The 57671-nt window shown below is 69.4% G+C and carries 52 protein-coding genes and 2 tRNA genes (1 of these 54 running past the window's edge); 11 read left to right on the top strand and 43 right to left on the bottom strand.

What is annotated here, in order from left to right; translation table 11 throughout:
* Positions 1-130: the 3' portion of a hypothetical protein gene (locus tag FM105_RS14275; RefSeq protein ID WP_087009394.1), read on the top strand. Its footprint begins 290 nt before the window's first position; only the last 130 of its 420 coding nucleotides appear in the window; its start codon lies off the left edge, out of view; the stop codon is at positions 128-130.
* Positions 131-173: 43 nt separating this feature from the next.
* Here FM105_RS14275 and hrpA read toward each other — a convergent pair whose 3' ends face one another.
* A complete protein-coding gene (gene hrpA, locus FM105_RS14270) occupies positions 174-4616 on the bottom strand; it encodes an ATP-dependent RNA helicase HrpA (protein WP_087009392.1) in 4443 nt (1480 codons plus the stop codon).
* 62 nt (positions 4617-4678) lie between these two features.
* On the opposite strand from hrpA, the gene FM105_RS14265 reads away from it, so the two are divergent.
* A complete protein-coding gene (locus tag FM105_RS14265; RefSeq protein WP_087009390.1) occupies positions 4679-5602 on the top strand; it encodes an AEC family transporter in 924 nt (307 codons plus the stop codon).
* A gap of 42 nt (positions 5603-5644) precedes the next feature.
* On the opposite strand, the gene FM105_RS14260 is transcribed toward FM105_RS14265, so the two are convergent.
* The gene (locus FM105_RS14260; RefSeq protein ID WP_087009389.1) at positions 5645-5956 is read right to left on the bottom strand and encodes a hypothetical protein; all 312 of its coding nucleotides are present in this window, start codon (positions 5954-5956) and stop codon (positions 5645-5647) included.
* A 248-nt stretch (positions 5957-6204) separates the two neighbouring features.
* Between FM105_RS14260 and FM105_RS14255 the strand changes: the two genes are divergently transcribed.
* A complete protein-coding gene (locus FM105_RS14255; protein WP_087009387.1) occupies positions 6205-7503 on the top strand; it encodes a TIGR01906 family membrane protein in 1299 nt (432 codons plus the stop codon).
* A 181-nt stretch (positions 7504-7684) separates the two neighbouring features.
* On the opposite strand, the gene FM105_RS14250 is transcribed toward FM105_RS14255, so the two are convergent.
* The 6 genes from FM105_RS14250 to FM105_RS14225 all read right to left on the bottom strand — a co-directional run bounded on the left by FM105_RS14250 (position 7685) and on the right by FM105_RS14225 (position 13908).
* A complete protein-coding gene (locus FM105_RS14250; RefSeq protein WP_087009385.1) occupies positions 7685-8443 on the bottom strand; it encodes an SDR family NAD(P)-dependent oxidoreductase in 759 nt (252 codons plus the stop codon).
* A complete protein-coding gene (locus FM105_RS14245; protein WP_087009383.1) occupies positions 8440-9498 on the bottom strand; it encodes a phosphotransferase family protein in 1059 nt (352 codons plus the stop codon). The genes FM105_RS14250 and FM105_RS14245 overlap by 4 nt, the downstream gene beginning before the upstream one ends.
* A 138-nt stretch (positions 9499-9636) precedes the next feature.
* Positions 9637-10539, bottom strand: a complete 903-nt coding sequence (ppk2, locus tag FM105_RS14240) for a polyphosphate kinase 2 (protein ID WP_087009381.1) — start codon at positions 10537-10539, stop codon at positions 9637-9639.
* 127 nt (positions 10540-10666) lie between these two features.
* Positions 10667-11977 carry an MFS transporter gene (locus FM105_RS14235; protein WP_087009379.1) on the bottom strand — a complete coding sequence of 437 codons (1311 nt, stop codon included), beginning with the start codon at positions 11975-11977 and terminating at the stop codon, positions 10667-10669.
* 72 nt (positions 11978-12049) lie between these two features.
* Entirely contained in the window at positions 12050-13255 is a 1206-nt protein-coding gene (locus FM105_RS14230) for an FAD-dependent oxidoreductase (protein WP_087009377.1), read from the bottom strand.
* Between the two features lie 80 nt (positions 13256-13335).
* Positions 13336-13908 (bottom strand): dihydrofolate reductase family protein, encoded by a 573-nt coding sequence (locus FM105_RS14225; RefSeq protein ID WP_087009375.1) that lies wholly within the window; start codon positions 13906-13908, stop codon positions 13336-13338.
* 167 nt (positions 13909-14075) lie between these two features.
* Between FM105_RS14225 and FM105_RS14220 the strand changes: the two genes are divergently transcribed.
* On the top strand, positions 14076-14306 hold the full coding sequence (locus tag FM105_RS14220; protein ID WP_087009373.1) for an NINE protein: 231 nt from the start codon (positions 14076-14078) through the stop codon (positions 14304-14306).
* 53 nt (positions 14307-14359) lie between these two features.
* Here FM105_RS14220 and FM105_RS14215 read toward each other — a convergent pair.
* The 12 genes from FM105_RS14215 to mfd form a co-directional block, all read right to left on the bottom strand.
* Positions 14360-14433, bottom strand: a tRNA-Leu gene (locus tag FM105_RS14215).
* Between the two features lie 6 nt (positions 14434-14439).
* On the bottom strand, positions 14440-14955 hold the full coding sequence (locus FM105_RS14210; RefSeq protein ID WP_087009371.1) for a DedA family protein: 516 nt from the start codon (positions 14953-14955) through the stop codon (positions 14440-14442).
* Positions 14956-15169: 214 nt separating this feature from the next.
* Complete coding sequence (locus tag FM105_RS14205) at positions 15170-16543, bottom strand: NAD(P)/FAD-dependent oxidoreductase (protein ID WP_087009369.1); 1374 nt, start codon at positions 16541-16543, stop codon at positions 15170-15172.
* A gap of 32 nt (positions 16544-16575) precedes the next feature.
* A complete protein-coding gene (locus tag FM105_RS14200; RefSeq protein WP_179207208.1) occupies positions 16576-18057 on the bottom strand; it encodes a S8 family serine peptidase in 1482 nt (493 codons plus the stop codon).
* A gap of 3 nt (positions 18058-18060) precedes the next feature.
* Entirely contained in the window at positions 18061-19005 is a 945-nt protein-coding gene (locus tag FM105_RS14195) for a Ppx/GppA phosphatase family protein (RefSeq protein ID WP_087009368.1), read from the bottom strand.
* A complete protein-coding gene (locus FM105_RS14190; protein WP_087009367.1) occupies positions 19002-19511 on the bottom strand; it encodes a DUF501 domain-containing protein in 510 nt (169 codons plus the stop codon). The genes FM105_RS14195 and FM105_RS14190 overlap by 4 nt, the downstream gene beginning before the upstream one ends.
* Positions 19508-20044, bottom strand: a complete 537-nt coding sequence (locus FM105_RS14185; protein WP_143275901.1) for an FtsB family cell division protein — start codon at positions 20042-20044, stop codon at positions 19508-19510. The genes FM105_RS14190 and FM105_RS14185 overlap by 4 nt, the downstream gene beginning before the upstream one ends.
* Before the next feature lie 101 nt (positions 20045-20145).
* Positions 20146-21426, bottom strand: a complete 1281-nt coding sequence (gene eno / locus FM105_RS14180; protein ID WP_087009363.1) for a phosphopyruvate hydratase — start codon at positions 21424-21426, stop codon at positions 20146-20148.
* A gap of 81 nt (positions 21427-21507) precedes the next feature.
* Positions 21508-21777, bottom strand: a complete 270-nt coding sequence (locus tag FM105_RS14175) for a hypothetical protein (RefSeq protein WP_087009361.1) — start codon at positions 21775-21777, stop codon at positions 21508-21510.
* Positions 21778-22109: 332 nt separating this feature from the next.
* Complete coding sequence (locus FM105_RS14170) at positions 22110-22889, bottom strand: tyrosine-protein phosphatase (RefSeq protein WP_087009359.1); 780 nt, start codon at positions 22887-22889, stop codon at positions 22110-22112.
* Between the two features lie 88 nt (positions 22890-22977).
* Positions 22978-23571, bottom strand: coding sequence for a MazG nucleotide pyrophosphohydrolase domain-containing protein (locus tag FM105_RS14165; protein ID WP_179207207.1), 594 nt, complete (start codon positions 23569-23571; stop codon positions 22978-22980).
* A gap of 5 nt (positions 23572-23576) precedes the next feature.
* A complete protein-coding gene (gene mfd, locus FM105_RS14160) occupies positions 23577-27170 on the bottom strand; it encodes a transcription-repair coupling factor (RefSeq protein WP_256970431.1) in 3594 nt (1197 codons plus the stop codon).
* A 118-nt stretch (positions 27171-27288) separates the two neighbouring features.
* Between mfd and FM105_RS14155 the strand changes: the two genes are divergently transcribed.
* Positions 27289-27891 carry a rhomboid family intramembrane serine protease gene (locus tag FM105_RS14155; protein ID WP_087009355.1) on the top strand — a complete coding sequence of 201 codons (603 nt, stop codon included), beginning with the start codon at positions 27289-27291 and terminating at the stop codon, positions 27889-27891.
* Between the two features lie 57 nt (positions 27892-27948).
* Here the strand turns inward: FM105_RS14155 and pth are convergent, their stop codons facing one another.
* The 5 genes from pth to FM105_RS14130 all read right to left on the bottom strand — a co-directional run bounded on the left by pth (position 27949) and on the right by FM105_RS14130 (position 32337).
* Positions 27949-28545 (bottom strand): aminoacyl-tRNA hydrolase, encoded by a 597-nt coding sequence (gene pth / locus FM105_RS14150; RefSeq protein WP_087009353.1) that lies wholly within the window; start codon positions 28543-28545, stop codon positions 27949-27951.
* 187 nt (positions 28546-28732) lie between these two features.
* Positions 28733-29392 carry a 50S ribosomal protein L25/general stress protein Ctc gene (locus FM105_RS14145; protein ID WP_087009351.1) on the bottom strand — a complete coding sequence of 220 codons (660 nt, stop codon included), beginning with the start codon at positions 29390-29392 and terminating at the stop codon, positions 28733-28735.
* A 327-nt stretch (positions 29393-29719) separates the two neighbouring features.
* On the bottom strand, positions 29720-30700 hold the full coding sequence (locus tag FM105_RS14140) for a ribose-phosphate diphosphokinase (RefSeq protein WP_087009349.1): 981 nt from the start codon (positions 30698-30700) through the stop codon (positions 29720-29722).
* Positions 30701-30702: 2 nt separating this feature from the next.
* Positions 30703-32226, bottom strand: coding sequence for a bifunctional UDP-N-acetylglucosamine diphosphorylase/glucosamine-1-phosphate N-acetyltransferase GlmU (glmU, locus tag FM105_RS14135; protein WP_087009346.1), 1524 nt, complete (start codon positions 32224-32226; stop codon positions 30703-30705).
* 39 nt (positions 32227-32265) lie between these two features.
* Positions 32266-32337, bottom strand: a tRNA-Gln gene (locus tag FM105_RS14130).
* A gap of 56 nt (positions 32338-32393) precedes the next feature.
* On the opposite strand from FM105_RS14130, the gene FM105_RS14125 reads away from it, so the two are divergent.
* Positions 32394-32774, top strand: coding sequence for a hypothetical protein (locus FM105_RS14125; RefSeq protein WP_087009345.1), 381 nt, complete (start codon positions 32394-32396; stop codon positions 32772-32774).
* Between the two features lie 127 nt (positions 32775-32901).
* The gene (gene pcrA / locus FM105_RS14120) at positions 32902-35397 is read left to right on the top strand and encodes a DNA helicase PcrA (RefSeq protein WP_087009343.1); all 2496 of its coding nucleotides are present in this window, start codon (positions 32902-32904) and stop codon (positions 35395-35397) included.
* Positions 35398-35510: 113 nt separating this feature from the next.
* Here pcrA and FM105_RS14115 read toward each other — a convergent pair whose 3' ends face one another.
* The 4 genes from FM105_RS14115 to purN form a co-directional block, all read right to left on the bottom strand.
* Positions 35511-35732 carry an antitoxin gene (locus FM105_RS14115; RefSeq protein ID WP_087009341.1) on the bottom strand — a complete coding sequence of 74 codons (222 nt, stop codon included), beginning with the start codon at positions 35730-35732 and terminating at the stop codon, positions 35511-35513.
* A gap of 131 nt (positions 35733-35863) precedes the next feature.
* Entirely contained in the window at positions 35864-36244 is a 381-nt protein-coding gene (locus FM105_RS14110) for a hypothetical protein (protein WP_087009339.1), read from the bottom strand.
* Between the two features lie 16 nt (positions 36245-36260).
* Entirely contained in the window at positions 36261-37814 is a 1554-nt protein-coding gene (purH, locus tag FM105_RS14105) for a bifunctional phosphoribosylaminoimidazolecarboxamide formyltransferase/IMP cyclohydrolase (RefSeq protein WP_087009337.1), read from the bottom strand.
* A 44-nt stretch (positions 37815-37858) separates the two neighbouring features.
* A complete protein-coding gene (gene purN / locus FM105_RS14100; RefSeq protein WP_087009335.1) occupies positions 37859-38470 on the bottom strand; it encodes a phosphoribosylglycinamide formyltransferase in 612 nt (203 codons plus the stop codon).
* 82 nt (positions 38471-38552) lie between these two features.
* Here purN and FM105_RS14095 point away from each other — a divergent pair, with 82 nt between their 5' ends.
* Positions 38553-39080 (top strand): hypothetical protein, encoded by a 528-nt coding sequence (locus tag FM105_RS14095; protein ID WP_087009334.1) that lies wholly within the window; start codon positions 38553-38555, stop codon positions 39078-39080.
* Here FM105_RS14095 and FM105_RS14090 read toward each other — a convergent pair.
* Positions 39043-40260 (bottom strand): cell division protein PerM, encoded by a 1218-nt coding sequence (locus FM105_RS14090; RefSeq protein WP_143275900.1) that lies wholly within the window; start codon positions 40258-40260, stop codon positions 39043-39045. The two genes, FM105_RS14095 and FM105_RS14090, sit on opposite strands and share 38 nt — an antisense overlap.
* A 143-nt stretch (positions 40261-40403) precedes the next feature.
* Here FM105_RS14090 and FM105_RS14085 point away from each other — a divergent pair, with 143 nt between their 5' ends.
* The gene (locus FM105_RS14085; protein WP_143275899.1) at positions 40404-41702 is read left to right on the top strand and encodes a hypothetical protein; all 1299 of its coding nucleotides are present in this window, start codon (positions 40404-40406) and stop codon (positions 41700-41702) included.
* A gap of 87 nt (positions 41703-41789) precedes the next feature.
* Here the strand turns inward: FM105_RS14085 and FM105_RS14080 are convergent, their stop codons facing one another.
* The 10 genes from FM105_RS14080 to clpS all read right to left on the bottom strand — a co-directional run bounded on the left by FM105_RS14080 (position 41790) and on the right by clpS (position 51777).
* Positions 41790-43223, bottom strand: a complete 1434-nt coding sequence (locus tag FM105_RS14080) for an amidase (RefSeq protein WP_256970430.1) — start codon at positions 43221-43223, stop codon at positions 41790-41792.
* A gap of 29 nt (positions 43224-43252) precedes the next feature.
* Positions 43253-45010, bottom strand: coding sequence for a dipeptide ABC transporter ATP-binding protein (locus FM105_RS14075; RefSeq protein WP_087009329.1), 1758 nt, complete (start codon positions 45008-45010; stop codon positions 43253-43255).
* Positions 45010-45915, bottom strand: a complete 906-nt coding sequence (locus FM105_RS14070; RefSeq protein ID WP_087009327.1) for an ABC transporter permease — start codon at positions 45913-45915, stop codon at positions 45010-45012. Before FM105_RS14070 ends, FM105_RS14075 begins: the two co-directional genes overlap by 1 nt.
* On the bottom strand, positions 45912-46856 hold the full coding sequence (locus tag FM105_RS14065; protein WP_087009325.1) for an ABC transporter permease: 945 nt from the start codon (positions 46854-46856) through the stop codon (positions 45912-45914). Before FM105_RS14065 ends, FM105_RS14070 begins: the two co-directional genes overlap by 4 nt.
* A gap of 77 nt (positions 46857-46933) precedes the next feature.
* A complete protein-coding gene (locus FM105_RS14060; RefSeq protein WP_087009434.1) occupies positions 46934-48448 on the bottom strand; it encodes an ABC transporter substrate-binding protein in 1515 nt (504 codons plus the stop codon).
* A 151-nt stretch (positions 48449-48599) separates the two neighbouring features.
* Positions 48600-49202 carry an RdgB/HAM1 family non-canonical purine NTP pyrophosphatase gene (gene rdgB, locus FM105_RS14055; protein ID WP_087009323.1) on the bottom strand — a complete coding sequence of 201 codons (603 nt, stop codon included), beginning with the start codon at positions 49200-49202 and terminating at the stop codon, positions 48600-48602.
* Between the two features lies 1 nt (position 49203).
* On the bottom strand, positions 49204-49956 hold the full coding sequence (gene rph, locus FM105_RS14050; RefSeq protein ID WP_087009321.1) for a ribonuclease PH: 753 nt from the start codon (positions 49954-49956) through the stop codon (positions 49204-49206).
* Positions 49953-50807, bottom strand: coding sequence for an MBL fold metallo-hydrolase (locus tag FM105_RS14045; protein ID WP_087009320.1), 855 nt, complete (start codon positions 50805-50807; stop codon positions 49953-49955). The genes rph and FM105_RS14045 overlap by 4 nt, the downstream gene beginning before the upstream one ends.
* Positions 50807-51505 carry a DUF2017 domain-containing protein gene (locus FM105_RS14040; RefSeq protein WP_087009318.1) on the bottom strand — a complete coding sequence of 233 codons (699 nt, stop codon included), beginning with the start codon at positions 51503-51505 and terminating at the stop codon, positions 50807-50809. Before FM105_RS14040 ends, FM105_RS14045 begins: the two co-directional genes overlap by 1 nt.
* Complete coding sequence (gene clpS / locus FM105_RS14035) at positions 51502-51777, bottom strand: ATP-dependent Clp protease adapter ClpS (RefSeq protein ID WP_256970434.1); 276 nt, start codon at positions 51775-51777, stop codon at positions 51502-51504. Before clpS ends, FM105_RS14040 begins: the two co-directional genes overlap by 4 nt.
* Positions 51778-52046: 269 nt before the next feature.
* Between clpS and FM105_RS14030 the strand changes: the two genes are divergently transcribed.
* Entirely contained in the window at positions 52047-53378 is a 1332-nt protein-coding gene (locus FM105_RS14030; RefSeq protein WP_087009315.1) for a nicotinate phosphoribosyltransferase, read from the top strand.
* Positions 53379-53404: 26 nt separating this feature from the next.
* Here the strand turns inward: FM105_RS14030 and FM105_RS14025 are convergent, their stop codons facing one another.
* Together FM105_RS14025 and FM105_RS14020 are read right to left on the bottom strand one after the other, a co-directional pair.
* The gene (locus FM105_RS14025) at positions 53405-55186 is read right to left on the bottom strand and encodes a DEAD/DEAH box helicase (RefSeq protein ID WP_087009313.1); all 1782 of its coding nucleotides are present in this window, start codon (positions 55184-55186) and stop codon (positions 53405-53407) included.
* On the bottom strand, positions 55187-55447 hold the full coding sequence (locus tag FM105_RS14020; protein ID WP_087009312.1) for a DUF3039 domain-containing protein: 261 nt from the start codon (positions 55445-55447) through the stop codon (positions 55187-55189).
* On the opposite strand from FM105_RS14020, the gene FM105_RS14015 reads away from it, so the two are divergent.
* A complete protein-coding gene (locus FM105_RS14015; protein WP_256970429.1) occupies positions 55446-55973 on the top strand; it encodes a flavin reductase family protein in 528 nt (175 codons plus the stop codon). The two genes, FM105_RS14020 and FM105_RS14015, sit on opposite strands and share 2 nt — an antisense overlap.
* A 159-nt stretch (positions 55974-56132) precedes the next feature.
* On the opposite strand, the gene gdhA is transcribed toward FM105_RS14015, so the two are convergent.
* Complete coding sequence (gene gdhA / locus FM105_RS14010) at positions 56133-57476, bottom strand: NADP-specific glutamate dehydrogenase (protein ID WP_179207206.1); 1344 nt, start codon at positions 57474-57476, stop codon at positions 56133-56135.
* Positions 57477-57671 lie beyond the last annotated feature (195 nt).

The raw sequence follows: 57671 nt of genomic DNA, 5'->3' as shown, positions 1-57671 counted from the left end.
GCTCGTCTGCCTGTTCGTCGGATGGCGGCGGGACACGTGGCGCTGGCGGTGGATCTGGGCCGGCGCCACGGTGCTGGCTGCGGGATTCATGCCGTTGCTGGGCCTGGTCACCGGCACCTTCTGGGAGTGATCCCCGCTTGGTAATGGCCCCCGCTCAGGACTGATCCCCACCCTCACATCGCGGTGAGCGCCTTGGCGATCCTCTGCTCCGACACCTTGCCCATGGCTCCCAGCGCCGGGGCGAAGAGGCTCAGCCTGAGCTCCTCCTGCTGGAAGAGGATCGCGTGCCACCCCTCCCCCGGTCCGCCGGCCGGTCTGCCGGGTCCGCTCGCAGCCGCGCCCGCTTCCACGACGGCACCCAGCCGGGCGGCACGGCCCAGACCGGCGACCTCGGGATGCGCCGTCTGCAGCTTCTTCGAGACTCCTGCCTCGGACCCCAGGACGCGGTCCATGAGCTGACGGTCGCGCGGCGGCTGGTCGACCATCGCGTCGACGCGCACGTTCGCCGCCTCCACCCACCGCGGCAGCCGCAGCAGCGCGGCCTCGCTGAGTCCGGCGATCGCAGGGGCGGTCCCCATCGCGTCGCGCCAGTCCTTCACGTCCGCGAGGTTCGCGAGGATCACCAGCGACGACGCCTTCGTCACCTTCGTATCGAGCGTCGTCATCCCCGTGAGGGCTGCGATGAGCGCGGGCACCAGCTTCTCGAGCCGAGTCGTGAGTCCGCCCTGCGCGGAGCGGACGAGCGCCTCCGTCTCGGGTGCAGTCCCCGGTTCCCCCGCCGAGGCCGGACCGCCTGCCGCCGCGCTCGCACCGCCCGCGTCGGCTGGGTGGGCGTACGTGCCGTCCGGTCCGATGCCGGCTGCCGCGACCTCCCCGCGCGCGGCGACGCGCAGGACCGCCTCCAGCAGCGCGTCCGAAGTCTTCTGGTGCCCCGCGAGCACCAGCTTCTCCTGCGTGCTCAGGTGCTCCTTCGCATACGCGAGGACCGCCGAGGCGCCGGCCCGCACCCGGTCCACCAGCTGCTCCCGCGTGGGCACCGGCTCCCGGGCCGCACGCGTCGACCGTGCGGCTCCCTGCGCCGATCCTCCGGCCCCCGCGCCCGAGGTCCCCTGCCCTGCACGTCCAGCGGCCGGCTGTCCGCGGCCGGCCTGATTGGCCTGACCAGCAGGACCGGACGGTCCGGACGGTCCGGCGCCGTTGCGTCGGGAGCCGGCTGCGGCCTCGGCCGCGGTTCGAGCGTTCCCGCCGCCCGACCGTCCGCCCGCCGCAGCGGACTCCCGGGCGAGCGCCTTCTGCGCCCGCGCGGCCTCGCGTCTGCGCTGATCTGCTTGGAGCGCGGCCAGGTCGAAGCCCTCTGCGAGCACCCGGCGGCCGCGCTGCAGGCGGAAGCGGAGCCTCAAGTGCGCGGGTACTCGCGCCCAGTCGAAGTCGGCGGGTGACACCGTGATCGGATTGCGGTCCTCGAGGCGGCCTCCGCCGCCGCGGGCGGTGAGCTCTGCGGCGAGGACCTCGGGCAGGCTGCCGACTCCCTCCTCATCGGCGGCGCGCAGGTGCGCGAGGATCTCGCGCGCCACATCCGGAGCGGGGACGAAGTACGTCCGCTTCGCCTTGGGCAGGGAGCGGATGAGGGCTGAGACGAAGTCGACCCGCAGGCCCGGCACGTGCCACGAGAACGCGTGGGGGTCGGCGCGGTCCAGGTCGTTCATCTGGATCTCCGCCGTGACCCCGTCGCCTTCGGTGCCCGGCTCGAAGGAGTACCGCAGTTCTGCGCGGGCGTCGTCCTCCGTGTCGTCGCGGGCGGGCAGCACCCAGTGCGTCGGGTAGTCGCGGGCGAGGTCCGCGGTGCGGTCCGCCGCGTCCTCCGCGAGCAGCAGATCGAGCGGCACGTCGAGGTGCGCGGGGTCCTCGCGCCGCTTCTTCCGCCACCACCCGGTGAAGTCGGACGCGGTGAGGACGTCGTCCGGCACCCGTGCGTCGTAGAAGGCGTAGAGGTCGTCCTCGCCCGCCAGCACGCGCCGGTCGCGGGTGCGGGAGGCGAGCTCTTCGGCCTCTGCCAGGGTGCGCGCGTTCGTCGTCAGGAACTCGTGCGTCTCCCGCCAATCGCCCTCCACCAGGGCGTGCCGGATGAACAGCTCACGCGCGACGATCGGGTCGATCCGCGCGTAGGAGACCGGGCGCTCGGCGTAGAGGGTCACCCCGTACAGCGTCGCCTTCTCGTCTGCGACCGCGTGACCGCTCTTCGCGGACCAGCGGGGCTCCGCGTGGGTCCGCTTCACGAGGTCGCCAGCCACGTCGAGGATCCAGTCCGGATCCGCCCACGCGACCGTGCGCGCCCACAGGCGCGACGTCTCGACGAGCTCCGCGGCCATGACGAAGTCCGGGCCCTTCTTGAAGAGTCCGGAGCCGGGGAAGATCTGGAAGCGCGAACCGCGGGCGCCCTGGTACTCGCGTCCGTCCGGCAGCTTCTGCCCGATCATCGACAGCAGGCCGGTGAGCAGGGAGGTGTGGATCGCGACGGCCTGCTCGTCGAACGGGCCGGAACCGGCCGCGCCGCCACCGGAACCGGCACCGCTGCCACGGGACCTTCCCCGCGTGCGCCCGCCCGTCGCCGCGGTTCGCTGCTCGTAGTCCCCGTCAGCACCCGTCTTCCAGGTCACCTCGCCCAGCTGGATGCCGGCGGATCCGGCGATCGCCCGCAGCTGTCCGACGAGGTCCTGCCATTCGCGGATGCGGACGTAGTTGAGGAACTCACCGCGGATCGTGCGGCGGAACTTCGAGCTGGACAGCGTCTGCGACTGCTCGCGGACGTAGTTCCACAGTGCGAGGAAGGACAGGAAGTCGCTCCGCGTGTGGGTGAAGCGCGCGTGCAGCGCATCAGCCTCGCCCCGCTGCTCTGCGGGGCGCTCGCGCGGATCCTGCGTGGACAGCGCGGCGACGATGACTGCGACCTCCGCTCCGCACCCGTTCTGCGCTCCGGCGATGACCATGCGCGCCAAGCGGGGATCGATGGGCAGCGCGGCGATCCTCCGCCCGGTCTCCGTCACGCTCAGCGCGCCGTCCTGCGCGATCCGCAGCCCGCCCAGCTCTGCCAGCAGCGCGCGTCCGTCGCGCACCGCGCGCGGATCCGGCGGCGTGAGGAACGGGAAGTCCGTGACGTCCCTCTCCGTGCGCACGAATCCCAGCGTGGCCATCTGGAGGATGACGCTCGCCAGGTTCGTCCGCAGGATCTCCGGATCGGTGAACTCCGGTCGGGCCTCGAAGTCCGCCTCGGAGTAGAGGCGGATGCAGATCCCGTCGCTGGTGCGGCCGGACCGGCCCTTGCGCTGGTTGGCGCTGGCCTGGCTGATCGGCTCGATCGGCAGCCGCTGGACCTTCGTGCGGTTCGAGTAGCGCGAGATGCGGGCCACTCCGGTGTCGATGACGTACTTGATCCCCGGCACCGTCAGCGAGGTCTCCGCCACGTTCGTCGCCAGCACCAAGCGCGGTCGGCCGTGGGGCTGGAAGACGCGCTGCTGCTCCTGCGAGGACAGCCGCGCGAACAGGGGCACGACCTCCCAGTCGGCACCGCGGCTGCGCGGTCCCCTCCGCGTCGCCCGCTGCACGTGGTCGGTCAGCGCATCCGCGGCGTCGCGGATCTCCCGCTCGCCGGACAGGAAGACGAGGATGTCGCCGGGCGCCTCCCCCGTCAGTTCGTCGAAGGCGTCGATGATGCCCTCGACCTGGTCCTTGGGCGTCCTCGAGGCGGCGCCCCCACGGGTGAGGGCCCCCTCGTCATCGTCGTCGCCGTCTCCGCTCGCATCGGCGGTGGGGTCCAGTGGCCGATAGCGGACCTCGACCGGGTAGGTCCGGCCGGACACGGAGATGATCGGGGCATCGTCGAAGTGCTCGCTGAACGCCTCCGGGTTGATCGTCGCAGACGTGATGATGACCTTGAGGTCGGGCCGCTCCTTCAGGAGGCGGGTGAGCAGGCCGATGATGAAGTCGATGTTGAGGCTGCGTTCGTGGGCCTCGTCGATGATGAGGACCTCGTAGTCCCGCAGCAGGCGGTCGTGGCGCAGCTCGGACAGCAGGATGCCGTCGGTCATCACCTTCACGCGGGTGTGATCGGCCACCTGTGACGTGAAGCGCACCTGGTAGCCGACCGTGTCGCCCAGGTCCTCCCCCATCTCGTCCGCCAGGCGGGCCGCCACGGATCGTGCCGCGATGCGACGGGGCTGGGTATGGCCGATCATGCCCGTCACACCCAAGCCCAGCTCCAGGCAGATCTTCGGGATCTGCGTCGTCTTGCCCGACCCCGTCTCGCCGGCGATGACGACGACCTGATGATCGCGGATCGCCTCCGCGATCTCCTCGCGATGCTCGACGACGGGGAGCTCACCGGGGTACTCGAGCAGCGGGTCGCGGGTCGCGCGTGCGGCCCGCTGACGCTCGCGTCGGGCCTCGTGCTGCTCACGGCGCGACCCGCCGTCGGGACGACGACGGTCACCCGCGCGCTTCCGCCGGGGACGGCCTCGGCCGCGGGAGCCCGCACCGTCTGCCGACTGCTTCGCGCCCCTGCGGGCGGGCACAGGCGTGTCGCGGGAGGTGTCGGGCGTCTCAGGGGTCTCGTCTCTCATGGCGAACACCAGGCTACCGGCGTTCGCCCGCGCGTAAGGTTGCCCGATGAGAGGGGGCGCGAGTGCTCGGAGTGTTCGAAGGGTTCGGCGTCATCGCCGTCGTCGTCCTCACCGGGTTCGTGCTGGGCCGCACCGGCGTGCTCGGACCCCATGCGCAGCAGGTCATCGCAGGCGTCGTGTTCTACATCGCGACGCCGGCCCTGCTCTTCACGATGATCGCGGAGACGGACCTCACGTTCATCTTCTCCACCCAGCTCATCGCCACCGGCGGGTCAGCCGTGCTCTGCGCCGTCGCACTCTTCGTGCTCACCCGGTGGCTGCGGAAGCGATCCACCGGAGAGGCGATGTTCTCCGCGTGGGCGGTGAGCTACGTGAACATCGGGAACCTGGGCATCCCCATCGCGATCTACGTGCTGGGCGACATCGCCTACGTCGCGCCCGTGCTGCTCTTCCAGCTGCTCCTGCTGGCTCCCATCGGCATGGCGGTCCTCGACACGATCCGGCAGGGGAAGGTCGACCACTGGTGGTCGCCGATCTGGACGATCATCCGGAACCCGATCGTGATCGGCGCCGTCGCGGGCATCACCGTGTCCGGCACCGGATTCGACGTGCCCCCGGTGCTCTTCGACCCGCTCAGCATGGTGGGCGACATGTCCGTGCCCGGCGCACTCCTGGCGTTCGGCCTGAGCTTCAAGGACGGGTGGCAGCTGCCGCTCAAGGGCACGCGCTCGCAGCTGACGATCATCACGTCGACGAAGCTCATCGTCCAGCCGGTGATCGCATGGGTGATCGGCGGACCGATCCTGGGGTGGACCGGTGTGGACCTCATGGCGATCGTCGTGACGTCCGCGCTGCCCACCGCGCAGAACGTCTACATCTACTCGATGCGGTACCGGCAATCGGAGACGCTCGTGCGCGACAGCGTGTTCATCACGACAGTGCTGTCCGTGCCCGCGATCCTCGTGTGCTCGGCGCTCCTGGGGTAGCGGCGGCTGGATGAGGCGCAGCGGGGTCGACGGAGCACTGGACTAGCCCTCACCCCGCCAGTAGCCGAGTGCGTCCTCGACATCGACCCTGTACGGGTGGTCCGCGTTGAGGCGCTCCAGCGCGGCGATCACCGGCCCCGTGCCGCGGTCGGCCTCGTCAGCCTCGCAGACGAGGAGCACAGGTGCCGCACCGGCCTCTGCGAACACCGTCCGGACCTCGGAGGAGTCCAACGACTCGACGATGAGGTCCACGAGGATGTGCCGCACCTCGGTCCACGAGGTCGCCTCCACGTGTGTGGAATCGGAGATCCACGCCTCCAGGTCGCCCAGCAGGTCTGTGGTCCGCAGCGGCATAGACGTCGTCTCCACCGCCCACGGCGGACAGCTTCCGTCGGAACTCCGCCGCGAGGACGGATCGGACGCGGGGGCTGAAGATCCTCATGAGGTCGTCCATCCATCCACGGTAGTCCCCTTCCGGACCCGTCCGGAAGGGCTTCGGGCCGATCACATCGATCCGATACTCGCAGCACCGGAGGGCGGGAATCGCCTGCTCCAGGCGTGTCGTCCGCGTCTGGCGCGCCCTCCCCGTCCACAATGAACACGTGACTGCAGACGATCCGAACGAGCCGAAGGACCTCCTCTCCCGCCGGCTGAGCTCTCAGCCGGACGGGGACGACCCGACGGCGGCTCACTACGCCGGCGGCGACGCCGGTGCGGTAGCGGGCGCGCACGAGTCCGACCGGTCAGGCACCTTCGACGCCTCTGCGTTCGATCCGGACGCGACCGCCTCGTTCGATCCGATCCGCGACGGCGATCCCTCCCACGACGATCAGGCGACTGCGGAGTTCGACCCCATCTCCCATACTGACGCGGATGCGGAAGGCGACCACGGACGCGGAGTCACGGTGGCCTCGGCGACGAGCACGAGCGCGGCTGGAGCCGCAGGCGGCACCGCAGCGGGAGCTGCAGCGGTCGGCTCGGCCGGAACCGATGGGTCGGCTGGACGACCGGGCATGATCTCGGACGAGGAATGGTCACTCATCAACGGCGAGAGCGCCGCGGCCCCCGCGGGCGATCAGCCGACGAAGAAGCTCACCCGCAAGGAGCGCAGGGCCGCCAAGCGGGCCTCGAAGCTCGACGAGGACCGCCGGGAGACGCGCGATGCCGAAGCGTCGATGGCGTCCCGCACCATGGAGATGCCGGAGCGCAGGCGCAACCCGCTCGACGTGATCGGCGCCGTGTGGATCACGCTCGGGTTCCCCTTCGTCGCCCTCGCGCTCGCAGTGCGCACGGTGGCATCCGGGTGGTTCCTCGCGTGGACGTACAACTGGCGCCCCGGCTTCCCAGACGACCAGTACGGCTTCACCGACGCGGATCGCCTGCACTACGGCTCCTACACCGTCGACTACCTCTTCAACCTGGCCACGGAGCGCTACCTCTCCGACGTCGTCCTGCCGGACGGCACTCCCCTCTTCACGTCCGGGGAGATCTCGCACATGGCCGACGTGAAGTCCCTGATCGGCATCCTCACGCTCACCGCGGTCATCGCAGCGATCGGCATGATCGTGTTCGGCGTCTACAAGTGCCGCCGCGGCGGCAGCGGAGTCCGCGGCAGCCTCCGTGCGGGACCGATCCTCACCCTCGTCCTCTTCGCCGCGCTCGCGGTGCTGGCGGTCCTCGGCTGGGAGCAGTTCTTCACCGGATTCCACGACGTCTTCTTCGCCGAGGGCACCTGGACGTTCTACATGGATGACTCCCTCATCCGCCTCTTCCCACCGCAGTTCTGGGTCGACGCGGGCATCGCGCTCGCGCTCATCGTGCTGGTCCTGTGCGTCTTCGCGTTCTGCCTGAGCTTCGCCGGGCGCTCGAAGAAGCGCCGGGCACGCCGCGTCGAGCGCTGAAAGCGACCCCTGCAGCGAAACGAGAGACCGCAGCCGCGCATCCGTCGCGTGCAGCGCTGCCCCCACAGATGTGATCGGCCGGGTGGGTTTTCCCCTCCCACCCGGCCGATGACTGCCTTCTCACCCCTGCGGTGGGGCCGTCCGCCTTCAGAACCCAGACCGCCTCAGGACCCAGGCGTGCTCAATCGGGCGCGCCCCCGTCGACGGTGAGCAGCGCTCCGGTCGTGTACGAGGCGAGCGAGGATGCCAGGTACAGCACCGCACCGACGATCTCCTCGGGGTCTCCCCCGCGCTGGGCCGCGAACGTCTGCGCGCGCTTCGCGAACGCCGCGTGATCCCAATGGCGCGAGACATCTGTCAGGAAGGTGCCCGGCACCACTGCGTTGACCCGGACGCTGGGGCCGTAGGCATGCGCCAGCGCGGTGGTCGTCGCGTTGAGTCCGGCCTTCGCCGCCGAATACGGCACCGTCTCCGGCTTCGGATGCAGCGACGCGATGGAGGAGATGTTCACGATCGCTCCCCCACCTGCCTCGACCATCTTCTCGCCCAGCAGCGCTGAGAGCCGGAACGGCCCTTTGAGGTTCAGCCCGATGACCTTGTCGTAGAGCTCCTCGCTGATCCCGCTGATCGAGTCGTACAGCGGCGACGAGCCGGCGTTGTTGACGAGCACGTCCACTCCGCCCATGTCGTGCCAGACCGTCTGCGCGAAGTCCGTGCACTGGTCCCAGTCCGCGACCTGCAGTGCGTACGGTCGCACCGTGCTGCCGGTCTCGGCAGTGAGGGCGGCGGCTGCGTCCTCGCATGCTGCGAGCTTCCGCGAGGCGATGGCGACGTCGGCGCCCAGTAAGGAGAAGGCGCGGGCCATCTCGAGGCCGAGGCCGCGGGACCCGCCGGTGATGACGATCTTCTTGTCTGTGAAGTCGAAGGCCCAGGTGCTCATGATTCGATGATCTCCATCGCCTGGTCGAAGAGGGAGACGGTCCGCTCGTGCAGGCGGGTGCCCACGGACTCCGGCACCAGCCCGGCCGAGGCGCGCGCCTGCGAGCCCTCGAGGATCGAGCCGAAGCGGAAGCAGGCCAGCACGTGGTAGAAGTCGACGTCGTCGACGGCCCACCGACTGACGTCGCCGTAGGCCGCCACGGTCTCCGCCTTGGAGGGTGCGCCCGGCAGCTCGACGCCGTGCGCAGAGGCCAGGAGGTGCCCGAGGTCGAGCAGCGGGTCGCCCAGCGTGCACAGCTCCCAGTCGACCAGAGCGGCGACCTCGGGAGAGTCGTTCCTGAACAGCACATTCCCGGCGTGGCAGTCGCCGTGGATGATCCCCGCTCGCTGCTCAGTCGGCATCCGCTCGTTCAGCCAGGCGGGGATCACCTCGACTCCGCGATGGTCGAGGCCTTCCCACTGGTCGAAGTCGCGGTAGCTCTCGAGCTGGCCCACCCACCTGCCGGGCTGCCGTGCCAGCCAGCCGTCCGGCCGACCGAAGCCCTCCAGCCCGGCCGCCTCGTGGTCGACATTGCCCAGCTGGGCGACTGCGCGCGCGTGGGACAGGCCCATCTCGTGCTGCCACTCACGGCTGTCCAGGACGTGCGCGGGGATCTCGCTGACGCCGTTGAAGCCGTCGACCGCACGCATGATGAAGAAGGCGTTGCCCAGCACGTCGAGGTCTTCGCAGGCGGCGATGAACTCCGGGTGCGGCACCCCGCTGCCGCCCAGCGCTTCGAGCACGCGGGCCTCGCGCAGCATGATCGTGTCGGAGTTCTTCCGCTTGTTGACCGGCGGCCCGCGATAGATGAGCCGCTCGTCATTCCAGGTGAAGCCCAGCAGCACATTCTGCGTGCCGCCGGTCAGGAACTCCGGATCGTGCAGCTCACCCGCACCCAGCTGCGTCTGCAGCCACGACTCGAGCGCAGGGAGTTCGATTCCGGCCTGCTCGGCGTGCGCGGCCGCCGCCGAGGCGCCGGACGAGGCGCTCTCTGCCCTGCTGTGATCCACACTCATATCAGTTCTCCTCCTTGAGAATCGCGCGCGCGTGCTGCGCGATCACAGACTACTGGGCATCAGCGGGCGGCTGGAGAACCGACAGGCACCGGCCCGGCTCAGGCACCGAGCCCATGACGCAGTCTCCGACGGCCCAGCTCAGTCGCCGACGGCCTCGCGTCCGCGCTTCACCAGATTCTCATCGGCCGGATACACGACGGACGTGTCCTTCCCGTCGTAGTCAAACTGGTTGAGGAAGAAGCGCATCGCATTGAGACGCGCACGCTTCTTGTCATTCGACTTGATGGTGATCCACGGGGCGAAGTCCGTGTCCGTGCGGAGGAACGTCGCCTCCTTGGCCGCGGTGTAGTCCTCCCACTTGTCGAGCGACTCCAGGTCGATGGGCGACAGCTTCCACTGACGCACCGGATCGATCTGGCGGATCGCGAAGCGGGTGCGCTGCTCCGCCTGCGTCACGGAGAACCAGAACTTCGTCACGTGGATCCCGGAGTCGATGAGCATCTTCTCGAACAGCGGCGCCTGCTGCATGAAGATCTCGTACTCCTCATCGGTGCAGAAGCCCATGACGCGTTCGACGTTCGCCCGGTTGTACCAGGAGCGGTCGAACATGACGAACTCCCCGGCCGTCGGCAGATGCTGGATGTAGCGCTGGAAGTACCACTGCCCCTGCTCGACGTTCGACGGCTTGTTCAGCGCGACGACCCTGGCCGCACGCGGGTTGAGATGCTCCGTGAACCGCTTGATGGTGCCGCCCTTGCCCGCCGCATCGCGCCCCTCGAACACGATGACGTGGCTGAGCCCGTTGTCCTGGCTCCAGTACTGGAACTTCAGGAGCTCGATCTGGAGGTGGTACTTGGCCAGCTCATACTCCTCCCGGTCCATGCGCTCGTCATACGGGTAGCCCTCGCGCCAGGTCTCCACAGCACGCCCGCCCGGATCGATGAGGTCCGGATCCGGAGTGTGGCCGTGCAGGACCCTGTAGCCCTCCAGATGGAGTCGGTCGATGTACTCGCGCAGATTCTCCCGTTGCAGGGGGTGCATGATGCGGACGTCCTTTCGTCACGGAAGCCGGAGGGCTCACCCTATGACGCTACACAGGCACCGTGAACGATCGGTGAATCCGCCTGGTGCGCCCCCTGTTCGGGACCGGGGAACGCGAGGCCGCTGCCTACGACCGCTCCACATCCGCCTTCGGCACGAGGAACGAGGCGAGGGCCGGAGCGACGGCCACGCACAGCATCGCGATCGGATACCCGCCTGCGGTGATGAGGAGGCCCAGCGCGGGACCGACGCCTGCGCCCACGATGTGCTGGCCGGTGTTCTGGATCCCCATCGACTTGCCCGACCAGCGGTGGCCGGCCGCCTCCGCGATGGAGGTCAGGGCCAGGCCATTGTCCGCCACGGACGCCGCTGAGGCCACGATGAACACGATCGCGGCGACGACCGGGAGGAGCCCCAGGGACACTGCCGCGACGAGTGCGGACAGGACGCAGGCGAACCACGCGACGATGCGGAGCACGACGACGCGGGACGGCGCGATGTCACTGACCCGCCCCATCGCGAACCGGGCGCCCGCTCCTGCCAGCTGTGCCGCCCCCACGACGAGGCCTGCCGTCGCAGCCGCCATCCCCTGCGAGTCCATGAGCCACACGAGCCCGTATGTCGCGAACGCGAACTGCGGGATGACGAGGAGCGCAGAGGCAGCGTGGATCCGCAGGAGGAAGGAGTCCGCACGATAGGGGTTCTCCTCGTCGGCGGGACGTGAGGAGAAGGCGGGCTCCGGTGCCGGGGTCTTCGCGCCCTCTCCGGCCCCTCCGGCGTCCGCATCAGCCGGATCCGGCAGCTCTGCTCGAGCCGGCCTCGGCGGATCCACGATCCCCAGCCAGCATGCGATCCCGATGGCGAGGCAGAGGCCGCTGGTGACGAGGAAGAAGCCGAGCACGCCCGTCGCGGCGGCCAGAGGGGGTACGAGGACGGCTGCGATGGCGGTGCCCAGCGGCTGTGCCATCTGCCGCGCCCCCATCGCAGTGCCGCGCTGGCTCCGCGGGAACCAGCCCGCGACCACACGACCCGTCGCCGAATTCACGCTCGCACCGGCGGCACCGGCGAGCGCGAGGACTCCGATCAGCGGCAGGGGCTGGTGGAGAGCTCCCGCCTGCGCGAGGACCACTCCCAGAGCAGTCGCGGCCGCGCAGGCCAGCAGCCCGGCGGTCAGCGCGATCCGCTCTCCCCGACGGTCGGCGACGGCACCCCAGATGACCAGCGTGAAGACCATGCCGAGGCTCGTGGAGGCCGCGGCAGTGCCCGCGGTCGCCAGCGTGAACGCCTCCTTCTCACGCAGCAGCGGGATGAGGAATGCGGGCCCGGCCACGACGATCGTCACGATCGTCTGTGCGAGGCTCCCCAGTACCAGGGCCCGCCATGCCAGCACCCGACTGCGCGCGTCCGGGAACCCGTCAGCGGGCGATGTGCGGTCCATATCCGCAGGCTACGCCGGTGGGCGGCGGGGGCAGAGGCTGGTCCATCGTGCGGACGATGCGTCCCTGCGCGCTCACTGCAGGCCGACGGCTCGCGCGTGCTCCCGCAGTGCCCGACCCGCATCGAGCCCCACGACGGCGGCCACCGACGACCCGCCCGACTCCCCCGCCGGAGTATGGAACTCGACGAGCAGCGGCTCCTCCGACACGACCCGCTCGACGGTTCCGGGCACCGGGTGTCCGAACCCTGCCACCTGACGTCCGTGGATGCGCGCGGACCACGGGCTGCGTGGTCGATAGGGTCCGGGGTCCTCCCCCAGTCCCACAGCGTGGAGCAGAGCCTTCGCGGCATGGGCGCCCTGGGCCTCGGCGTCGTCCCAGTGATCGATCCGGTACGGAACGACCGGATCGTCGCCCACCCCGTGCTGGGCCACCGCTCCCGCGGCGACCATCGGCGCGTGCGCACCGTGCACCCGCAGCCGGTCGTCGACCCGCACTCCGCTCGGTGCCCCCGCAGCATCGGTGAACACCGGGACGCCGTCGGGGAGTCGTGGCCGCGCACCGTGCGCGACGATCACGAGGTCAGCCGCCACCGTCGTCCCGTCGTCGAGCACCGCGATTCCGTCCTCGAGAGACACGATCCGGGCCGACCAGCGTGCATCGACCGCCTCATCGTGGAGGCGGGCGATCCGTCGTGCGATCTCAGGGCCCCACGCTGCGGCACCGGGCAGCCCCGACCGTGCCACGAGGGTCACGCGGTGGCCTGCCGCAGTCAGCAGGCTCGCCGCCTCCGCACCGACCAGACCTGATCCGGTGACCAGGACCCTCGCACCGTCGACCCCGTCGACGAGCTCGCGGATCCGCAGCGCATCGGCGACGGAGTGGAGGGTCGACAGCCGCCCTGCGGCAGCCCACGCATCGGCCCCTGGCACATCCAGCCGATGCGGCTGCGACCCCGTCGCGAGGACGAGACCCGACGCACGGATCTCCTCTCCCGGAACCCGGACGCTCCAGCCGTCCGCGGACTTCGCGACGGACACGACGCGGTCCTCCCGCGTCGTCGCCCCGGCGAGCGGCGGACGCATCGCCATCGCGCGTGCGGGTGAGAGCCTGCCGGTCATGATCGCCTTATCGACCGTCGTCCGGTCGATCGCCTCGACAGCGGGGCCGGTGAGGTGGAGGATCGGGAATCCCGACTCCGCAGCGAGGAGGGACTGGGCGGCTGCACGTCCTGCGGCACCATCGCCTGCCACGAGGAGGGGCCGCGCATCTGTTCGCATCACACAGCGACTCTACGACCCGACTGCTGCGGGCGCACCCGCGGCGGGCGCACCTCCGGCTGGCTTCGACCCGCTCGACCTCATAGAGGTGGTCGAGGCGGGGGCGGGTCGAACGGTGCGCACGCGTGGAAGACGACGCCGGAGGCGAACGCCCTCGATTCGAGCAGCCGCAGGCGCCGTGCGGGTTGGCCGTCGGGGAACAAGCCACGGCCGCGTCCCTGCCAGTGCGGGTAGACGAACATCCGATACTCGTCGACGAGGTCGGCTGCGATGAGAGCATGCGCCAGCCGGATGCTGCCGGTGAGGATCGCATCGCGGCCCGGCTCGTCGCGCAGCGCACGCGCCGCCTCGAGCGGGTCGCCTGTGATCACCTGCGTGTTCTGCCAGCCTGGGTCGGTGAGCGTCGAGGACACGACCCGCTTGTCGACGCGATCCAGGTGCTGCGCGACTCCGGTGGTGTCGTCGGTCTGCAGCGGCCAGTACCCGCGGAAGTCCTCGAACGTCTGACGTCCCAGCAGCAGGACGTCCTCCTCCGCGGACTGCCGCATGAGCTCGTCGCTGAGCTCGTCGTCCTGCGCCTGCGGATCGAACCAGTCGTCCAGCATCTCGACGCGTCCGTCGAGTGTCATGTTCTGGGTGATGATGATGCGCATGCCGGTCTCCCCTGTGAGTGCGTGCGTGCTGTCCTCACGGTACAGGGCGAGTGGTTCTCAGGGTGGTCAGCCGGATGCTGTGAGGGAGGGGATCCCCACTGCGGGCGGTGCCGGCGGGATGGGAGAATCGGCTAAGAGCACGAACACCCCATACCCAAGGAGACGACGTGTCCCACCCCGTTCTTCCGGCCAAGGACGAAGGCCTCGCCCTCGTCCTCACGATCCTCGGATTCTTCTTCATCGCGGGGCTCCAGTACTTCTACCTGGGGAAGATCCTCAAGGGGATCCTCTTCTTGCTCACGCTGGGCTTCCTGTACGTCGGCACGATCATCTCGCTCTTCACGATCCGCGGCGAGACCCGGCGCGTGAACGCGAAGCGCGCCCACGGCTACGCCTGACGCGGCGCTTCGACGCTGCCCCAGAGGTGCCCGCAGTGCCTCGGTGCCGTCGGTGCCCCCAGTGGGACTCGAACCCACACTGAATCGATTTTAAGTCGACTGCCTCTGCCGATTGGGCTATGAGGGCGTGGTCTCAGACTAGCGGGTGCGTGTCGCCCGTCTGCACGGTGCCCCGCGTGCTCTTCCGCCGCCTCGCGGGCCAGGCGATCGCCAGCACGAGGATGACGACGGCAGCGACCCCGATGCCCGCAGTGAGGACCGGCGCGCGATCATACGCGAGCCCGATCGCGCGGAAGCCCGCGAAGCCCACGATGGAGTACACGGTCGCCCATGCCGCTCCCCCGACCAGCAGTGCTGCGAGGTAGCGCAGCCACGGCATCAGCGTCGTGCCTGCGGCGAGGTTCGCAAGCGTCTGGAACCCGATCGTCAGGAAGCTCGCGGCCACGATGGGAGCCCCGAAGCGGTTCACCCGCGCTTCTGCGCGCGCGTACTTCTCCGAGGCGAGCAGCGCCCGGATCCGCGCGGACTTCGCCAGCCCCCCGCGACCCAGCCGCCCCAGTGCGTACGTCGCGCCGGCCCGGCAGATGATGATGCCGTACATGATGAGCCAGACCAGGAGGAAGGGAAGGTTCCACGTCGTCGGATCCATCCCACTCCTCTCTGCTCCCGCGCACGCGGATCGATCATTCTAGGCAAGCCTATCCTCACAACACGTGAGGTGCCGCCGCTCATCCCGCTCCCGCCGCTGCTCGCGCGCGTCCGCGGCGGACAATGCGAGAGCGGCCCCGGACCGCAGTCCGGGGCCGCTCCATCTCCTCCCGATTCCGGACCCGTCAGGGCTCAGAACCGTACAGGACTCAGTCTCAGGCGTTCGCCTTCTCCTTCTGGGGAGCAGGCTTCGAGTTCGCCGCCTCGACGAATGCGCGGCGCGGCACATCGACGTCCTTGAGCGCGGTGAGGTCGCGGCCCATGACCGTGTTGAGCACCCAGTTGCCGAACACGCGCACAGAGCGTTCGCACGTGGGAATCGCGTAGCCGTGGTACAGGCGGTGCAGCCCCCATGCGATCGGGCCGCGCAGCTCGACGCTGCCCATCTGTGCGACGCCCTTGAACAGGCCCATGCCCGCGACTGCGCCCAGCGACTTGTGGAAGTACTGCGTGAAGACGGTCTCGCCGCGCATGGCAGCCAGCAGGTTCTTCGCGAGCACCGGAGCCTGACGCATGGCGTGCTGCGCGTTGGGGACGCAGAAGCCGCCCGGTCCCTCACCGGACAGGTCCGGGACAGCGGCGTTGTCGCCGGCCGCCCAGGCACCGGCCACGACGCCCTCTTCGTTCTCGACGCGCAGGTCCGCGCGGACCGTGATCCGGCCGCGCTCGTCCAGCGGCAGGTCGGAATCGATGAGGATCGGGTTCGCCTTGACCCCCGCGTTCCACACGACGAGGTCCGCGTCGAACTCCTCGCCGTTCGACAGCTTGATGTGCTTGTCGGTGCAGTCCTGCAGGAAGGTCTCCAGGTACACGTCGACTCCGCGCTCGCGCAGGTGGTCGACGACCCAGCGGGCCTGTGCCTCGCCCACCTCGGGCATCACGCGGCCAAGAGCCTCGACGAGCACGAAGCGGATGTCCGCCTCCGTGAGGGTGTCGTACTGGGAGACGGCGGCACGCGCCATGTCCTCGAGCTCCGCGAGTGCTTCGATGCCGGCGAAGCCGCCACCGACGAACACGAACGTGAGGGCCTTGCGGCGCTCCGCGTCGTCTTCCATGAGCGATGCTTCGGCCAGGCGGTTGAGGACGTGGTCGCGCAGTGCGATGGCCTCTTCGATGCGCTTGAGGCCGATCCCCTCCTCCGCGAGGCCCGGGATGGGCAGTGCGCGCGGCACTGCGCCGGACGCCAGCACGATCTGGTCGTAGTCGAGTTCGAAGGCCTCGTAGCCCTCCTGCTCGATGACGACGAACTTCTTGTCGTGGTTGATGTTCGCGACGGAGCCCGTGATGATCTCCGCACCCTTGAGGTGGCTGCGCAGCGGGACGATCGCGTGACGCGGTTCGATGCTTCCGCCGGCGACCTCCGGGAGGAACGGCGCGTAGGTGAGGTACGGGTTGGGGTCGACGACCGTCACCGTGGCTTCACCCCGCCCGAGGTCCTTGAGGAGGTTCTGAGCTGTCACGAAGCCCAGGTAGCCACCGCCGACGATGAGGATGCGCGGACGCAGAGCGTTGTTTCTGATGAGAGCCATGACCTCATCCTAAAGGCTTGTGAAACTTTTCACTAGCCGTCGTCGCGGGTCTCCTCCGCCACACCCGCGGACGCTCCGGCACGCGGTTCCTCGGCTGTCCGATCGGCCTCGTCCGAGGCCGTGGCCCGGTCCTGCCGCGAGCGCCGCGCGCGGATTCCCACGACCAGCGCGCCGATCAGCAGCGCCGCCCCGACGACACCACCGCCGATCAGCACCGAGGGTCCCAGCACCTGCCGCGACCCGTTCACGGCGGCGACGGTCCCGTCGGCCTCCTCGGTCTCCTCGGTCCGTTCAGCCGGCTCGGTCGTATCGTCCTCTGCGGCAGGCGATTCGCCCCCGGCACGGGGGCCCTCCGAGTCCGCGCCGCCGCGGCGATGCATCTGCACCCAGTCCGCGAGCTGATCCGACGCGGAAGGCACATCGTCGTCCGGCTCCCATGCGAGGGCCGCGGCGGGGTCGACCCTGCCGTATCCCACGATCGGGTCCGGCTCCTCGTAGGTGCCGAGTCCATCGTGTCCCTCGACCGGCCCGGCGGTCTCGTGGAGAGCGGCGACGACCTCGTCGGCGGACCAGTCAGGGTGCGCGGACCGCAGCAGCGCCGCGATCCCGGACACCACGGGGGCCGCGAACGAGCACCCGTCAGCCGTGCCGTATCCCCCGTCCCAGAACGGGACGGGGATGTTCTCGGCTGGCCCCATGAGGTCCACTGCCGTGCCCGGTGCAGTGGACGTGTCCCGCACAGCGCCGGACTTCGCCAGTCCGCCGACCCCCACCACTCCGGGGACCGTCGCCGGCGACCACGCCTGAGTCGCACCCTGCGACCGGTTGCCCACGCACGCGATGACGACCGCGTCGTGCTCGTAGGCATAGGCGAAGGCCTCGTCCCACTGCCGGGGCCACGACGGGTCGTCCCAGCCCAGGGACATGTTGATGACGGAGGCACCGCTGTCCACGGCCCAGCGCAGCGCCTTCTCCGCCTGCACGCGCGTGGACTGCGCGGCCGATGGCGCTCCGCCGCCCAACCACACCGACGCCGAGGCGATCGTCGCCTCCGGTGCCACACCCACCGGACCGCTGCCCGTCCCGTTGCCGGCGACGACGCCCGCCACAGCCGTGCCGTGATGGATGATGCTCTCCGCGCCGACGGGCTCGGTCCCGTCCTTGCCGGCACCCGAGAAGTCGCGCGCGGCGGTCACCGCGTCCGTGAGGTTCTCATGGTCGTCGCTCACGCCGGAGTCGATGACGGCCACCGTGACGCCGTCGCCCCGAGTCGTCTCCCACAGTTCGGGGATGTTGTAGTCGTCCATGAACCACTGGCCGGGTCCGGGCTCCGGTCCCTCGTCCGTCTGCGCCTCCGCAGCGCCGGCGGACCCGCCGAAGATCGTGGCGGCGACGAGTCCGAGCGCGGCGAGGATCGCCAGCAGCTGGAGGACGCGGCTCCGCAGACGGCGTCTGCGCTCCCTGCGTCGACGCCGCTCACTCGGCGGCTCCTGCTGTCCGCGTCGCCGTGACATCGATCAGCCTCGCGCGAGGCCCAGAGCGATCCCGTCGAGGATGTCCGATTCGCTCACTCGGATCCCGAGGGAGCCTCCGGAGCGGCCGACGGCGTCGTCGACGAGCTCGACGAGTCGGGCGAAGACCTGGCTGCCCGCGGCGATGACGTCCGCACGTCCAGGGTGCATGTACGGCAGTGCCCGGCGCTCGTCCGACGTCATCGCGGCGAGGCGGTCCGCTGTCTGCACGATCTGCTCCCGCGTGAGGGAGGCACCATGGATCGCGTCGCGGTCGTAGCCGGGCAGGTCGAGGATCGCGGCGGCGATCGTCGTGATGGTTCCCGCGACGCCCACCAGCGTGCGGGTCGCGGACACATCGACGTGCTGCGCGGCTTCGGTGAAGGCGTCGTCGACGTCCGCGCGCAGCGCTGCGATCTGGTCTGCGGTGGGCGGATCGGACGCGAGGTGGCGCTCGAACAGGCGCACGCATCCGATGTTCATGCTGTACGCGTCGTCCGCGGTCGCGTCTCCGAGCACGAGCTCCGTCGAACCGCCGCCCAGATCCATGACCAGCCGCGGCGACGCCGCATCCGGCACACCCGCGGTGGCGCCGAGGAACGAGAGCTCCGCTTCCTCGCCGCCCTCGATCACCTCCGGGGCGATCCCCAGGCGCTCGTGCACTCCGGCCGCGAACTCATCGCGGTTGGACACGTCGCGGCTGGCCGATGTCGCGACGAACCGCAGTCGGTCCGGAGCGTGACGGGACACGATCTCCGCGTACTCGTCGCAGACCGCGAAGGTCCGTGCGAGCGCCTCCGGAGCGAACTCGCCGGTGCGGTCGACTCCCTGGCCCAGTCGGACCACCCGCATCTCGCGCACGACCTCCGTGAAGCGCCCGGTGTCGTCGACGTCCGCGACGAGGAGTCGCAGGGAGTTCGTTCCGCAGTCGAAGGCAGCCGTTCTCGTCATACGTGGAAGCCTACGGCAGGCGGCACTGTCCCCATCATCGCGAGTGCCCTGTCCCCCACCGGGTTGACGCCGGGTCCGGCAGCCAGGCTGTGGCCGACGAGAGCGTGCAGGCACTTGATGCGGGTCGGCATCCCGCCCGCGGAGAAGTCGGCGACCTCTGCCACCTCGTCGAGCCCCGCCTCCCGGCCGATCCGCGCACGGTCGGCCAGATACTGCGTGTGGGCGCGGGCGTAGGCCGCCTGGAGCTCCTCGTCGTCTGCGAGTTCGGCGGTGAGCTCCGCCATGACCCCGTTCGCCTCCAACCGCGACGCCTCCGTCACATAGTCGGGGTGCGTGAGGTAGTAGGTGGTGGGGAACGGAGTCCCATCATCCAGCCGGGGTGCGGTCGCGACGACGATCGGCTCGCCGCCGGCGGTCCGGGATGCGACTCCCACGACTCCGCGCGGCAGCCTGTTCAGCTGCTCTCGCACCCGCTCCCTGTCCGCATCTGTGTACGGGGTGATCACGTGGGGTCCTCCTCGTTCGCGTAGCCGACCGCACGCAGCGAATCGGCCAGCTCTATGTACCAGGGCTGGGCACGGACTGCCTTCGAGGCGCTGGCCTCGGATTCGTCCGCCTCGTCGCCGTGGTCGTTCGGACTGTCCACGACGATGAACGCCTCTTCGCCCTCGTGGACGTACTGCAGGTTCTCACGCGCCAGGCGCTCCAGATGCGCCGGGTCGTCCAGCCGCTCCCGTTCCTCCTGGAGCTGCTCGACCTCGCCCTTCGTCGCCGCAATGTCGGCTTCCAGAGCCGCGATCTGCTGCATCTGGGTGAGTCCGCTGCTGATCGGCTGGATGAGCCCGAAGAGGACGATGAGGAGTGTGCCGACGATCACGGAGGTGCGGAACGACATCCGCCTGCCCGCAGCCGTGTCGTCGATGAGTTCCGGGGAGACGCTCCCGGTGGACCGGGACTGCTTCGAGGCACGATGAGGGCGCCGTCCACCGGCGGGGCCGGGGCGACCGCTGCCGCGACCGCCCGTGCTGCGTCTGCTCATCGTGTCCACCTCGATCCGCGCGGATGGGGGAAGGGGCGCGGCCACCTCAAGTGTGCCGCGCCCCTTCCGTGTCCGGGGGGATTGTGATCCGTCCCGGCGTGTCAGCCGTTGAACCGCGGGAACGCCCCGCGACCGGCGTACCGAGCGGCATCGCCCAGCTGCTCCTCGATGCGCAGGAGCTGGTTGTACTTCGCCACGCGCTCCGAGCGCGCCGGCGCACCCGTCTTGATCTGCCCGGCGTTCACCGCGACCGCGAGGTCGGCGATCGTCGTGTCCTCGGTCTCGCCCGAACGATGGGAGATCATCGCGGTGTAGTGGTGGAAGTGGGCCAGCGAGATCGCATCGAGCGTCTCCGTGAGGGTCCCGATCTGGTTGACCTTGACCAGCAGGGAGTTCGCGGCGCCGGATTCGATGCCGCGCTGCAGGCGCTGCGGGTTGGTGACGAAGAGATCGTCGCCGACGATCTGGACGGCACCGCCGATCCGGGTCGTGAGCTCCGTCCAGCCGTCCCAGTCGTTCTCGTCGAGCGGATCCTCGATGGAGACGAGCGGGTAGTCCGCGACGAGCTTCTCGTAGTACGCGGTCATGTCCGATGCGGACCTGAGCGAACCTTCGAACGTGTAGCCGTCGTCGCCGTGGAACTCCGAGGACGCGACATCGAGCGCGAGCGCGATCTCCGTGCCGGGCTTGCGACCCGCGGCCTCGATCGCCTCGAGGATCAGGTCGAGCGCCGCAGCGTTGGAGTCGAGGTTCGGGGCGAACCCGCCCTCGTCGCCCAGGCCGGTCGACAGCCCGCGGTCCTGCAGGACCTTCTTGAGCGCGTGGTAGACCTCTGCGCCCCACTGGAGCGCCTGGCGGAAGCTCGATGCGCCGATCGGCGCGATCATGAATTCCTGGATGTCGACGTTGGAGTCCGCGTGCGAACCGCCGTTCAGGATGTTCATCATCGGCACGGGCATGACGTGCCCGTTGGGTCCGCCGAGGTAGCGGTAGAGCGGCAGCTCCGCACTCTCCGCCGCAGCACGTGCCACGGCGAGTGAGACGCCGAGCGTCGCGTTCGCGCCCAGGCGGGACTTGTTGTCCGTGCCGTCCAGGTCGATCAGCGCCTGGTCGACGAGTCGCTGGTCATCGGCCTCGATGCCGGTCACCTCGTCGTGGATGTCGTCGAGGACTGCTTCGACGGCGTTCTGCACGCCCTTGCCCAGGTAGCGCTCCGGATCCCCGTCGCGCAGTTCGACTGCTTCGAACTCACCCGTCGAGGCGCCTGACGGCACCCCGGCGCGGCCCACGGCGCCGTCTTCGAGGAGGACTTCCACTTCGACGGTCGGATTGCCACGGGAGTCGAGGATCTCCCGTGCGGTTACGGCCAGAATCTCTGCCACGGATTCTCCTTGATCGTGCGCATGTGCGCGTGTGCGGGGACGACGGAGCCAGCCTAGTGCACACCGCCCCGCAGATCGCGCTCACGTCGCGCGTGCGTCGCCCTCGACGCTGCGGATGCTCTGAGACGTCTGTGCGAGCCGCAGCATGTCGACGACGAGCTGCGAGACCTCGTACGTGCCCACCGCGACGCCGAGTGCGAGCTCATATCGCGTCCCCTCCTCGACGCCCAGCCCCGCCATCCTGCGCAGCCTCTGTTCGACCGCGGTGCGCGCGACGGTCTGCTTGTCCGGCCAGTCCTGCTCGGACAGGAGCCGGACGACCTCCGCCGAGGCCCCCGCCGGGTCTGTCACGGCACTCGCGGTGGCAGCACGTGCGGTGGCAGCACGTGCGGTGGCATCGTTCCCGGAATCGACGGGTCGGCCTCCCGATGATTCCGCGGATGCCCAGGATCAGCTCGAGCCGCCTGACATGGCTCTCGTCATAGGCCGCACATGGGCCGGCCTCCTCTACGCCAGCAGACCGCCGCCGATGACCCCCTGGGGCTGACGGTCTATGCACTCGCACTCGTCGCAGCACTCAGCGGGTGGATGGTCCTTCTGCGCCGACTCAGTGCGCGTGAGGCGAAGCGACCCGCAGCATCGTCGTCACCGGCAGCATCGTCCGGACCGAGCTCGGATGCGCCTCACGACGTCGGAGTCTTCGCCTCCGTGAGTGAGGCCCGCAGGCGGTCAGCGACCCCGTCCCGGAGTCCGTGATCTGCGAGGTACCCCTCGACGCCCCCGTGATCGCGGTCCAGCCGGTCCAAGACGTCCGCCAGCCATTCCGGCTTCGCATCCGTCGCCATGGCTGACACGGACGAGATACCGGCCGACGAGAAGTGGCTGCGCAGCGCAGCGCGGAAGTCATCCCCCAGGTACTCCTCCGTCAGCGCATAGTCGTAGATGACCGCATCGCGCTCGACACCCAGGATCGACAGCACGAAGGCGGCGATCAGACCCGTCCGGTCCTTGCCGGCTGAGCAGTGGAAGACGGTCGCGTCCTGCTCGACGTCCGCGATGTGGGTGATGACGTCCACGAACCGCGATCCGGCCGTCTCGATCATCGCCGCGTAGAGCGCAGGCAGCGAGGGGGTGTCGAGGACGATCCGGTCCGGGCGGTCCTTGTCGAGCGGGAAATAGCGGTTGCCCAGCAGCGGCATGTGGGAATAGCGGGCGCCCAGGCCGTCGACGGCATCGGGGATGTTCGCGACCTCCTTCTCCTCACGCAGATCGACGACGGAGGCGATGCGCATCTCCTTGAGCATCGCGACGCCGTCCGGCCCCAGCCGTCCCAGACCGTCTGCCCGGTAGAGGCGACCGGTCGCGACCGCGCCGCCGTCACGAGTGCGGTGGCCGCCGAGATCGCGGAAGTTGAACGTGCCGGGGATCTCGATCCGCGGTGCGCGGTGGAATTCCTCTGTCATGCGTGCTCCTCGTCTCCGTGGTGCGGTCGGGTGTACCGGTGCGGTCGTCGTCGATCGCGCGTCGTCGATCGCACGCAGCCCAGACCGGTCAGTCCTGCCTGTTCCTCGAGGCCATTGTCTCCCGGATGTCCGACAGGATGCGCAGAGCCTCGTCCGCTGCCTCTGCGTGAACCTCAGCAGACGGCTCGCGGGCAGCGCTCCCCTCCGCTCGTTCCGCGGCCTTCACGTCCTGGTACCGGCGCTGCACGTCTGCGATCGGCACCGGAGAGGACGATTCGAAGACGTGCGGATGCCTGCGGACGTACTTGTCGACCAGTCGCTGCTGGAGAGAACTCCAGGTGTCGCCGGGCTCTGCTTCCCTGCGCTCGTCGAGCAGCGCAGCGTGGAACACCACCTGGTAGAGGACGTCTGCGAGTTCGGCTTCGACCGCGTCGGCCGTCGCCGATCCGCCCGCGGAGCCGACCCGCTCGTCTTCGAGGATGGCGGCCATCAGCTCTGCCGATTCCTCCAGCAGATAGGGCGCGAGCGTCCTGTGGGTGTGGGCCGCGGCCCACGGGCAGCGCGCGCGGATGTACGCCATCATCCGGTCCGGGGTGAGGGTCGCGACGTCAGGCCGGCTCCACGGTTCGCGGACGTCGCGCGGGTCCGGGTCCTCGCCTCCCCCGGCACTCGTGCCCCGCACCCGGCTCATGACGAGGCGCTCGCGGCACTCTCGAGGCTCTCGGTCTCCTCATCCTCGACCGGCATGATGGCCTCCAGGAACTGGTATGCCCATGTGAGGATCTCCGAGTCGACGACTTCCCTGCTGTCGAATCCGCCCCCACTCACGGGTTTGGGGACGAGCACCGACCGGACGGCCGGCTTGATGAGCGACTTGGGGTACATGCGCTTCAGACGGGCGATCTGCGAGTCCGGCAGGTCCTCCACCGGACCGAAGCGGATGAAGTTGCCCTGGCTCACGATGTCGGAGACCCCCGACTTCCGTGCACGGATGCGCAGACGAGCCACGTCCGCCAGCACTCCCACCGCGTCCGGCGGCGTGCCGTAGCGGTCGGTGAGCTCTTCCAGCACTGACCGGATCTGCTCTTCTCCCCCGGCGGCGGCGAGCTTCCGGTACGCCTCGAGCCGCAGCCGTTCGTGCTCGACGTAGTCGGTGGGGATGTGCGCGTCGACGGGCAGCTCGATGCGCATCTCCGGCTCCTCCTCCTGCGACTCACCGCGGAAGTTGGCCACCGCCTCGCCCACGAGGCGGATGTAGAGGTCGAAGCCCACTCCTTCGATGTGCCCGGACTGCTGACCGCCCAGCAGGTTGCCCGCGCCGCGGATCTCGAGGTCCTTCATGGCGACCTGCATCCCCGCGCCCAGCTCGGAGTGCTCGGCCAGGGTCTTGAGCCGGTCGTGCGCCGTCTCCGTGAGCGTGCCGTCCGGCGGGTAGAGGAAGTACGCGTACGCGCGTTCGCGGCCGCGCCCCACCCGGCCCCGCAGCTGGTGGAGCTGCGAGAGTCCGTAGCGGTCGGCCCGGTCGATGATGAGCGTGTTCGCGTTCGCGATGTCGATGCCGGTCTCGACGATCGTCGTGCAGACGAGCACATCGAACTTCCGCTCCCAGAAGTCGACGATCATCTGCTCCAGCTGTCGCTCGCCCATCTTGCCGTGCGCGATCCCGATCCGCGCTTCGGGGACGAGCTCCGCGAGGCGCCCCGCCACCCGGTCGATGTCCTGCACCCGGTTGTGGATGTAGAAGACCTGTCCCTCGCGCATGAGCTCGCGCCGGATCGCTGCGGCGACCTGCCGATCCTCGTGCCGTCCCACGTACGTGAGCACGGGATGGCGCTCTTCCGGCGGAGTCGCCAGGGTCGACATCTCCCTGATGCCCGTGACCGCCATCTCGAGCGTGCGCGGGATGGGCGTCGCGGACATCGCGAGGACATCGACGTCCGCGCGCATCGCCTTGAGCGTCTCCTTGTGCTCGACCCCGAACCGCTGCTCCTCGTCGATGATGACGAGGCCCAGGTCCTTGAACGAGATCTCGCCCGACAGCAGTCGGTGGGTGCCGATGACGAGGTCGATCGTCCCGTCCTTCATCGCGGCGACGACGCGATCCGATTCCTTCTTCGACTGGAAGCGCGACAGGGCCCCCACACTCACGGGGAAGCCCGCGTAGCGCTCCGCGAACGTCTCCAGGTGCTGCTGCACGAGCAGCGTCGTGGGGACGAGCACCGCGACCTGCTTGCCCTCCTGGATCGCCTTGAAGGCCGCCCTGACCGCGACCTCCGTCTTGCCGTAGCCCACGTCGCCGCAGATCAGCCGGTCCATGGGGACCGACTTCATCATGTCGTCCTTGACCTCATCGATCGTCGTCAGCTGATCCGGCGTCTCGACGTAGTGGAAGGCGTCCTCGAGCTCCCGCTGCCAGGGGGTGTCAGGACCGAATGCGTGGCCCTGCGTGGCCTGCCGAGCGGAGTAGAGGCGGACGAGCTCTCCGGCGATCTCCTTGACCGCCTTCCGCGCCCGCGTCTTCGTCTTCGACCAGTCGGACCCGCCCATCTTGTTGAGCGTCGGGCTCTCGCCGCCCACGTACCGGGTGACCTGGTCGAGCGCGTCCGAGGGCACGTACAGCCGGTCGCCGGGGTGCCCGCGCTTCGACGGCGCGTACTCGAGGACCAGGTATTCGCGCGTGTGCGCGTCCTTCCCCTTCCCCGCGGTGCGCTGCACCATCTCGACGAACCGGCCGACACCGTGCTGCTCGTGCACCACGTGGTCGCCGGGCGACAGGTTGAGGGGGTCGACCTGGTTGCGCCTGCGGCGCGCGGGGAGCTTCCGCATGTCCCGCGTCGAGGTGGCGGCCGCACGGCCGAGCACGTCCGCCTCCGTGAGCACGGCCAGCCTGAGCTCGTCCACGACGAACCCGCCGTAGCCGGCCCCGATCGCGACTTCGACGCGCCCCGCAGCAGTGAAGTCCGGAGCCTCGACGAAGGCTGCGGGGACCTCGGCGTCGGCGAACACCTCGACGAGCCGCTTGCCCGGACCGCCGCCCTCCGTGAGGACGACGACGGACCAGTCGTCCCGCACCAGCGTGCGCACGTCACCGAGGATCGCCTCGACGTCGCCCTGGTACCCCCGCGGCTCACGCGCCGGCACCGTGTAGACCTCGTCGCCCGCAGCGGTGAGCTCTTCGTCGACTGCGAAGCCGCCCAGCTCCCACCACGGCAGGCTCAGGACGCCGGCGGCCTCCCGCGTCTGCTCGAGGGTGCGGAAGTTCGCAGCGGACAGATCGACAGGGGCCTGCGCGCCGTCGGAGGCCGATTCCCAGGCGGCCGCGAGGAACTCATCAGACGTGCGGACCAGGTCGTCCGCGCGGCGCGCGACCCTCTCCGGCTCCACGACGAGCACACGGGTGTCCTGCGGCACGACCGCGACGAGGGGTTCCATCCCATCCGCGAGGACCGGCGCGAGCGATTCCATCCCCTCCACGGCGACGCCCGCGGCGATGCGGCCCAGCATGTCGGCCGCAGCGGGCGTCGTCTCCGCCAGGGCTGCGGCACGTTCCCGGACTTTGGCGGTGAGCAGGACCTCCCGGCACGGCGGTGCGTACAGGCGGGGGGCGGGACCGTCGGGGTCGGGGTTCTGGGAGCGCTGGTCCGCCACGGCGAAGGGGCGGATCTCCTCGATCTCGTCGTCGAAGAATTCGAGTCGCAGGGCGGATTCGGCAGTCGGAGGGAAGACATCGATGATGCCGCCGCGCACCGCGAACTCACCGCGGCGGGACACCATGTCGACACGGGTGTACGCGAGCCCGGACAGCGTTTCGGACAGTTCGGTGAGATCGACCCTGTCACCGACGCGCAGGTCGACGGGTTCGAGGTGTGCGAGTCCCTTGACGAGCGGCTGCAGCGCAGCGCGCACCGGCGCGATGACGACCCGCAGCGGGGAATCGCCGTCGGCACCCGGATAGGCGAGCCGGCGCAGCACCGTGAGGCGTTCGCCCACGGTGTCCGAGCGGGGCGAGAGCCTCTCATGCGGCAGCGTCTCCCAGGACGGGAAGACCGCGACGGATTCCTGCGGCAGGTGGTCGGCGAGCGCACGTGCGAGGTCTTCCGCCTCACGCGTCGTCGCTGTGACCACCAGGACGGTCCCGGTCTTCGCGGTGCGCGAGATGAGTGCGGGCAGGAGTCCGCGCACCAGGGACACGGAGCCGCCCGGCGACGCGGGATCGGCCACCGCTCGCCGGACATCGTCGAATGCGGGCAGCGTGAGGGCGTCACTCAATCCAGTCAGCACGCGTCCAGTGTAGGCGTCGGCGCGGACACGACTGATCGCCAGGTCGCCGCAGCTCCTGCGCGCCTTCACTGCCGTCCGCGCGGACCGGGCCTCCAGCTTCATGACGGATACTGGGGACATGGCGCACACACCCGACGACACCCGTCCGCGCGCGCCATTCGCCGCGCGCCTGGTCCCGCCGCTGCTCCTCATCGCGCTCATGTGGGCGATCGAGTTCGCGGATATGCTGCTGCCCGGGCGGTTCGAGGTCCTCGGCATCCGCGCGTGGGACGTCACGCACCTGCCGGGCGTCGTCCTCGCCCCGCTCCTCCACTCGACGTGGGGCCATCTCATCGCGAACACCGTGCCGTTCGCGGTCCTCGGCTGCCTGGTCGCCGCAGAGGGTGCGCGCAGGTTCTGGGCCGTGACGGCGATCGCCACTGTGATCGGCGGGATCGGACCGTGGCTGCTCGCATGGCCCGGTACCCTGACGGTCGGAGCCTCCGGACTCGTCTTCGGGTACTTCGCCTACCTCATCGTCCGCGTCTTCACCGCTGGGACCATGTCGCACCGCATCCTGTACGGGATCATCGCCGCGATCGTCTTCGTCGTCTACGGCGGCTCGATGCTCGTGGGAGTCCTTCCCGTCCATCCGGGGATCTCCTGGCAGGGCCATCTCTTCGGAGCGATCGGCGGTGGACTCGCAGCTCTGCTCCTGAGGCCCCGGACCGCGTCGCGGTAGAGCCGCGCCGCGAGAGCCCTCCGACGGTCGCCGACGCCTCCTGCCGGCGGGGGTGCCTCAGCGCGGTGAGTGGAACCGCTGCTGGGCGGGCTCGAGCCCCTCGAGCGCGACGGCCTCCACCGCGTCCGCGAGATCGGAGACGAAGATCGGCAGAGTGGTGCGCTCCTGCGAGGTGAAGCGCCCCAGCACGTAGTCGGCGGTGTCCATGCGTCCGGGAGGACGCCCCACTCCCGCACGGACCCGGAGGTAGTCCTTCGTTCCCAGGTGGCTCGTGAGAGATCGCAGTCCGTTGTGGCCGCCCTCTCCGCCGCCCTGCTTGAGACGAACGGAATCGTAGTCGAGGTCCACGTCGTCGTGGATCGCGATCACGCGGTCGGGTGCGACCGAATGGAAGCGGGCGAGCTGTCCCACCGGCTGCCCCGACTCATTCATGTAGGTCGCCGGCCGCACGAGGACAGCCCGCGGGCCCGGCAGCCCCCCGGCCCCGGGGAGTCTCCCCGTCGCGGCGAGTGCGCGGGTCTTCGACTTCGTCAGCGTCCCGCCCATGCGTCGCAGTAGTTCGTCGACGACCAGGTAGCCGATGTTGTGGCGGGTCGCCTCATACCGGCTGCCCGGATTGCCGAGGCCCACGATGATCCAGGTGTCCGATGCCATGGCGACGCGACCGTCCTTCTGTGATGACCCGCTCGTCGCGGGGTCGGGCTGACTGCTGTGGTGATGGAGCTCTCGAGGGGCGACGCGGGTCATGCACTGCGGGGCAGGACCGGATCGGTCCTGCCCCGCAGGTGTGCACGCGCGAGCCTGGGTGGTCAGCTCCCGGTGGGGAGCCCTCTCCCGTGCCTCACTCGTCGTCGGACGGCTTCTCCTCCGTGGACTCGTCGCCGGACTCCTCGCCGGTGGACTCCGCCGCATCCTCATCGACCGCGTCGGTCTCGAGCTCCGCCTCGAGCTCCGCATCCGACAGCTCGGCGGACACGTTCACCACGAGCAGCTCCGCATCGGAGACCAGCGTGGAGCCGGACGGCATCGTGACGTCTGCGGCGTAGATGTGGTCGCCGACCTCGCGGCCCTCGATGCTGACCTCGATCGTCTCCGGCAGCTTCGTGGCGTCGGCCTCGATGAGCAGCGACTGGTTGTCGACCGACACCATCGTGCCGGGCGCCGCTTCGCCCTCGAGCACGATCGGGACCTCGACCTCGACCTTCTCGCCCTTCTTGACGAGGATCAGGTCCAGGTGCTCGTTCTCACGAGTGACGGGGTTGACCTGCACGTCCTTCACGAGTGCCAGCTCGCTCTTGCCCGTGTCCGGGTTCTCGAGCTTCAGCAGCGCGTTCGGGGTGCGCAGCGCCAGCATCGTGGGGTGCGCATCGAGCAGCAGGTGGATGGGGTCGATCCCGTGGCCGTAGAAGACCGCGGGGACCTTGCCCTCGCGGCGGAAGCGACGTGCCGCTCCCTTGCCGAATTCTTCGCGACGGACGACGTCGAGCTTCGCATCTGCCATGGTCATTCTCCTTCTCAAGCGGTGGCGCCTCGCACGGACGCAGCCCACCCACCCGGAACGAGGGACGCTGTGGCCAGGAGGCACTGCAGCCTGTTCGGATCATGAGCACCGCGTCGATCACGGAGGCCGTCGGGGCCTCCCTCGCCGAGGTAACCCGTCAATCATACGCACTCCCCGCACGCGGTCAAAGCGGGCGCCGAACGCTGCCGCGGGGACGGCTGCCGCGGGGACGGCAGCGGCAGCTGGAACAGCGAAGCGGCCGTTCGCCCTCCCCGGGCGAACGGCCGCTCATCCGTCACGCGGACGGTCAGATGCGGATGCTCCGGATCAGGCGCCGTCGCCCTCGAAGAGGCTCGTGACGGAGCCGTCCTCGAACACCTCGTGCACTGCCCTCGCGAGCAGCGGAGCGATGGACAGGACCGTGAGTTTGTCGAACATCATCTCCTCGCTGAGCGGAAGCGTGTTCGTGACGATGACCTCTTCCGCCACGGAATTGGTGAGGCGCTCCACCGCGGGGCCGGAGAAGACTGCGTGGGTGGACACGATGATGACGCCCTTGGCCCCCGCCGCCATGCAGGCGTCCGCCGCCTGGACGATGGTGCCGCCGGTGTCGATCATGTCGTCGACGAGCACGCAGTGGCGACCCTCGACCTCGCCCACCACGCGATTGGCCTTCGTCTCATTCGGCCGCGTGATGTCGCGCGTCTTGTGGATGAACGCCAGGGGGACGCCGCCCAGGCTGGACGACCAGTTCTCCGCGACCTTGATCCGGCCCGCGTCGGGCGAGACGACCGCGAGGTCCTCGGGGTAGTTCTCCTTCACGTAGTCCGACAGGATCGGCAGCGCGACGAGGTGATCGACGGGTCCGTCGAAGAAGCCCTGGATCTGAGCCGTGTGGAGGTCGACCGTGATGAGGCGGTCGGCACCCGCGGTCTTGAAGAGGTCCGCCATGAGGCGAGCGGAGATGGGCTCACGGCCGCGGTGCTTCTTGTCCTGCCGCGCGTACGGGAAGAACGGCGCGATGACGGTGATCCTCTTGGCCGACGCACGCTTGAGCGCGTCGACCATGATGAGCTGCTCCATGACCCATTCGTTGATGGGGGTCGTGTGCGACTGCATGATGAAGACGTCTGTGCCGCGGACGGATTCTCCGAACCGGACATAGATCTCGCCGTTGGCGAAGTTGTAGACGTCTGTGGGGAGCAGTTCGGTGCCGAGGCACTGTGCGACCTGTTCGGCCAGCTCAGTGTTCGCGCGCCCACTGACCAGGACGAGTTTCTTCTCGCCCGCGGTGGTGATCGACCTCACGTTCAGGACTCCTTATTTCGATCCGCATCGTCTGCGCTTGTCCCCCGGTCCGGCGCCGCGCTGTCCGCGGCCGTCGATTCCGGCGCAGTGTCGTGTGCCAGCTGTGCCGCCTGCGCGGCGGCACTCCCTGGTCTGTTCTTCTCGACCCAGCCCTCAATGTTGCGCTGGCGGCCCTCCTTGATCGCCAGCGCCCCGGCCGGCACGTCGTCGCGGATGACGGCACCCGCGCCCGAATATGCGCCGTCGCCCACCGTCACGGGGGCGATGTACATCGTGTCGGAGCCCATCCGCACATGCGAGCCGATCGTCGTGCGCTGCTTCTTCACGCCGTCGTAGTTGACGAAGACGGACGACGCGCCGATGTTCGAGTGCTCACCGACCGTGGCGTCGCCGACGTAGGTCAGGTGGGGCACCTTCGACCCCTCGCCGATCTGCGCGTTCTTCGTCTCCACGAACGCGCCGAGCTTGCCGCTCGCGCCCAGTTCCGTCCCGGGCCGCAGGTAGGAGAAGGGCCCGACCGCAGCCCCGGCTCCGATCACCGCGAGCGAGCCGTGGGTGCGGATCACCGTGGCGCCCTCTCCCACCTCCGTGTCCGACAGGGTCGTGTCCGGTCCGATGACGGCATCGGCCGCTATATCGCAGGCGCCGTGGAGCTGCACTCCCGGCTGGATCGTGACATCCGGTGCGAGGACGACGTCGGAGTCGATCCACGTGGTCTCCGGATCGACGACCGTGACACCGGCCCGCATGTGGGATTCGACGATGCGACGGTTGAGCTCGCGGCCCAGCTGGGCGAGCTGCACGCGGTCGTTCGCGCCTTCCACCTGCCACACGTCGTCGGTCGTGAGCGCTGCGACGCGGGAGCCACCGCTGCGCGCGATGCCGATGACGTCGGTGAGGTACTTCTCCCCCTGGGCGTTGTCCGTGTCGACGCGGGCGAGCGCGTCGCGCAGCACGGATGCCTCGAACGCGTAGATCCCGGAGTTGATCTCGCCGATCGCGCGGACTGCCTCATCCGCGTCCTTCTGCTCGACGATCCGTTCCAGATCGCCGGCCGCGTCGCGCACGATGCGGCCGTAGCCCGCGGGGTTCGCGACGTTGGCGGACAGGACCGTCACCGCATTGGACTGCGCTTCGTGGTGCTCGACGAGAGCGAAGAGGGTGGAGGTGGTGAGCAGCGGGACATCGCCGTACGTGACGACGACCGTGCCGTCCATGTCCTCGGGGAGCTGGGTGAGCGCGCACTCCGCGGCGCGGCCCGTGCCGGGGACATCGTCCTGGTCGGCCACGAGCACGGAGCGGTCGAGGACTCCGGCGATGGATTCGACGTGCGAGGCCACCTGCTCGCGCGCGTGTCGCAGCACGACGACGAGGTGTTCGGGACCGGTGCCGGCCGCTGCGGTGATCGCGTGGTGGAGGAGAGACCGTCCTGCGATCGGGTGCATCACCTTGGGTGTGGCCGACTTCATCCGGGTTCCTGCGCCTGCGGCGAGGACGATCACGGCTGCCGGGCTGTGCTGCGGCATGTGTGGGGCTCCTTGGATATCGCGGATGGATTCATCCCGCTCCGCCCCTAGGATTCGAACCTAGACCACACGGCACCAAAAGCCGGAGTGCTGCCATTACACCAGGGCGGACCGCGCTCCCGGGACGGGTGGGCGCTGGGTGCAATCCTGCCACTAGACTCAGGGGTATGGAAATCCTTCGTCTCATCCTAGTCGTACTGCACCTCCTCGGAATGGCCATCATCATCGGCGGCTACTTCGCGAACATCAAGGCCCCCAAGGTCTCCCCCGGAATGCTGCACGGCGCATACCTGCAGCTCGTCACGGGACTCGCCCTCACCGGTCTCGCAGAGGCGATGGTGGACGAGGGAGAAGCCGTCAATCACATGAAGATCGGCATCAAGCTGGTGCTGGCACTCGCCGTCGCCGTCTTCGCCTTCCTCGGCAAGCGCAAGGAGAAGGCGAACCCGGAGCAGGGCACGTCCGCGGGCATGTCGCACGCCACCGGGATCGTCGCGGTCATCGCCGTGATCATCGCCGTCTTCCTCCCCGGAACCGTCACCGCCTGAGTGCGGATCCGCACCTGATCGGGTCCCCTCTCCGATCCGCACGGGCCCATCCCGTGCCCGGCACGCATCCCGGCCCGGCTCCCCAGAGCCGGGCCGTGTCCGTCTCTGCTGATAGGTTCGCACCGCTATGAGCTCACCCTTCGATTTCCTCTCCGCACTCGACCCGGACGCATCTGCCCCCGCAGATGGACCTCCCGCTGCCGACGCCCGGCCCAGCGGTACGGCCGGTTCCGCACCGGCGACGCAGGGCGGAGCCTCGGCCGGCCGGATCCGGGACGACGCCGCAGGAGACGCGGATTCGCTGCTGGACGGGCTCAATCCGGCCCAGCGGGAGGCAGTCCTGCATCATGGCGGTCCCCTTCTCATCGTCGCGGGTGCAGGGTCGGGGAAGACCAGTGTCCTCACCCGCCGCATCGCCCACGCACTGCGGACGGGACGGGCACGGCCCGGTGAAGTCCTCGCGATCACCTTCACGAACAAGGCGGCGAAGGAGATGCAAGAGCGCATCGCCGCCCTCGTGGGGCCGGCGGCGCGCACGATGTGGGTGTCGACCTTCCACTCCGCATGCGTGCGGATCCTCCGCCGCGAGGCCAAGACCCTGGGGCTGACGTCGAGCTTCACGATCTACGACGCCCAGGACTCGCTGCGCCTCCTCACCCAGGTCGCGCGGGAAGCGGACCTCGACCCGAAGAAGTTCCCCGCCCGGGCACTGCGGTCACGGATCTCCGGCCTCAAGAACGACCTCATGACTCCGGACGACTTCGCCGCGACGGTGTCGGAGAGACGACCGCACGATGAAGCGGTCCTCACCGTCTACCGGCGCTACCAGGAACGGCTGCGCCGGGCGAACGCCCTGGACTTCGACGACCTCATCATGGAGACGGTCCACCTCCTGGGCGCCTTCGAGGCGGTGGCGGACAACTACCGCGCGCGCTTCCGCCACATCCTGGTCGATGAGTATCAGGACACGAACCCCGCGCAGTACCGGCTCATCCGGCTCCTCGCCGGTGCGGACCAGCCGGACGGGCCCACGGGGGAACTCACCGTCGTGGGCGACGCGGACCAGTCGATCTACGCATTCCGCGGCGCGACAGTGCGGAACATCGTGGAATTCGAGGAGGACTTCCCGCAGGCGCGCGTCGTGCTGCTGGAGCAGAACTACAGGTCGACCCAGAACATTCTGTCTGCGGCGAACTCCGTCATCTCGAACAACCCCGATCGCAAGGACAAGCGGCTGTGGACGGACAGCGGCGACGGAGAGACGGTGACCGGCTGGGTCGCGGAGACGGAGCAGGCAGAGGCGCGCTTCATCGTCGAGCGCATCGACGAGCTCCGTGACGACCACGACCTCACGTACGGCGACTTCGCTGTCTTCTACCGCACCAACGCGCAGTCCCGCGCGATCGAGGACGCGCTGGTCCGTGCGGGGATGCCCTACAAGGTGGTCGGCGGCACGCGCTTCTACGAGCGCAAGGAGATCAAGGACGCGCTCGCGTATCTGCGCGTCCTGGCGAATCCGGCTGATGATGTGAACCTGCGCCGTGTGCTCAACGAGCCCAAGCGCGGGATCGGCGACCGGACGGAAGCGCTCATCGCCGCCCACGCGGACCGCGAGCGCACCACGTTCCGCGCCGCACTGGACGACGCGGACAACGCGGTCGGCATCACGACCCGGTCGCGCGGTCCGATCCGGACGTTCCTCACCCTCCTGAACGATCTGGCAGGTGTCGCGGAGGGAGGCGGCGTCGCCGCCTCCCTCGAAGCAGTGCTGGAGCAGACGGGATACCTCGCATCGCTCAACGAGTCGACCGATCCGCAGGACGAATCCCGCGTGGACAACCTCGCGGAGCTCGTCGCGGTGGCGGAGCAGTACGACGCGCAGAACGAGGAGGGCACGCTCGACGACTTCCTCGAAGCCGTGGCTCTGTCGTCCGACGCGGATTCGATCCCCGACGAAGAGGCGGGTGAGGTCACGCTCATGACGCTGCACACCGCGAAGGGCCTCGAGTTCCCCGTCGTCTTCCTCACCGGCCTGGAGGACGGGACATTTCCGCACCAGCGGTCATTCACCTCGGACCAGGAGATGTCGGAGGAGCGCCGCCTCGCGTATGTGGGACTCACCCGCGCGCAGCGGAAGCTGCTCATCAGTCGCGCGGAGACCCGCAGCCTGTGGGGGCAGCCGCAGTACAACCCGCCCAGCAGGTTCCTCGCGGAGATTCCGGAACACCTCATCGAGTGGGAGTCCACGGGATCAGGCGGGCTGGGCGCAGGTGGCTTCACAACGGGCGGGTTCGGTGCGGGAGACGGCGCCGCAGGCCCCTACGGAGCCGCGTACGGCGGCGGACGCGGCGGCTCGAGCGGCGCATTCGGCGCCGGTCGCCAGGGAGCAGGCGGGGCGCGGGCGGCGTCGACCAAGCCCGGCAGCGGCTTCCCCAACAGGATCCGCCCGCAGCGCGAAATGGTCTCCGTCGACGCCGGCGACCGGGTCTCGCACGACTCGTTCGGCCTCGGCACGGTCGTCGAGGTGACGGGCGCAGGTGACAAGACGGTCGCGGTCGTGGACTTCGGCTCGGAGGGCACGAAGCGACTCCTCATGCGCTACGCGCCGGTCGAGAAGCTCTGAGGCCGGCGGGCAGCAGCCCGCTCGGTCCTCACAGTCCACACCGACCCCGCACAGACGAAAGCGCCCCGCTCCACCAGATGGTGGAGCGGGGCGCCGATTCGTAGAACGAAGAATCAGTTGCGCTTATCGTCGCCCTGGTCGCCGCCCTTGTCACCGAAGCCGAGTGCGTCCGACGCAGCGCCGTGACCCTGGTCGACCTGATCCGAGAACTTGTCGCCGGTGGCGTCGTTCGCGGCATCCCTGGCCTTGTCCAGACCCTGCTCGCCGTACTGCTGCACCTGCTCGTTGTTGCTAGCGGCGTCCTTGGCCTTGTCTGCGAAATCTCCGAGTCCCATTGCTGTACCTCCTTGAGATCGACGTCCGCCTCCGGTGGGCGGCTTCGGAAACGACACTTCCATTACTGACCGGTCACGTGCAACAGAAGGAGGATGCTCCCAGAACGTCCACAGACGACGATCAGCTCGTGTTAATCGGGGATCGACGCAGTGAGAAGAGCAAGCGCGACGGATGCGCTGAAGAAAAGCGTCGCATCGAACCCGCGCCCACGATTGCGCACCGTCGCCCACCAGGGGTCGGGCAGCAGCCGGAGCACGCCCGATGCGGCACAGACCGCAGCGAGCATCCATCCGGACAGCCGGAAGCTCAGCGGGGCGACGACCACGGCCAGGACGAGCGCCACGACCGTCGCCAGCAGCACCCAGTCGCGCAGCGTCGGATTCGAGTAGCGCCGCTTCCAGTAGATCCACCTCTTGGAGAACCAGCCCCGGCCCTTGCCCCGACGTCGAGCATGACCGGGACGGCGAGCATGACCGGGCGAGCCGCCGTGCTCACGGGAGCCCCTGCTCACAGTGGAGTCCCCACTCTCAGTGGAGGAAATGGCGCGATCCTGTGAAGTACATCGTGACGCCTGCAGCCTGAGCCGCAGCCACCACCTCCTCGTCGCGGATCGATCCGCCCGGCTGGACGATCGCCTTCACACCGGCGTCGAAGAGCGCCTGCGGTCCATCCGCGAACGGGAAGAACGCATCCGACGCGCAGACTGAGCCTGCCGCGCGCTCCTCCCCGGCCCGCTCGACCGCGAGACGCGCGGAATCCACACGGTTCACCTGGCCCATGCCCACGCCGACTGCGGCACCGTCCCGGGCGAGCAGGATCGCGTTCGACTTCACCGATCGGCAAGCGCGCCATGCGAACACCAGGTCGCGCATCGTCGCCTCGTCGGCAGCCTCACCGGCGGCCAGGGTCCACCCCGTCGGCTGGTCGCCGTCGGCCTGGAGCAGATCGCGCTCCTGCACGAGCAGGCCACCGCCGATCTGCTTCGTCTCGATCCGCTGCTCCGTGTGTTCACCCAGCTCGAGCAGACGGAGGTTCTTCTTCGTCCGCAGCAGCTCGAGGGCATCCGCGGCGAAGGACGGCGCAGCGAGCACCTCGGTGAAGATCGGCTTCACCGACTCCGCCATCGCGAGCGTCACCTCGCGATTCGCTGCGATGACGCCCCCGTATGCGGACACCGGGTCCGTCGCGTGCGCACGCCTGTGCGCGTCTGCGATGTCGTCGCCCACCGCCAGCCCGCAGGGGTTCGCGTGCTTGATGATCGCGACCGCTGGGTCCGTGAAGTCATAGGCGGCACGGATCGCGGCGTCGATGTCCTGGTAGTTGTTGAACGACATCTCCTTGCCGCCCAGCTGCACCGCGCCCGCGGCGCCGCCTGCACCGGGCACCGCGTAGACGGCCGCACGCTGATGGGGGTTCTCTCCGTAGCGCAGATCTGCGGTCTTGTGGACGGCGGAGCCGACGAAGGACGGCAGTCCGGCCTCCTCCTCGACGACCTGGCCGGCCATCCACGACGCCACGGCGACGTCATAGGCGGCCGTGTGCGCGAATGCGTCCGCGGCCAACTGCGTGCGCCGTGTGCGGGAGAAGCCCTCGCCCGCGGCCGCGTCGACGACCTCGGAGTACACGGAGGGGTCGGTGACGACTGCGACGCTCGGGTGGTTCTTCGCCGACGCGCGCACCATCGACGGCCCTCCGATGTCGATCTGCTCGACGCAGTCGTCGAACGGCGCACCGGACGCGACTGTCTCCGTGAACGGATACAGGTTGACGACGACCAGGTCGAACGCCTCGATGCCCAGTTCAGCGATCTGCTCGAGGTGCTCGGGCTTCCGCGTGTCCGCGAGGATCCCTGCGTGGACGCGCGGATGCAGCGTCTTCACACGGCCTTCGAGGGTCTCCGGGAAGCCGGTGAGCTCCTCCACAGGAGTGACGGGGACACCCGCCTGGGCGATGCGTCCCGCCGTCGAACCGGTCGATACGAGGGTGACGCCGGCGGCGTGGAGGCCCTGCGCGAGGCCCTCCAGGCCGGTCTTGTCATAGACGCTGATGAGCGCGCGGCGGATGGGTCGGGCTGTCTGCACGTCTCTGGTGCCTCCTGCTCGTGTGGATGGGTTCTGTGGAGTGGTCACGGTGCGGGTGTCCACCCGGTCACGCGTCGTCCCTCGACGGTGAGTGTCCGTTCGGCGAGGAAGGCCAGCAGCTCGACCAGTCGAGTCCGTTCGACCGCGCGGATGCGCTCGTGGAGCGATTCCTCATCGTCTGCGTCCTGCACCGCCACGGGGAACTGCGCGATGATCGGGCCGGTGTCGACGCCCGCGTCGACCAGGTGGAACGTCGTCCCCGCGACCTTCACGCCGTGGGCCATCGCGTCCCGGACGCCGTGGGCGCCGGGGAACGACGGCAGCAGAGCCGGGTGCGTGTTGATGATGCGGCCGGCGAAGCGGTCGACGAATGCGCTTCCCAGGATCCGCATGAAACCGGCGGAGATGACCCAGTCCGGATCGTACGACGCCACGGTGTCGGCCAGGGCCCGGTTCCACTCCGCACGCGCGGAGTGGTCGGATGGGGCCACGACGCATGTCTCGACACCTGCCGACCGCGCACGATCGAGCACCCCGGCGGACGCGACGTCGGAGCAGACGGCGACGATCTGCACCCCTGCACCCCCATCCGCGAAGGCGTCGAGGAGAGCTTGGGTGAGGGTTCCTGAACCGGAGGCGAGAATCACGCAGCGCACCCAGCAAGTCTAGAGGAACGCGGTGGGAGGGGACGGGCCGGGCTGTGCCGCTCCCCCGCGGGCCGTATGCGACACTGTGGGTGTGAGCAACCCGAGCCCCGTCGAAGACCAGACCCGCATCGATCCGCCGCGCGATTCCGACGCGTCCGGTAAGGGTTCGGGCGCCCCCGACGGCGGTCCGGACAAGGAACCGGAGAAGCCCAGCGGCCCGCAGCGCACCGTCGTGAAGTACGGCCTCGCGCTCACGGTGCTGCTCGCCGGTGCGATCCTCTGCTCGATGCTCTCACTCCCCCTCGTCATCGTGTCCGGCGTCCTCGCACTCGGAGCGATGGCGTGCGCTGTCATCTGCCTCGTCGCAGGGATCCGCGCGGGGCAGGTCGCTCAGGCGATCGTCACGGGGGTCATCGGCTTCATCGTCGCGGGATACGTACTCGTCTCCGCCATCTCCACGGTCCTCATCTGGGACATCCGCGCCGATTTCGAAGCGTGCATGGCCGATTCGATCACCGAGCAGGCGACGGCCGTCTGCCAGAACGACTACAACACGCAGGTCGGCGACTGGTTCGAACGGCTCACCGGTCAGCCGATGCCCGGTTCGCAAGCAGACTGAGGCCCCACCCGGCGGCAGTGCCCGCACCCGCGGCTCCGCCGATGGTGGCGATCGCAGTCCCGATGGGGACGCCGAACGTCTCCAGTCCCGCGGGTCCGATCGGCCCCGCTGCGAACAGCACGGCCGCAGCGGTGCAGACGAAGCCCAGACCGGCTGAGATGACGACCACGCGCCAGTCCACCTCCTCCACCCAGGTGCTGCGTCCCACGGTCGCGACCCCGACAGCGAGCGGGAGGACGACCAGCACCGCCCACCCCCATGCCGCGGTGTCCACCGGGACCGCGGCGAGCACGGGGACGGCGGGAACCACTGCGGCCTGCGAGCTGAACGGCGTCGCGAGGGCAGCGGTAGACAGGTGGACCCCGGCGCCCGACAGCCAGCTCACCGTGATGACCAGCAGCGTCGGCAGGAAGAGCAGCTGGACGAAGCCCAGCCCCACCGCAGCGACGGTCGGTCGGGAGTACCCGGACACCGCCTCGGCCATGGAGGACCACCCGGTGGCGAGAGCGACGATGAGTCCCAGGACGGCTACGATCCCCACGGCGAGCCCCACGCGGCGCAGCACCCGCAGCGCGGATTCCAGGGCGTCGGCCCACTCATCCCCCGCCTTCGTCGCGACGAGGTCGAACAGGGCCTGCGCCCAGCGACCGGCGGGTGCTCCGCGCCGCTCCGGACCCAGGCACGCGATGAGCAGCGGCACCGACACCACCACGATGAACCGCGCGGACCCCAGGAGCGTCAGTGTGCCCGCCCCCACCAGCAGCCCTGCGAGCAGGAGCACCAGGACGATCGCACCCAGGCACGTGGCCATCCCGACCGTCGCCGCATAGCGGGTCGCGGGGAGGGTTCCGGCACGGACCAGCTGCTCGTTGGCGGCAAGCGCGCGGCGGGTCCTTCGCAGTGCGGAGGTCATGACACACATGAGTCCGACGGTGAGGAGGGACGGCGGGAGGCCGAGCCCGATCCCCAGCTCCCACCCCGAGGCCGCGCCCAGCAGGGTGCCGGCCCACCGGACGACGGCGGACAGCGGCTGCAGCTGGGCGATCGCGACGAACCACGCGGCGAGGGCGACGACCAGAACGGTTAGGACGAGGACGAGGACGGCCCGGAGCGCCTCGAGGGCGCCGATCACGACCGGGTGTCGGCTGGAGAGAGGGGGAAGTGCGGGGGCCGATGACATCGCCGCCCATTGTGCCCCGATCGCCGCTCAACAGGCGCACTCGACACACCTCCGGGTCATGTCCGGGTGGTACCTTTGAGCGATTGGAGACCAGCGCGTCTCCGCACCCCTGTCGTCGATGTCGTGAAGGTGAGTTCCTGGCGATGAGCTCTGGAGATCCGGACCCGCAGATCCCGCCCATGCCCGACCGGACCCCGGAGCAGGCACAGCAGGAGCACCGATCCGAGCAGTCCGCGTGGGCTCCTCCTCCGTCGTACGGATCGACTCCCGCGTCGCCCTATGCTCCACAGCCCGGCGGTGGGCAGGACGGACCGGGCGGGCAGGCTGCTGGTCCGACCGGTGAGGTCCCCCAGCCGGCGCCCGCCCCCGGCTACGCGCCGGGCGCGGCTCCTGCGACCCGCAAGCAGGAGCGGAAGAAGGGCAAGTCGAAGATGCCCCTCATCCTCTCTCTGTCCGCCGTGGGGCTCGTCCTGGTCCTCGTGGTCGTCGGCGCCCTGATCCTCATGAACGTCAACCGCAGCCAGTACGGTCCGGAGACGGTCGCGCAGGAGTACCTGGACGCAGTCGCCGCGGGTGACCTCGCAGCTGCGCAGGAGATCACGCCCGCGACAGTGCCGAACGGCGCGAACGAGGCGCTCGTCGATCCGGCCGTCTTCTCAGCCTCGGCCTCAGCCATCGAGGACGTCCAGGTGTCCGAAGCCCAGATCGACGGGGATACGGCGACGATGACGGCGTCCTACTCGATCGACGGCCAGGACTACGAACTGCCGCTCACCGCGGACAAGTCGGGCCGGCAGGGCTTCTTCTTCGACCAGTGGGCACTGCAGCCGCCGGTCCTGCAGACGCTCTCCGTCGACCTCACCCAGACCGCGGACGCGACGGTGAACGGCGAACCCGTCGACCTCGCGACCGGGGCCACGGAGTACGCGGTCATGCCGGGGACGTACGAACTCGTCGTCCCGGAGACCACCTACACGGAAGAGGGCTCGTCCGCCATCACGGTGGGCTTCGCCCCGGACGCGGAACCGCAGCCGGCGACGCTCAACGTGACCATCGAGGTGACGGACGCCTACAAGGAGGACGTCACCGATGCGGTCAATGCGAAGCTCGACGAATGCCTGGAGTCCGGCAAGCTCGAGACCGACTGCGGCTTCTTCGATCGCGACTCGTTCGCGAACGCGGATGAGAAGGAGACGTACGACACGCTCAAGACGGACGGCGTCGAGTACGAGATGACGGAGAGGCCCACGATCGTCGTCACCGACTACGGGATCCCCGGCACCGGCTCCTTCTACACGGACGATGAGGCGCCCGGCGAGGTCGAGGCGGACGTCGAGGACGAGGACGGAGCCGAATACACGCTGACATCGGAGTTGCGCCCGTCCGGAACCGTCAGCGTCGACGGGGATTCGATCTCCATCGACTTCCTCTACAACGGCTGACGGCCGGGGGACGCGGCCAGTCCCCACGCACGCATGAGCCCCGTGGTCCTCTGGACCACGGGGCTCATGCGTGTCGTCGCGGAGGTCTCAGACCCCCACGGTGCGCACGGGTGCGGCCGCTGCCGTGATCCCCTCGATGCGCTCCGAGAGCGCCAGCACCCCGGCGTCGTCGAAGCGGCGCCCCGCCACCTGCACGGCGACGGTCCGGCCGTCGGGGGTGAACCCCGCGTGCACACTCGACGCGGGCTGCTCCGACATGTTGTACGGGACCGTGAAGCCGATGTGCTGCATGGGCAGCGACGGATCCGTGTACGGCATCGGCTGCTCGGCGGGGAACGCCGCCATGGGCGCCACCGGCGACAGCACGAAGTCGCAGTCCACCGTCGCCGCGATCGTCACGGCGCGCATCCGCTGGATCGAGTGGTAGCAGCGCATGAGGTCGACGGCCGGGACGTCGGCGCCGGCCATGCACCACCGCGCCACGTGCGGCAGGATCAGTCGCTGATCGTCGAGGTCCAGCGCGGAGAAGTCCGCCCACGAGCGCACCCGCCAGAACCGGTCGACGTCGGCGAGCAGCTCCTCATCCATGAAGGGGGCGATCTCCACCACCTCGGCTCCCGCGTCGGACAGGGCGTCGGCGGTCGCCCGCACCACGCGCGCGACGTGGGGGTCGGTCGCCTCTCCGCAGCCCGCGTCCGTGTGCACGCCGATCCGCAGGCCGCGCACACCCGTGTCGCCGTCCGCCAGCGGTCGTGCGTAGTCGCCGGTGTACGCGGGCAGTTCGGAGTAGTCCCGCGCATCGGAGCGGCCGATCACCTGCATCGCCGCGCGCACGTCCTCCGTGCGGCGGGCGAGCGGCCCGGCGCACCGCCCCAGGTACGGCGCGTCGAGCGGGACCCGTCCGAAGCTGGGCTTGAGGGTCGCCAGTCCCAGCCAGGTGCCGGGGAGCCGGATCGAGCCGCCGATGTCGGATCCGATGTGCACGGGGCCGTAGCCGGCGGCCGCCGCGGCACCGGCGCCGGCCGATGAGCCTCCGGTGGTGAGCGAGGGGTCCAGCGGCGAGCGCGTGATCCCATGCCGTGAGGACACTCCGGAGGACAGCATCCCCCAGTCGGGCATCACAGTGGCACCGAAGAGGACGGCACCGCCTGCGCGCAGCCGCGCGGTGATCGGTGCGTCCGCGGTCGCGGGCTGCGGGTCGCCGGCCGCGTGGCCTCCGGGCATCGGGACGCCTTCGACCGCGATGTTCTCCTTCACGGTGACCGGCACGCCGTCCAGCGGACCGCGCGGCGCTCCCGCCTGCCAGCGCTCCGCTGATTCGCGGGCCGCGGCCTGGGCCCTCCCCCGCTGGTCGAGATCCGACCACCAGAGTGCGTTCAGCGTGGGTTCGCAGGCCTCGACCCGTTCCCGCACCGCGTCGAGCACCTCGACTGGCGTGAGGTCGCCGGTGCGGAAGCCCTCGGTCATCGCTGCGACGGACAGATCGGCGGTTGTGGCGTGCGGAGCAGTGGGGTTCACCACGGGTCCTCTCCTTCGTGCTCGGGAGCAGCTCAGGCGCTGAGCGCTGCGTGGATGGTGGGCGAGGCCGCGACGAGCGCCCTCGTGTATGCGTGCGCGGGTTCGTCGTACACCTGGTCGGTGCGCCCCTGTTCGACGATCTCGCCGGACCGCATGACCGCGACGTCCGAGCACAGGTGGCGGACCACTCCCAGATCATGCGACACGAAGACGAGCGTCAGGCTGTAGTCGTCGACCAGGTCGGCGAGCAGGTTGAGCACCTGTGCCCGCACGGAGACGTCGAGTGCGGACACCGGTTCGTCCGCGACGAGGATCCGCGGGCGCGTGACGAGGGCGCGGGCGATCGAGATGCGCTGGCGCTGACCGCCGGAGAACTGGTGGGGGAACCGGGTGAGCGCGTCGAGGTCGAGCCCCACGGCCTCCACCATCTCCTCTGCCCTGCCGAGCCTCTCGTCCCGGCCCACCTGCATCGAGCGCAGCGGTTCGCCGATGATCTCCGCGACGCTCATCCGCGGATCGAGCGATGCGTAGGGATCCTGGAACACGATCTGCAGGTCGCGGCGCATCGCGGTGAGGCCGGACTGGTCATCGGGGTCGACGACGACGTCCCCCACGCGGACCGCACCGGCGGTGGGCACTTCGAGGCCGGAGAGGATCGACAGGAGCGTCGACTTGCCGGACCCCGACTCCCCGACGATGCCCATCCGTCCGCCCGCGCGCACGGAGAGGTCGATGCCCTTGAGCGCCTCGACCCTGTGGCTGCGGAAGAGCCCGGCCCGGCGGGTGAAGGTCTTGACGACCCCGGTCATCTCGATGAGGTCGGCCGCGCCCGAGGCCGTGGCCGGCTCGGGCTCCGGAGCCGAGGCCGTGGTCGGCTCCGGAGCCGCTGCCGGTGCCGACTCGTGCGTCTGCTCCGAGGTGACCGGCACCTCGGCGGCGGTCGCCTGCTGATCGGCCCCGGCGTACTGGTCGGCCGTCGCGATCGTGAAGAGGCGACCGCGCGAATCCGTGGCCGTCAGGTCGCTCGCGGCCAGCAGACCGCGGGTGTACTCGTGCTGCGGTGCGGTGAAGATCTCGTCGACCGTTCCTGTCTCCACGACGCGGCCCGCGTTCATGACCATGACCCGCTCGCACACGCGGGCGACGACCGCCAGGTCGTGGGTGATGAAGAGCAGTCCGGTCCCGCGTGCGGTGACCTGCTCGTCGATGAGGTCGAGGACTGCGGACTGGACCGTCACGTCCAGCGCGGTCGTCGGCTCGTCGCAGATGAGGAGGTCCGGGGAGTTCGCCAGGGCGATCGCCAGCATGATGCGCTGCCTCTGGCCGCCGGACAGCTGGTGCGGGTACGCCTTCGCCGCAGCGGAGGGGTCCGGCAGGTGCACCTGGTCGAGCAGCTCGATCGCGCGCTTCGACGCGGCATCGCCCGATGCCGTCCGGTGCAGGCGCATGACCTCTGCGACCTGGTCCCCCACGCGCATGAGCGGGTTGAGGGCGCTCATCGGCTCCTGGAAGACCATGCTCATGCGGCTGCCGCGCAGGCGTGCGAACGACTTCTCCGACTGGGTGAGGAGGTTTCCCGACTCCCCTGCGAGCGCGACCTCGCCCTGGGCCGTGAGCTCTGACGGGAGCAGACCCATGACCGCGGACGAGGTGAGCGACTTGCCCGAACCCGATTCGCCGATGAGCCCCACCCGTTCGCCCGGCGCGATCGCGAAGTTCAGGGGGTGGACGAGGGTCTGCGATGCGCTGGAGATCGTGAGGTCGCGCACGGCGAGCAGCGGGTCGGTCATCAGCTTCGGCCTCTCAGCGTCGGGTCCAGGCGGTCGCGCAGGCCGTCTCCCAGCAGGTTGAAGCCCAGGACCGCGATCGCGATGAAGAGGCCCGGCCAGATCGCCAGCTCCGGCCGCGAACCGAGGAACTGCTGCGATTCCTGGAGCATGCGCCCCCAGGAGGGAGTGGGCGGCTGCGTGCCCAGCCCCAGGAAGGAGAGTCCGGCCTCGGCCAGGACGGACAGCGCGAAGGTGACGGACGCCTGCACGATGATGAGGCCGGCGATGTTCGGGACGACGTGCTGGATCGCGATCTGCAGCGGCGTGCGGTTCGCCGTGCGCGCCGCCGCGATGTACTCCCGGCCCATGATCTGCAGGGTGCCGGAGCGGGCCACCCGTGCGAACGCCGGGATCGCGGCGATGCCCAGTGCGGCCATCGCCGGTCCGGTGCCGGGGCCGAACACGGCGGAGAACACGATCGCCAGCAGCAGCGCGGGGAAGGCCAGCAGGAGGTCATTGCCGCGCATGATGAGTCCGGACAGCCAGCGCGCCCGCGTCATGCCTGCGAGCACCCCGAGCGGCACTCCGATGAGCATGGCGATGCCCACGGCGACGATGCCGACGAGCAGGGTCACTCGCGCACCGAGCATGATCCAGGTGAGTGTGTCCCGCCCGTAGCGGTCGGTCCCGAACGGGTGGGCCGCGGACATCCCCTGGAGCCGGCCGGCCGCGTCCGGCTGGGTGGGAGGATGCGGTGTCCACACGAAGGACACGAGCGCCAGGACCACGACGATGCCGACGAGCACGAGCCCGACGATGAACGTGAGGTCCGCGGTGCGGCGGCTGCGTCTGCGCGGGGCGTCCGCGACCGGAGCGCCGGTGGCTGCCGCCGAGGCGGTGGAAGCGGGAGAGGCGGGGGTGGTCATGCGGCATTCCTCACACGCGGGTCGAGGAGGGTGTACAGGAGGTCGATGATGAGGTTGAGCGCCAGGACGAGGAATACGAGCACCATGACGATCGCCTGGACGGTGAGCAGGTCGCGGTTCTCGACCGCGCGCACCAGCTCCGATCCCATCCCGGGCAGCACGAAGACCTGCTCGATGACGACAGCGCCGATCAGGAGGGTCGCGAGCTGGACGCCGGCCACCGTCACGACCGGGATGGCCGCGTTGCGCAGCCCGTGGACGGCGAGCGCGCTCGCAGAGGTGCGGCCCTTCGCCCGCGCCGTGCGCAGGTAGTCCTCGCGCATGATCTCGAGCACTGCGGAGCGGACGTAGCGGGTGAGGATCGCGCCCTGCACCAGGGCCAGCGAGGCCACCGGCAGGATCAGGTGCGACAGGAATCCGCCGATCCCGAAGATGGGCGCCTGCCATCCGGACGACGGGAACCAGCCCAGCCCCAGCGAGAATACCATCACCAGCAGGATGCCGGCGAGGAAGTTGGGGACTGCGACTCCCACCTGGCTCAGGCCGGACAGCACAGCGCCCAGGCTGCGGCCGCGCAGCAGCGCCGCGATCGTCCCGAGCGGCACTGCGATGAGCAGCGCGAGCACCATGGCGCTGAGAACGAGGATCAGCGTGACCTGGATGCTGTTGAACACCAGCGGGGTGATGGGTGCGCCCGTGACATAGGAGATGCCGAAGTCGCCCTGCAGCATCCCTGTCAGCCAGTCGCCGTACTGGACGATGAGCGGCCGGTCGAGGCCGAACTCCTGCTCGATGCGGGCGACGTCCTCCGCAGTGGCGCTCATGCCCGCGGCCACCTGTGCGGCGTTGCCGGGAAGGATCTGCATGAGCGCGAACACTGCGACGGACGCAGCCCACACGGTCAGCACGAACTGCAGGAGTCTGCTGGCGAGTGCGCGCACGGATCAGTCGTCTTTCAGTAGTGCGGTGTCGATGGGCGGGTCCAGAGGACCCAGAGTGCCGGCCGAGCGGTCGTCGTTCAGTTCCACGCGAGGTCGTAGATCTGGAAGGAGTCGGACACCGCGTTGACGGGCAGCCCGGTGACCGTCGCGTCTGCGACGACGAGGTTCGGGAACAGGTAGAGGAAGCCTGCGGCCGCGTCCTCCGTGATGGTCCGGGCGACCTCCTTCATCCCCTCCACGTACTCCTCTTCGGTCCCCTCATCCGCTGCGGCCGCGATCTCTTCGATCCCGGCCGAGTCGTAGCCGGTGTAGTAGCCCTCGCCGAACACGGTGAGGAGGTCACGGGCCTCCACGTGGTTGATGACGGACATGTCGTAGTCGTGGTTGGTCATCGTCTCGTCCAGCCACACCGCGGGGAACTCCTGCGTGACGATGTTCGGCTTCAGCCCGATCTCCTCGAGCTGGGCCGCGACCATCTCCGCCGATGCCTGGGCGTAGGGGCGGCTGGGCACGGTGAAGGTGAACTCCTCGCCCTCGATGCCCGCTTCCGCGACGAGCTCCTTCGCCTTCTCCACATCGTGCGGCCACACGTCGGTGAGGTCCTCGTAGTACGGGTCCGTGGGCGGGACCATGCTGCCGATCATCGTGCCGTGCCCGCCCCACGCCGTGTCGAGGACCGCCTGCTCGTCGATGCCGTAGAGCACGGCCTCACGGGCTGTCTGCTCCGCGAAGATGCCCTCCGCGTTGTTCATCGACAGCACCACTTCGCCGTTCGTCGTGCCTTCGGCGACCTGCTTGGTGTCATCGGCCTCGAAGTCGGACGTGAGCTCCGGCGTCTGGAGGTTGCCGATCACGTCGATCTGGCCGGACTTCAGCGCGTTCGACGCCGCGACCGCGTCATCGAAGTAGCGGAAGGTCACCGTGTCGAGCGTTCCCGGGGTCGCGCCCGCGTAGTCGTCGCGCTTCGAGAAGACGATCTGCTGTCCGCGGGTGAAGTCCTCGACCTCGTAGGGGCCGGAGCCGATCGCCGTGTTCGCGAGGTCGTCCACCCCGTCCGGGTGGAAGACGGCACCCACCAGTGAGGCGAGGTTGAACAGCCAGGTGTTCGACGGATGCGCGAGCGTGATCTCGACCGTCTGGTCGTCGGGGGCCTCGATGGAGTCCACGACATCCATCTTCGCGCCCAGCGCGTTCGTCCAGTCATCCGAGCCGACCCGCTCGTAGGAGAACTTCACATCCTCCGCGGTAACGGGTTCTCCGTTGGAGAACGCGGCGTTCTCGTCGAGGGTGAACGTGTAGGTGAGGCGGTCGTCGCTGACCTCCCAGTCCGTCGCCAGGGCCGGCTGGATCTCGCCCTCCTGGTCGATGCGCACGAGTGATTCGTAGACGTTCTCCATGAGCGCCTGCGGGATCGCGGCGCCGTCGGTCGTCGTGAAGTCGAGGTTCACCGGTTCTGCGGTGTGAGCCACGATGATGTCGGTGCGGTCCGCGTTCGCCTCACCGCCCGTGCTGCTGTCAGCACCTGCGCTGCAGCCGGTGATGGTGAGGGCGAGGACTGCGGCGCCTGCGACGGCGGCTGAGAGGCGGGACATCATTGCTCCGTTCGCTCCCGGGACACGCGGTCGGATCCGGGGAGAAGTCAAAGTCGAGGACTGCTTCAAGACTGTACGACAGTGTAACGGAGCTCTCATGCGAACCCTCCGCAGTCCGGCATGCGGACTGCGGTCTCACATCCTCATACGCTCAGGCGATCGCCCCCAGCAGAGCGCGGAAGGCGAGTGCACGATGCGAGACGGCATTCTTTCGCGCGGGCCCCATCTCTGCCGCGGTCAGCGAGGACCCGTTCGGCACGAACAGGGGGTCGTACCCGAATCCGTCATCTCCCCGCGGTTCGCGCAGCAGGGTTCCTGAGAAGCGGCCCTCACGGACGACCTCGGTCCCGTCCGGGGTGACGAATGCGGCCGCGCAGACGAAGGCGGCCCCGCGGTGCTCGTCCGGCACGTCGCCCAGCTGTGCGAGCAGCAGAGCATTGTTCGCGGCATCGTCGCCGTGCACTCCCGACCAGCGCGCGGAGAAGATCCCGGGGGCGCCGTGCAGCACGTCGACCGCGAGACCGGAATCGTCGGCGAACGCGGGCAGTCCGGAGTGCGCCGCAGCGGAACGGGCCTTCAGCAGCGCGTTCGCCTCGAACGTGATCCCGTCCTCGACGACGTCGGGCAGTCCCGCATCGGCGGCGGACAGGACCCGGACCGGGCCCAGGGACTCCGCGAGCAGCGACTCGAGCTCGCGGATCTTGCCCGCGTTCCGGGTGGCGAGGACCGCCTCGGCGAAGGTCGCGCTGCTCATGTCAGGAACCGGACCTGCGCGGTTCGGCGAGCGCTGCGCGCTGCAGTTCCGTGAGCGAGGCGCAGCCCACCTGCGCGAGGTCGAGCAGCCGGCCCAGCTCGGACCGGTCGAACGGGGTGGCTTCCGCAGTGCCCTGCACTTCGACGAATGCGCCGGAGCCGGTCATGACGACGTTCATGTCCGTGTCCGCTTCGACGTCCTCCTCGTAGGGGAGGTCGAGGACGGGGGCGCCGTTGACGATGCCCACGCTCACAGCGGCGATCGAATCCACGATCGGGTCGACGGCGGCGGGGATCCACCCGCGGCGGCGGCCGGTGTCGATCGCGTCGGCGAGCGCGACGTAGGCACCGGTGATCGCGGCCGTCCGCGTGCCGCCGTCCGCCTGGAGGACGTCGCAGTCGATCTGGAGGGTGTTCTCCCCCAGCTTGTCCATGTCCACGGCGGCGCGCAGCGACCGGCCGATGAGGCGGGAGATCTCGTGCGTCCGCCCGCCCACGCGGCCCTTGACCGATTCGCGCGAGCTGCGGGTGTGGGTGGCGCGCGGCAGCATCGCGTACTCGCCGGTCACCCAGCCGCGGCCCTGCCCCTTCATCCAGCGCGGGACGCCCTCGGACAGCGACGCCGCGCAGAGGACGCGGGTGCGGCCGAACTCGACGAGGACGCTGCCCTCGGCATGGTCCAGCCAGTCGCGCGTGATCCGCACCTCGCGCAGCTGGTCGGGGGTGCGGCCGTCGAAACGAGCGGTCTGAGTCACAGTCGGGTCCTTTCGGAGGGGATGTCCCAGACAGCGCCGGGTCGCGCGATGTCCAGGGGGCCGGAGTACACGGACTCCGCTTCTGCACGGACGACGCGGGCGCGCGTCCAGGGTGGGATGTGGGTGAGGACGAGGTGCCTCACGGCTGCGCGTGCAGCCGTCTCGCCTGCGCGCAGGCCGGTGAGGTGCACGTCGCGAGCGACGTCTCGGCCCTCCTCGAACGCCGCCTCGCACAGGAAGAGGTCGGCGTTCGCCGCGGCGCGGTCGAGCCCGTCGCACGCGTCGGTGTCACCGGAGTAGACGAGGACTCCCCCGTCCGGTGCGGTGATGCGCAGCGCATAGCACTCGACGGGGTGACGGACCAGGAACGGCTCGAACAGGGCCCCGCCGATCGTGAAGGGCTCGCCTTCGCGGATGGTGCGGAAGGCGAAGGCGGTGCCGAGGTCGGTCGGGTGCGCCCGATCGGCGTCGGGGCTGAGGCCCGGATCGGTGTGGTGCGCCCGCGTCAGGCGCTCCTGCGTGCCGGCCGGCCCCCAGACGTCGAGCGGTGCCGTCGCGATCACCGGAGCGGAGGTGGAGTCCGGCGGCGCCTGGAACACGGCGGGATCGTAGACGCGGCGCACGAACAGCCCGGTCATGTCGAGGCAGTGGTCCGGGTGCAGGTGCGACAGCACGACCGCGTCGAGGTCCAGAGCGTCGATGTGCTCCTGGAGCGCTCCCAGCGCACCGGAGCCCAGATCGAGCACGACCTTCCGCTCCCGACCGCCGTTGTCCCACGTGAGGAGGTAGCAGCTGGCCGCGTTGCCCGCGCCCGGGAACGAACCGGAGGTGCCGACTGCAGTGAGCCGCATCAGCGGTCCTCCTCGTCGTCGGAATGTGTGCCGTCCGTGGCGTCGTCGGTCTCCTCATCGAGCTCCTCATCGAGCCAGTCGTCCTCGAAGAGCTCTGCGAGGTCCTCGTCGATCCCGTCGTCGGGATGGGAGGGAAGCCCCTCGAGCATGAACTGGGTGATGTGCTCGTGCAGCCAGGTGGTGAGTTCATAGAGGCTGAGGACCGCCTCGCCCGTCTCTCCGATGTCCCTGGCCCCGGACATCAGCCGTTCCGCATCCTCGTCCTGTGTGATGTCGAGGCGGGAGGCGAGGACCAGGCGCACGTCGGTCAGCGCCCGCATCCATGCGCGCGCTGCCTCTGCGTCCAGCGCGACCGGGCCGGGGTGCTGGCCGAGGCTGTGGAGGGCGATGCGGATGCTGTGCAGCTTCGATTCGCGCAGGTCCCGTTCGGTGAGGCGCCGGAACTCCGCCGACCGGTCGGGATCCGTGGAGTCGACGTCCGGCAGGAGGCGCAGCAGGGCGGGGTCACCGGGGCGGGTGACCTCCTGGTCGGGATCGAGGTGGCCCACCAGCCTCTCGAACGGATCCGCATCCGGTTCGGGGAGGTCGGTCGACAGCAGCTGCGACACGTCGGACAGGAGCGCGGCGATGATCGACTGCTCAGCGTCCTCCATCTGGAGGATGACGTGCTCGCCCGTGTGGTCGGGCAGGATCCTCACGTCTGGTCACCCCTGTCGTCGGCAGGACGGCATTCGGCCCACAGGCCGTAGCCGTGCATGGCCTGGACGTCGGTCTCCATCTGCTCACGCGTGCCCGTCGACACCCGGCTGCGGCCCTTCTCATGCACCTCGAGCATGAGCTTCCTGGCCTTCGCACGGGGATAGCCGAAGTACTCGCGGAAGACGAACTCGACGTAGCTCATGAGGTTGACCGGGTCATTGAGGACCAGGGTCACCCACGGCAGGTCCCGCGCCGGCGCGGGCGCGCTCAATGCGTCCGGCTCCGCGACTGCGGTCGCCCCTTCCTGGTCTGCCACGCCCCTACCCTAACCGCGATGACCGCCGCCGAGGTCCCCATCCGCACGCATGGGATCCGCCTCACACGAGGCGGGCCCGGCCCCCGCTGCCGCCGGTCCCCGCTGCTGACGGTTCGCGGGTGCGGCCGGTTCGCGGGTGCGGCCCGGCCGTGGCTGCGGCGCACCGGATCGTCCGTCGCTCTCGACGCTCTGCGGTGGACCGTGATGTGCTCTAGGATCCAGGCATGGGCGAACTCGCGGCGAGGCTCGGTTCGAGCGCACTCCTCACCGATATGTACGAACTGACGATGCTGCAGGCTGGACTCCGATCCGGCGCGGCGCATCGTCGCAGCATCTTCGAGACCTTCGGCAGGCGTCTGCCTGCGGGCCGACGGTACGGCGTCGTCGCCGGCACCGGCCGAGCGCTCGAGCACCTCGCGGACTTCCGCTTCACCGATGCCCAGCTGCAGTGGCTCAGGAGCGAATCGCTCGTCGATGAGGACACTCTCGACTATCTGCGCGACTACCGCTTCACCGGCACGATCCGCGGCTACGCGGAGGGTGATGTGTACTTCCCCGGGTCCCCCATCCTCACGGTGGAGGGCACATTCGGCGACGCCGTCATCCTCGAGACCCTCATCCTGTCGGTCCTCAACCACGACACGGCGGTCGCCTCGGCGGCATCCCGGATGACGAGTGCTGCCGGGGGCCGTCCGCTGTCGGAGATGGGATCCCGGCGCACGCACGAGAGCTCCGCCGTGGCCGCGGCACGGGCCGCAGCCGTCGCAGGGTTCTCCGCGACCTCGAACCTCGAAGCGGGGATGGCCTACGGGATCCCCACCCTCGGGACCTCGGCCCATTCCTTCACCCTCATCCACGACACGGAGCGCGAGGCCTTCACCGCGCAGGTCGAATCGCTCGGTGCGGACACGACGGTCCTCCTCGACACTTACGACGTGGACGAAGCGCTGGAGACTGCGATCGCCGTCGCAGGCACGGAGCTGGGCGGTGTGCGGCTGGACTCCGGAGACCTGGCGATCCAGGCGTCCGAGGTCCGGGCGAAGCTCGATGAGCTCGGAGCCAGGAACACCACCATCACCGTGACCAGCGACCTCGACGAGTATGCGATCGCGGCGCTGACCGCCGCTCCGGTCGATGCCTACGGCGTGGGAACGCGGGTGGTCACCGGCTCCGGCTTCCCGACCGCCAACCTCGTCTACAAGCTCGTCGCGCACACCGACTCACCGGGCGGCGACGGCGAGTGGACTGCCGTCGCGAAGAAGGCCAACGGCAAGAGCAGCCGCGGCGGCCGCAAGCAGGCGGTCCGTGTCTTCGACGGCCCGATCGCCACGGAAGAGGCGATCGGCATTCCTCAGATCCCCGCCGACCTCGCCGACGGACGGCACCTGCTCGTCGACCTGGTCGTCGACGGGGTCGTGGACGACTCGCACACCGGCAAGGAGGGGGTGCGGCGGGCCCGTGCCCGGCACGCGGAGTCCGTCGCAGAGCTCCCCCGCACCGCGCGGCGCCTCCAGGACGGGGAGCCCGCCATCCCCACCGTCTACTACGAGGGCTGACCGCCCGGGGCCTCGACCGGTGAGTCTCACCGGCGTCCGACGAACCAGGCCTCGAGCTTCGCGATCCGATCCCGGATCTGGTCACGCGTCGCTTCGGCAACGGCCGGCCCCCCGCACGCCTTGCGCAGGTCGACGTGGACCGTGGCGTGCGGCTTGCCCGTGCGCCGCGCCCAGGCGCCCACGAGCGTCTGCAGCCTGTTGCGGTCCTCCTTCAGCGCGCGATGCTCGAACTCATCGACGGCCGGCTGCGGCTCCTCGACCGCGACGCGTGAGCGGCGGGACTGCTGGTCGGCCTGGTGCTTGCGCAGCAGCTCCGTCACCTGGTCGGGCTCGAGCAGGCCGGGGATGCCGATGAAGTCCAGTTCGTCCGCGGATCCGACTGCTCCGCCCGCGCCGAACTCGCCGCCGTCGAAGAGCACCTTGTCGAAGCTCGCCTGAGCGTCCAGTGCCTCGAAGGACCCCAGGAGGTCGTCACTGGCGGAATCCGCGCGGTTCGCCTCTGCGAGGGCCTCGTCGTCGAACGTGACCAGTCCGTCGTCATCCGGGTTGGGCTTCCGGTCCAGGGCGTGATCGCGTTCGGCTTCGAGCGTGTTCGCGAGCGCCATGAGGATCGGGACGCTCGGCAGGAAGATCGACGCCGTCTCGCCCCTCTTCCGGGCGCGTACGAAGCGGCCGATCGCCTGGGCGAAGAACAGCGGTGTGGCCGAGGACGTCGCATACACGCCGACGGCCAGCCGCGGGACGTCCACACCTTCGGACACCATCCGCACTGCGACCATCCAGCGCCGATCGGAGTTCTGGAACTCCTCGATCCGCGACGAGGCACCGGCCTCATCGGAGAGGACGACGGTGACCTCCTCCCCGCAGATCTCGCTCAGCTGCTTCGCGTAGGCGCGCGCCACGGTCTGATCGGTCGCGATGACGAGTCCGCCGGCGTCCGGCACGGTGTGACGGACTTCCGAGAGACGGCGATCGGCGGCACGGAGCACCGCTGGGATCCATTCGCCCTTCGGGTCCAGCGCGGTCCTCCAGGCCTGGGAGTGGATGTCCTTCGTCGCGTCAGCTCCTAGGACGGCGGACATCTCATCGCCCGCCTTCGTCCGCCACCGCATCTCGCCGGCATAGGCCAGGAAGAGCACCGGGCGCACCACGCCGTCCTGCAGTGCCTGCGCGTAGCCGTACGTGTAGTCCGAGCGCGAGGTGCGGATGCCCTCCTCGTCCGGCTCATACTCGACGAACGGGATCGCCGCGGTGTCGGAGCGGAACGGGGTGCCGGTGAGCGAGAGCCGTCGCCTGGCGGGTTCGAACGCCTCGCGGATCGCGTCGCCCCACGACAGGGCGTCGCCTGCGTGGTGGATCTCGTCGAGGACCACGAGTGTCCGCGCCGCGGCGGTCCTGTTGTGGTGCAGCACCGGCTTCGCCGCCACCTGGGCGTACGTCACCGCCACACCGTGGAACCCCGGCGCGTGCCGTCCCTGCGCGTTCTTGAAGTGGGGGTCCAGGCGGATCCCCACCCGTGCGGCTGCGTCCGCCCACTGCACCTTGAGGTGCTCAGTCGGCGCGACGACCGTCACCCGGTCGACGATGCGCTTGGCCAGCAGCTCCGCTGCGAGCCGCAGCGCGAACGTCGTCTTGCCTGCCCCGGGGGTCGCCACCGCGAGGAAATCGCGCGGCTGCGTGTCGAAGTACTCTTCCAGCGCCTCAGCCTGCCATGCACGCAGCTTCCCCGCTGTTCCCCAGGCAGCGCGTTCGGGGAATGCGGGAGGAAGCTGTTCAGCGGCGTGAGTGCCGGGAACCCTGCTCGACACTTACTCCTGCGGACCTTCGGGCATCGTTTCGAAGATCTCCTTGCACTTGGGGCACACGGGGAACCGCTCCGGGTCACGGGTCGGAGTCCACACCTTGCCACAGAGCGCGACGACCGGAGTGCCGTTGACCATGGCCTCCATGATCTTGTCCTTGGGTGCGTAGTGCGAGAACCGCTCATGGTCACCGGGCTCGACGAGCTGGTCCTGCTCGAGCCGATCTAGCGTGGCCGACCCTCCGCCGGCGGGATATGTTTCAGACATGGCACCCATTCTAGGACCGCACACGGACATGTCCGACCCAGCCTTCGTGGACGCCTACCGCAGCACGGCCCAAGACTTCCCCCGACCGGTCGCCGTCATCGCATGTCGCCGCGGAAGTGCCCGGCACGCGATCACCGTCGACTCATTCCTCGATGTGTCGTACGACCCACCGACCATGGCCGTGTCCATCTACGGGGGGTCACGGATGGCCGAATCACTCGAACTCACCGACACCTGCACTCTGAGCGTCCTCTCGGCGGAGCAGAAGGGAATCGCCCAGTGGCTCGGAGAGCCGGCACAGCCCCTCCGCGGGGTCCTGGACAGCATCGAGACGGTCGAGGCCCCGTCGGGGGGACCCGTCATCGCTCACAGCGTCGCCTGGTTCGACCTGCGGATCGTCGAGCGCGTCACGGCTGAGACCCATGAACTGCTCATCTGCCGCGTGGAGGCATGCAGCTCGGCTGGGACGACTCCCCCACCCCTCCTGCACTGGGCAGGCGAGTATCACCGTCCTGCGCCCCGCTGACGGCACAGCACTCCTCAGTAGACACAGGCGACACCCGGAGGAAGGCACGACCTCACAGCCGCCATCGGGACGTCCAGCACAGTCCCCACGACGTGCACAACGCCCTCAGCCGCCCGGCGTTGCCGGGCGGCTGAGGGGATGGGGTGTCAGGTCAGAGTCTCAGACGACGCCCTGCGCACTCATGGCGCGGGCGACGCGGAGGAATCCCGCGATGTTCGCACCAGCGACGTAGTCGCCCGGCGCATCGTACGCTTCCGCCGCCTCCGCACACGCCGTGTGGATCCCGGACATGATCTCGTCGAGGCGGGCATCGGTCTGCGCGAACGACCAGGAGTCACGCGAAGCGTTCTGCTGCATCTCCAGAGCAGAAGTCGCCACTCCGCCGGCATTCGCGGCCTTGCCTGGACCGAACAGCACCTCGTTCTCGGCGAACACCTTGATCGCGTCCGGCGTGCACGGCATGTTCGCACCCTCTGCGACGACGGATATTCCGCTCTTCACCAGCTCAGCGGCGGCGTCGCGGTCCAGTTCGTTCTGAGTGGCGCACGGCAGGGCGATATCCGCTTCCAGCGACCACACGCTTCCGCCTTGATGGTATGTGGCCGACTGACGCTCATCCGCGTACGCACTGATCCGCGCACCGCGCTCCAGCTTCACGTCCTTGAGCAGCCGAACATCGATGCCTGCAGGGTCGTGGACGTATCCGCCGGAATCGGACGCGGAGATGACTGTCGCCCCGAGCTCCTGCGCCTTGAGCGCAGCGTGGATCGCCACGTTGCCCGATCCGGAGACGATGACCCGCTTGCCGTCGAACGACCGGCCGGCGGCGGCGAGCATCTCGCGGACGAAGTACACGAGACCGAAGCCTGTCGCCTCAGTCCGCACCATGGACCCGCCATAGTCGAGGCCCTTGCCGGTGAGTACTCCCGCCTCGAACCGGTTGGTGATCCGCTTGTACTGACCGAACAGGAAGCCGACCTCGCGGCTGCCCACGCCCACGTCGCCGGCGGGGACATCGGTGTGCTCGCCGAGGTGTCGGTACATCTCCGTCATGAACGACTGGCAGAAGCGCATGATCTCGACATCGCTCTTGCCCTTGGGATCGAAGTCGGAACCGCCCTTGCCGCCGCCGATCGGCATACCGGTCAGCGCGTTCTTGAAGATCTGCTCGAAGCCGAGGAACTTCACTATGCCGAGGTAGACGGTCGGGTGGAATCGCAGTCCGCCCTTGTACGGCCCCAGCGCGGAGTTGTACTCGACGCGGAATGCGCGGTTGATCTGGGCCTTCCCGTGATCGTCCGTCCACGGGACGCGGAAGATGATCTGGCGCTCCGGCTCGCAGAGGCGCTCGATGACGCCTGACTCCACCAGGTCGGGATGACGGTCCGCCACAGCGCCCAGGCTGTAGAACACCTCGAGCACGGCCTGGTGGAATTCGGACTCCCCAGGGTTCCTGTGCAGGACAGTGTCGTACATGGGCTGGAGGGCGGGATGAAGACTCATGGTGAGAACTATATAGGTGACACAAGGATCGAGCGTGCGGTTCTGAATAGCGAGAAGGAATTGCATACGACTCGCACATATGCAGGCTCAGCCGAGTGCCGGTAGGCACTGCAGCGCGGTGCGGACATCACACGAATGTGCTTGTGAATGGGTTGAGGGCCTGAAGGTGAGCAACGCTCAAACCCTCAGACCCTC

Source organism: Brevibacterium yomogidense (assembly GCF_900163715.1).
Lineage (GTDB): Bacteria > Actinomycetota > Actinomycetes > Actinomycetales > Brevibacteriaceae > Brevibacterium > Brevibacterium yomogidense_A.
Note: the sequence above shows the minus strand (reverse complement) of the source record. Positions and strands in the feature narration are given on the sequence as shown.

Bases quoted from the DNA above. Each gene is read 5' to 3' on its own strand.
- FM105_RS14225 (WP_087009375.1), bottom strand. From the start codon at position 13,908: ATGCGCATCATCATCACCCAGAACATGACACTCGACGGACGCGTCGAG.
- FM105_RS14090 (WP_143275900.1), bottom strand. From the start codon at position 40,260: ATGTCATCGGCCCCCGCACTTCCCCCTCTCTCCAGCCGACACCCGGTC.
- FM105_RS14015 (WP_256970429.1), top strand. From the start codon at position 55,446: ATGGCACCCATTCTAGGACCGCACACGGACATGTCCGACCCAGCCTTC.
- rdgB (WP_087009323.1), bottom strand. From the start codon at position 49,202: ATGAGCAGCGCGACCTTCGCCGAGGCGGTCCTCGCCACCCGGAACGCG.
- hrpA (WP_087009392.1), bottom strand. From the start codon at position 4,616: ATGAGAGACGAGACCCCTGAGACGCCCGACACCTCCCGCGACACGCCT.
- glmU (WP_087009346.1), bottom strand. From the start codon at position 32,226: ATGCCGCAGCACAGCCCGGCAGCCGTGATCGTCCTCGCCGCAGGCGCA.
- FM105_RS14250 (WP_087009385.1), bottom strand. From the start codon at position 8,443: ATGAGCACCTGGGCCTTCGACTTCACAGACAAGAAGATCGTCATCACC.
- FM105_RS14195 (WP_087009368.1), bottom strand. From the start codon at position 19,005: ATGACGAGAACGGCTGCCTTCGACTGCGGAACGAACTCCCTGCGACTC.
- FM105_RS14145 (WP_087009351.1), bottom strand. From the start codon at position 29,392: ATGGCAGATGCGAAGCTCGACGTCGTCCGTCGCGAAGAATTCGGCAAG.
- FM105_RS14075 (WP_087009329.1), bottom strand. From the start codon at position 45,010: ATGACCGACCCGCTGCTCGCCGTGCGCGACCTCACGATCTCCAGCGCA.
- pth (WP_087009353.1), bottom strand. From the start codon at position 28,545: ATGGCATCGGACACCTGGATCATCGTGGGCCTCGGCAATCCGGGCAGC.
- FM105_RS14060 (WP_087009434.1), bottom strand. From the start codon at position 48,448: ATGTCCCGCCTCTCAGCCGCCGTCGCAGGCGCCGCAGTCCTCGCCCTC.
- pcrA (WP_087009343.1), top strand. From the start codon at position 32,902: ATGAGCTCACCCTTCGATTTCCTCTCCGCACTCGACCCGGACGCATCT.
- FM105_RS14030 (WP_087009315.1), top strand. From the start codon at position 52,047: ATGGGCGAACTCGCGGCGAGGCTCGGTTCGAGCGCACTCCTCACCGAT.
- gdhA (WP_179207206.1), bottom strand. From the start codon at position 57,476: ATGAGTCTTCATCCCGCCCTCCAGCCCATGTACGACACTGTCCTGCAC.
- FM105_RS14185 (WP_143275901.1), bottom strand. From the start codon at position 20,044: ATGAGCAGACGCAGCACGGGCGGTCGCGGCAGCGGTCGCCCCGGCCCC.
- FM105_RS14170 (WP_087009359.1), bottom strand. From the start codon at position 22,889: ATGACAGAGGAATTCCACCGCGCACCGCGGATCGAGATCCCCGGCACG.
- ppk2 (WP_087009381.1), bottom strand. From the start codon at position 10,539: ATGCACCCCCTGCAACGGGAGAATCTGCGCGAGTACATCGACCGACTC.
- FM105_RS14230 (WP_087009377.1), bottom strand. From the start codon at position 13,255: ATGCGAACAGATGCGCGGCCCCTCCTCGTGGCAGGCGATGGTGCCGCA.
- FM105_RS14205 (WP_087009369.1), bottom strand. From the start codon at position 16,543: ATGGCTCTCATCAGAAACAACGCTCTGCGTCCGCGCATCCTCATCGTC.
- FM105_RS14085 (WP_143275899.1), top strand. From the start codon at position 40,404: ATGAGCTCTGGAGATCCGGACCCGCAGATCCCGCCCATGCCCGACCGG.
- FM105_RS14210 (WP_087009371.1), bottom strand. From the start codon at position 14,955: ATGGATCCGACGACGTGGAACCTTCCCTTCCTCCTGGTCTGGCTCATC.
- FM105_RS14070 (WP_087009327.1), bottom strand. From the start codon at position 45,915: ATGACCACCCCCGCCTCTCCCGCTTCCACCGCCTCGGCGGCAGCCACC.
- FM105_RS14115 (WP_087009341.1), bottom strand. From the start codon at position 35,732: ATGGGACTCGGAGATTTCGCAGACAAGGCCAAGGACGCCGCTAGCAAC.
- FM105_RS14125 (WP_087009345.1), top strand. From the start codon at position 32,394: ATGGAAATCCTTCGTCTCATCCTAGTCGTACTGCACCTCCTCGGAATG.
- FM105_RS14155 (WP_087009355.1), top strand. From the start codon at position 27,289: ATGGCGCACACACCCGACGACACCCGTCCGCGCGCGCCATTCGCCGCG.
- FM105_RS14235 (WP_087009379.1), bottom strand. From the start codon at position 11,977: ATGGACCGCACATCGCCCGCTGACGGGTTCCCGGACGCGCGCAGTCGG.
- FM105_RS14260 (WP_087009389.1), bottom strand. From the start codon at position 5,956: ATGCCGCTGCGGACCACAGACCTGCTGGGCGACCTGGAGGCGTGGATC.
- FM105_RS14200 (WP_179207208.1), bottom strand. From the start codon at position 18,057: ATGTCACGGCGACGCGGACAGCAGGAGCCGCCGAGTGAGCGGCGTCGA.
- FM105_RS14020 (WP_087009312.1), bottom strand. From the start codon at position 55,447: ATGTCTGAAACATATCCCGCCGGCGGAGGGTCGGCCACGCTAGATCGG.
- FM105_RS14045 (WP_087009320.1), bottom strand. From the start codon at position 50,807: ATGCGGCTCACTGCAGTCGGCACCTCCGGTTCGTTCCCGGGCGCGGGC.
- FM105_RS14245 (WP_087009383.1), bottom strand. From the start codon at position 9,498: ATGAGTGTGGATCACAGCAGGGCAGAGAGCGCCTCGTCCGGCGCCTCG.